Here is a 56,042-nt window from a genome sequence, read left to right on the forward strand (position 1 = left end):
GAGCAACAGGCTCCCCAGGTCCCCATACGGTGTCCGAGGTCCCCACAACCGCACCGCCACCGACCGTCGCACCCCCGAGAAGGTGTCCGCGGTCCCCACAAGTGCACGCCACGGCGGCCGCCAGCGGATCCGGGCCGGGCGGCGGGCTTTCGGTATCCGGTTGTTCGACCGCTGGCGCCTAACAAGCCGCCAGTCGGCGAACAGCCGGTCAGCGGGCCCCGCGACGAGCCACCAGCTGGCCAATAACCGGCCAGTGGTCGAACAACCTGCCAGTGGTCCAACATCCCGTCAGCGCCAGCTCCGCATCGGCACTTCCACCACCCACCGGGCGGAAACCCACCACCTCCGGAAGCCGGTGTACCGAACGACAGGCAGTAGTCGCCGCACCCACCACCCCGACGTGCGACCCACGCCTGCGACCTCTGCGACCATCCAAGTATTACCTGTCGCTCGGTACACCGACCCCGGAAAACTCCCCCCGACCCGGCTCAGTCCCCTCCGCGGGATCCGCGTAGCTGCGTCCTTCCCTGGTCGGGATGGGGTGGGTCAAGAGTCGGAACTTGTTCCGATCCCGAAGGGACGCGAAGCGCTCTTGACGCACCCCAGCCCGACTAGCACCATCACGCAGCGGAGACCGCGAACCACCCGCACCCACGCCGGGCGGAACCACCCCTCCCATGCCCGGCGAACCACCCGCACTCATACCGGCGAAACCCGCACGCATACCCGGGGCAACCACCCGCGCCTCTGCCATCCCGAAGAACGGCAACCGCTGCCGCGGGGTGGATCAGGTTGGGAGGTGGGAGCGGATGAGGGCGGCTTGGGCGGGGAGGAGGGCCAGTTCGTCCGGGGTGAGCGTGATGTTGCGGCCGCGGGAGGCAAGGGCGGCGTCCAGGCCTGCGGTGGGGTTGATGGAGTTGGCCAGGTACGTCGACAAGGCCTCGCGGAGCATGGAGGTCAGGGAGGCGAAGGCGGGGTCCAGGGCTACCTGGGCGAAGATGATCGCGGTCATCGCGACGTCGAACTCCGGGGGGCCTTCCTCGGTGTTGGCCCAGTCGATGACGACCGGGCCGTCGGCGGTGAGGATGACGTTGTACGGGTGGAGATCGCCGTGCATCACGACTTGGCCCGCGGTACCGCTGGGGGCTGGGATCGTCTGGAGGCGGCGGTGGAGGTCGGCGTGGATCAGGCCGACTTCTACCGGTGACACGTCGCCGGCGATCGCCGCGTCCGCGAGGGTCGGTCCGGCGAGGCGTTCCAGGACGATGTCCGGCCCCTCGACCTGCCGGACCGCCGGGACCGGGTAGTCGTATTTCCTGACCCAGCGCATGAAGTCGGCCTCGTCACGCACCGGGCGGCCGTCGCGGTATCGCCGGACCACCCACGACTCGTCGAGCGAGTACACATCCGCGTCCCGCCCGGAGGCGAAAGGCTCGGCGTCGGGCGGGAGCAACGTCAGCCGACCTGGCAGCCGCCGGTGGCGGGCTCGAGCGGGGCGGGCTTGCCGATCACTGGCATGCCGAGCATGACGCCGGGGACAGCAGCCGAGGCAGGAGCATCCTGGGCGCGTTCCCAGGCGTCGCCCGCACGCGTACGGCGTACTGAGCCGAAGACGTCGGCTACCAGGTGGTGCGGGGCGGCGTAGGTGATCTCAACCGTCGCCAGGTCGCCGGGGCGCGGCTTCTCGACGCCTTCGGGTAGAGCTAAGTGGACGAGCCGGTTGTCGCGGGCACGGCCGGAGAGGCGGTGGGTGGCGGCGTCCTTGCGGCCCTCCCCCTCGGCGATCAGCACCTCGACGGACTGGCCGACGATCTTCTTGTTCTCGTCCCACGCCATGTCGTCCTGAAGCGCGACCAGCCGCTCGTACCGCTCCTGGACGACCTCGCGCGGTACCTGGTCCTCCATCGACTCGGCCGGAGTGCCGGGGCGCTTGGAGTACTGGAAGGTGAACGCGCCGGCGAAGCGCGCCTGGCGGACGACGTCGAGCGTGCCCTGGAAGTCTTCCTCGGTCTCGCCGGGGAAGCCGACGATGATGTCGGTGGTGATCGCGGCGTCCGGCATCGCGGTGCGGACATCCTCGATGATCTTCAGATAGCGGTCCCGCCGGTAAGAGCGGCGCATCGTCTTCAGGATCTGGTCGGAGCCGGACTGCAGGGGCATGTGCAGCGAGGGCATCACGTTCGGGGTCTCGGCCATCGCCTCGATCACGTCCGCGGTGAAGTCGCGCGGGTGCGGCGAGGTGAAGCGGACCCGCTCCAGCCCGTCGATCGCGCCGCAGGCCCGGAGCAGCTTCGAGAACGCGTACCGGTCGCCGAACTCCACGCCGTACGAGTTCACGTTCTGGCCGAGCAGCGTCACCTCGAGCACGCCCTCGGCGACGAGCGCCTCGACCTCGGCGAGCACGTCACCCGGGCGGCGGTCCTTCTCGCGGCCGCGCAGCGCCGGGACGATGCAGAACGTGCAGGTGTTGTTGCACCCGACGCTGACCGACACCCAGGCGGAGTACGGCGACTCGCGGCGGGTCGGCAGCGTCGACGGGAAGACGTCCAGGGACTCGAGGATCTCGACCTGCGACTCCTCCTGGATCCGGGCCCGCTCCAGCAGCACCGGCAGCGAGCCGATGTTGTGGGTGCCGAACACGACGTCCACCCAGGGCGCCTTCTTGGTGATGCTGGCCTTGTCCTTCTGCGCCAGGCAGCCACCGACGGCGATCTGCATGCCGGGCTTCTTGGCCTTCACCGGCGCCAGGTGACCGAGGTTGCCGTACAGCTTGTTGTCGGCGTTCTCGCGGACCGCGCAGGTGTTGAAGACGACCACGTCGGCCTGGTCACCCTCGGGCGCGCGGACATAACCAGCGTCCTCCAGCAGCCCGCGCAGGCGCTCGGAGTCGTGGACATTCATCTGACACCCGTAGGTGCGGACCTCATAAGTACGCATGACAGCCACCAAGAGTACGTCCGACAGTAGACATATCCCTACCTGGGTTAGGGCAGTTGCTACCCCTGACCGCCGCAGGGTCCGCGAGAACACTTGAACCCATGAACAGTTCCCGTCGCCAGTTCCTCGCCCGTACCGCCGTCGGCGCCGCTGTGGTTGCCGGAGGCTCCCTAACCGCAGGCCCTGCCTCGGCCCTGATCAATCCGCTCACCTCCGTCGGCACCGCCCGGATGACGGCCCTGACCGGCGTCACCGTGATCGACGTCGCCACCGGCCGCCGGGACAAGGCGCAGACCGTACTGATCAGCGGTGACCGGATCGTCGCCGTCGGCCGCAACCTGCCAGTCCCCCGCGGCGCGACCGCGATCGACCTGACCGGGAAGTACGTCATCCCCGGCCTCGCCGACATGCACGTGCACAGCCTCGGCGACGAGCGGGTCTCGCCGCAGCTCTACCTCGCGAACGGCCTCACCACGGTCCGCGAGATGTCCGGCAACAACCCGATGCTGTACGAGTGGCGCGACCGGATCGACGCCGGCACGCTGCTCGGTCCGCGGATGATCGTGGCCGGCAAGATCATCGACGGCGACCCGACCCTGTGGGACCCGAACCTGCTGCCCGTGCTCGCGGTGAAGGACGAGGCCGGCGCGCGGGCCGCAGTACGGCAGGTAAAGGCGGATGGCGCCGACTTCGTGAAGGTCTACTCGCGCCTCAACGCCACGGCGTACCGGGCGATCATCGACGAGGCGCGGCGCAACGGGCTGACGGTGCACGGGCACGGGCCGGACGAGCTGACCACCAAGGAGGTGAGCAACGCCGGACAACGCAGTATCGAGCACATCCACTCGCTCGGTCTGTCGGTCTCCAGCCGCGAGTTCGACATACGCCGGATGCTGCGGGCGATCAACGTCAGCACCGGCGACTACAACTCCTGGTTCCGCCAGCTTCACCCGATCGAGTGGCTCGCCGCGAACACGTTCAGCCAGGCCCGTGCGGCTGACGTCTTCGGCACCCTGCGGCGCAACCGAACCCGGGTCACCCCGACCCTGACGATGCACAACGTGCTCGATCAGCCGGACTACTCTGCCCCCGATCCAGCCACGCTGAAGTACCTGAGCGCCGACTCGATGGCGACCTACGACTACGTGCTGGAGGAGCTCTACAAGGCGAACCGCCCGGCCGAAGAGATCTCGCGCCAGCGGCAGATGTGGGCCTACCGGCAGCGGTTCGCGCGTGAGCTGTTCGCCCACGACGTACCGGTCCTGGCCGGCACCGACACCGGTACACCGTGCATGGTGCCCGGGTTCGCGTTGCACCACGAGCTCGAGCTGCTCGTCGGCGCCGGGGCCACGCCAAGGCAGGCGTTACACGCCGCGACGGTGGAACCGGCCAGGTTCCTCGGCATGAGCCGCGACCTCGGCTCCGTGGAGCCGCGCAAGATCGCCGACCTGGTGGTGCTGGACGCCGACCCGCTGACGGACATCCGCAACACCCGGCGGATCCACTCCGTGATCAGCCGCGGACGGGTGATCTCCCTGCAGGCAAGGCAGGCGATGCTCGCCGACGTCGAGGCTGCCGTCAAGGAACCGGTGACCGCGACGGCAATCCCTGCGGGAGGATGCTGCGGAACGCGCCGTCCCGGACACTAACGGTCCGGCCCGAGCAGGCTGTGATCGATCGGTCACAGCCCGCTCGGCGTTGTCGCAGATCGTTACCACCGTGGAACCGGGGATCCGTGCGGTCACCCCCTGCCTCCGCTAGGTTCTCGCCATGAGCGATTCCTCTGCCGTCGATACCGTGACGACAACCGGTCTTGTCGCCCTGCGGGATGTCAACAAGCATTTCGGTGACCTGCACGTTCTGAAGGACATCAACCTGTCCATCGGCAAGGGCGAGGTCGTCGTGGTGATCGGCCCGTCCGGGTCGGGCAAGTCGACGTTGTGCCGTGCGATCAACCGGCTGGAGCCGATCGACTCGGGCCTCATCACGCTGGACGGCCAGCCGCTGCCGTTGGAGGGCAAGCCGCTGGCGCGGCTGCGCGCCGATGTCGGCATGGTGTTCCAGTCGTTCAACCTCTTCGCCCACAAGACGATCCTGCAGAACGTCACCCTGGGGCCGATGAAGGTCCGCGGCCAGTCCAAGGCCGAGGCGGAGAAGCACGCGCGGGCTCTGCTCGAGCGCGTCGGTGTCGAGGCGCAGGCAGACAAGTACCCGGCGCAGTTGTCCGGCGGGCAGCAGCAGCGGGTCGCGATCGCTCGGGCACTGGCGATGGACCCGAAGGTGATGCTCTTCGACGAGCCCACCTCGGCGCTGGACCCGGAGATGATCAACGAGGTGCTCGACGTGATGGTCGGGCTCGCCAAGCAGAGCATGACGATGGTCGTCGTCACCCATGAGATGGGCTTCGCCCGCAAGGCGGCCAACCGGGTCGTCTTCATGGCCGACGGCCAGATCGTCGAAGAGGCCGAGCCGGAGAAGTTCTTCACCGACCCGCAGACCAAGCGGGCCCAGGACTTCCTCTCGAAGATCCTCACCCACTGACCGCCAGCCCGTCCCCTGAAATCCTGAGCAGTACCGATTACTGGAGGAAAACACCATGCGACAGCGGATCATCGCTGCCCTCGGCATCTCGGTCATGGCCGCGGCCGGTCTGACGGCCTGTGGCGACGACGCGTCGGACGCCGGCGGCTCCGGCAGCGGCGGCGAGAAGATGACCATCGGCATCAAGTTCGACCAGCCCGGCCTCGGCCTGAAGGAGGGCTCGAACTACACCGGCCTGGACGTCGACGTGGCGAAGTACGTCGCCAAGGAGATGGGCATCGACGAGGGCAACATCGAGTTCAAGGAATCGCCGTCCGCGCAGCGGGAGAGCCTGCTGGCCAACGACCAGGTCAAGATGATCTTCGCGACCTACTCGATCACCGACACCCGCAAGGAGAAGGTTTCCTTCGGCGGTCCATACCTGACCGCCGGTCAGGACCTGCTGGTCAAGGCCGACAACACCGACATCACCGGTCCGGACGCGCTGAACGGCAAGAAGCTGTGCTCGGTGACCGGCTCCACCTCGGCTCAGAAGGTCGCGGACAAGTTCGCCAAGACCGTCCAGCTGCAGAAGTACGACACCTACTCCAAGTGTGTCGAGGCGCTGAGCTCGGGCGCGATCGACGCCGTCACCACCGACAACACGATCCTGGCCGGCTTCGCCGCGCAGGAGGCGAACAAGGGCAAGTTCAAGGTGGTCGGCAAGACCTTCTCCGAGGAGCGCTACGGCGTCGGCCTGAAGAAGGGCGACACCGCGACCTGCACCAAGGTCAACGACGCGCTGAAGAAGATGGTCGACTCCGGCGAGTGGCAGAAGGCCTTCGACAAGAACCTCGGCACCGCCGGTCTGAAGCTGGACCCGGCGACCAATCCGCCGAAGACTTTCGACGCCTGCGCCTGACCTGAAGTCCTCGTGGGGAGGGACCGGCAACGGTCCCTCCCCACGCTTGGGTCTCGACCTCGATCCCCCGCGGGAGCACCATGGACGTGATTTCTGAGTTCTTCACCGAGTACGACGGTCTCCAGGCGTTCAAGGAGACCATCTACCTGACCGTGCTGTCCGCGTTCTTCGCGCTGCTGATCGGCACCGCGGTCGCGGTGATGCGCGTCTCGCCGGTCAAGGTGCTCCAGATGATCGGCAGCGCCTACGTCAACATCGTCCGGAACACGCCGCTGACGCTGGTGATCGTGTTCTGCAACCTCGGCCTGTTCCTGCAGCTGGGCATCCAGCTGGCGAACCCGAACTCGCCGACCTCGATCGACGACAACAACTTCCGGCTCGCCGTGCTCGGCCTGTCCGTGTACCACGCCGCGTTCGTCGCGGAGGCGATCCGCAGCGGGGTGAACACGGTCCCGCTGGGCCAGGCGGAGGCGGCCCGGGCGATCGGCCTGCCGTTCCTGAAGACGCTGCGGTACATCGTCCTGCCGCAGGCCTTCCGGGGTGCCATCGCACCGCTCGGCAACGTGCTGATCGCGCTGACCAAGAACTCCACCGTCGCTTCGGTGATCGGCGTGACCGAGGCGTCCGCGGTGATGAAGGTGATGATGGAGAACCGGCCCGACGTGATCTTCGTCGTGTTCGGGATCTTCGCCCTCGGCTTCGTCATCCTGACGCTGCCGGTCGGCATCCTGTTCACCTCGATGTCCAAGCGCCTGGCGGTGAAGCGATGAGCAGCACCAGCGTTCTCTTCGACGCCCCCGGCCCGAAGGCCAAGCGTCTGTACGCCGCGGTCGGCGTCGGCAGCATCATCGTCCTGCTGCTGATCCTGTGGTTCGTGATCGGCAAGCTGAACGAGAAGGACCAGCTCACCGCGGCGAAGTGGGAGCCGTTCCTCACCGCCGAGATCTGGACCGAGTACCTCATCCCCGGCCTGATCGGCACCCTGACCGCCGCCGCCATCGCCGTGGTCCTCTCGCTCACCATCGGCATCCTGCTCGGCGTCGGACGGCTGTCGAGCGCCACCTGGATCCGCTGGCCCTGCGGCATCGTCGTGGAGTTCTTCCGGGCCGTGCCGGTGCTGATGATGATGCTGTTCGCCTATGCGCTGTTCGGCTACTACGACCTGTTCCCGTCCGAGCGGCTGCCGCTCGCGGCGGTGGTGTTCGGCCTGATGTTCTACAACGGCGCGGTCGTCGCCGAACTGGTCCGCTCGGGCGTGCACTCGCTGCCGAAGGGGCAGAACGAGGCCGCGCTGGCGATCGGTCTCACCACCCAGAAGACGATGCGGCTGGTGTTGTTGCCCCAGGCCATCACCGCGATGCTGCCGGCCATCGTCGGCCAGCTGGTGGTGATCCTGAAGGACACCGCGCTCGGCTACATCATCACCTACGAGGAACTGCTCCGGAAGGCGGAGCAGATCGGCAACTTCAAGTCGAACCTGCTGCCGGCGCTGATCGTGGTCGGCGCGATCTTCGTGATCGTGAACTACTTCCTCGGCCTGGGTGCGGTCAAGGTCGAGCAGCGGATGCGCCGCCGCGGCCGGTCCGCCGGCGGTCCCATCGCCCCGGACCAGATCGACCAGACAGCGGTGGCCGCCGCCTCAGCCGCCGCGCTGCCCCCGCAGGAACAGATCCGCTGATCCACCAGGAGAACCCCGGTACGCCGAACCCCGGCGTACCGGGGTTCTTTCCGTCCAGGGGGCTCCCTACGGGGTGGCGTCCGCCGCGACACGGACGCCGCCCCCGGCGGAGGGACCGGGGGCGGGCGGGCCAATTGGGTCATCCGGTGATCAGTAGATGTTGGAGGGGCGGACCATGCCTTCCGCCAGGTCTCCGAAGCCGGGAGCCACGATGGCGCCCGGGTTGCCGAGGACCTCCTCCACGATCGCGGTCTCCGTGGTGATCAGCAGGGCGGCGATCGACGCGGCGCTCTCCAGTGCGGACCGGGTGATCTTGACCGGGTCCATCACGCCGAAGTCGAACATGTCGCCGTACTCGCCGGTCAGCGCGTTGAAGCCCTGCCCGACGGGCAGCTCCGACACCGTCTTGACCACCTCGTCGCCGTCGTACCCGGCGTTGATCGCGATCCAGCGCAGCGGTTCACCGAGCGACTGGCGGACGATCTCCCGCCCGACCAGCGCGTCACCCGTGAGCTCCACCTTGTCCAGCTCGTCGCGCGCCTGGGCGAGGGCGGAGCCGCCACCCGCGATCACGCCTTCCTCGAGCGCCGCCCGCGTCGCGGAGAGGGAGTCTTCGACCCGGTGCTGCTTCTCCTTGAGCTCGACACCCGTCGCCGCACCGACGTGGATCACGGCCACGCGTCCGGCGAGCCGCGCGATCCGCAGCCGCAGGTTGTCCTGGTCGTGCTCGTTCTCGGTCCGCTCCAGCTCCTTCTCGAGCTGGTGCAACCGGGCCTCCACCGCCGTGGAATCCCCCGCGCCGCCGACCATCGTCGTACCGGCCTCAGTGATGGTGATGCGGTGGCAGGTGCCGAGGTCGGCCAGCGAGACCGAGTGCAGGTTGACGCCGGAGTCCTCGCTGACCACGCGGCCACCGAGCACCGCGGCGAGGTCCTCCAGCTCCGCGACCCGGCGGTGTCCGAAGCCGGGGGCGCGGACGACGACCGAGCGGAAGGTGTCGTGCACGTTGTTGCTGACCAGCATCTGCAGCGCCGGGCCGCCGACGTTCTCGGCCAGGATCACCAGGGGCCGGCCGGACCGCGTCACCAGTTCCAGCGTCGGCATCAGGTCCTGCAGCTGGCTGATCTTCTTGTTCGTGAGCAGGATGAACGGGTCGTCGAAGACGGTCTCCATCCGGTCCTTGTCGGTCACCATGTACGGCGAGATGAAGCCGTGGTCGAACTCGATGCCGTCGACAACGGTCAGGCTCAGCCCGTACGCCGGCGACTCCTCGACGGTGACCACACCGGTCTTGCCGACCCGGCTCATCGCCTCGGAGATGACGGACCCGATCTCCGGGTCGTCGTTGGCCGACAGGGTCGCCACGAACAACAGGTCGCCCTGGCCGCCGATCTCGGACGTGCGGGCATGCAGCGTCTTCACGATGGCGGCGACGGCCTCCTCGATCCCCCGCCGCAACTGCATCGGGTTCGCGCCTTCGTCGACCGCCCGCAGGCCCTCGCGCACGAGGGCCTGGGCGAGCACGGTGGCGGTGGTGGTGCCGTCACCGGCGACACCGTTGGTCTTCATCGCGACTTCCTTGACCAGCTGGGCGCCCATGTTGGCGAACGGGTCGCGCAGCTGGATCTCGCGGGCGATGGTGACGCCGTCGTTGGTGATGGTGGGCGGCCCGGTCAGCTTCTCCAGTACCGCGTTGCGCCCCTTGGGCCCGAGTGTCACTTTGACCGCGTCGGCGAGGGCGTTCACGCCCTGTTCGAGCAGTTGCCGCGCGTCGTTGCTGAAGCGGAGGTCCTTGGCCATGGTGGTGTTCCCTTCGAGTCAGGCGACCTGGACCGGCGAGGCGCCGACCGGCTTGTCGGTGTCTTCGGTGGCTTCGGCGATCCGCAGCTCCGCCGGTACGTCGAGGCCGTACAGCTTGGCCGCGTTCAGCCCGAGGATCTTGCGCTTCACGTCGGGCGTCAGGACGCCGTACTCCGACTGCATGTCCTCGGGGATCTGGAAGTCCACGAACTTCTCGACCAGCCACTTCGGCTGCCAGATCGCGTAGTCGCTGGCGAAGGTGATCCGGTCCTCGCCGATCCAGTACAGAAGCTCGCCGATGATCTGGGCGAAGTACCTGGGCCGGCTGTGGATGAACGGCATCGCGACCGCCAGGCCGCCGTACACGTTGGGCTCCTGGGTGGCGATCCAGCAGAAGTCCTCGAGCCTGGGCAGCCCGACGTGCTCGACGATGAAGTTGAGCTCGGGGAAGATCGAGGCCGCGTAGTCGATGTCCTGGACGTCGAAGGCGTCCCGGTTCAGCGGGTAGATCGTGGGGCCCTTGTGCACGTGGATGTTCTTGATCCCGAGCTCGATGCACTTGCGCAGGTACGGCTCGGCCGACGGGTCGGACAGCTTCCAGCCCTTCGAGTCGCCCTTCCACTCGGCGGTGTAGAGCTTCACGCCCTGGAGGTTCCAGCGCGCGTGGAGTTCCTCGAGCTTCTCCAGCCCCTCCTCGCCGTCGCGCGGGTCCCAGGCGCCGTTGGTGATGAACTTGCCCGGGTTGTTCTCGGCCACCGCGCCGTCGCGCTCGGTGGTGTTGAACCCGTCGACGTAGAAGTCGGTCAGGTAGGTCGGCTGGAAGATCGCCTTGTCCACGTAGCCGATCTCGAACAGGTCGTGGACCAGGTCGGCCTCGGAGTAGGCGCCGAACTTCTCCGGCGTCCAGACGTACTCCTCGGGCGACAGGTTGCGGTGGTAGTCGTAGAAGCAGGCCGTGAAACCCTCGCCGTACCGGTTCCGGTTGTTCTCCGGCCGGCCGTTCCAGAAGTGCACGTGGCTGTCGACGACGTAGTACTTCTCGCCGTTCTTCTCATACATGGTTTTGCCTCCCTGGCAGGCAACAGCCTGGGCCCCGGCAGGCCGGGGCCCAGGGGAATCAGCTGGGGACCTCGACCAGGTCGAAGTCGATGTACTCCGCGGCCTCCTCCGGGCTGGAGAAGAGCATCGTCTTGTCGTCGAAGTGGACCATCCGCCCGTAGTGGGTGGACATGATCTCCTCGAAGTCGGACTGGTCGAAGTCCGCGCCGAGCGCGTCGGTGATCTCGGCGTAGTCGAAGGTGAGCTTGCCGACGCCGTCGACCCGGATCATCGAGGGGTACTCGGTGATCGTCACGTTGTCCTTGCGGCCCATGATCTCGGCGACCACGTAGCCGTTCTGGTTGTTCATCAGGGTCACGCCGCACATGTTCGAGAAGGTGCGGTCGGCCGCGCCGAACTCCTTGGTCGTCGTCACTGGTCCAGCTCCTTCGGGGCTTCGAGGTCGAGGTCGGCGAGCACGCTGCGGAAGGTCGCCTTGGCCGCGTCCAGCGAGTCGGCGAAGGTGACGACCTTCTCGTTCGGCTGCGACCAGATCGGCTGCAGCTCGTGGGCCGCGCGCAGGCTCTGCGGCACCCAGGTGGACAGCCACTCGCCGAGCACGGCCTTGTTCTCCTCGCCGTGCTTCTCGTCCCTGGTCAGCATCGAGAACAGCGCCCGGGTGTAGCCGAGGTCGCGGCTGTAGTCGTTCTCGCCGGCGCCCACGATCGTGGGCGTGATGTAGTCGCCGTTGCGCGCCGAGATCTGCATCAGCAGGTCGCTGCGGAACAGCACCCCGACGAGCGACTCGAAGACGATGTTCGTCGCGAACAGCGCCTCACCCCAGTCGCCGATCGCGGTCAGCCGCTCGGCGTTCTCGCGGACACCCTGCCAGACCGGATCGTTCTGCCAGACGTCCCTGTGCACCTGACCGTCGAAGTCGATCTCCGACTCGGCCAGGTCGAGGTTGAACAGCGCGAGGTCCTGCGCGAACCGCAGCTTGTGGGCCGCGTTGACCGCCATCGCGTTGTTGATCATGTTCGTCGGAGCCGACCGCTGGGCCGCCGTGAACACGTGCATGCCCAGCCCGTTCTCGGCGTGCATCCAGGCACCGAGGTTGCGCTCGATGAACCGGACCCAGGCCGGGTTCCAGTGGCTGTAGGCCTTGGCCCGCTTGGCGTTCTCCAGGCTCAGGCTGATCTGCCGGACGACCGCCGCGTTGTTGCGGTAGATCGTCTTCTCCCACTCCTCGTTCGGGTCGCGGAACTGGTGCCAGTCCGAGGACTTCAGCCGGGTCCAGTCCTGCGGGTAGCCGCCGGGAGTGTTCGCGAAGCCGTAGATCCAGCCCTGCGACAGGTGCCGCTCAGGGTCCGGCTGGACGTCGAAGGTGACGTCCTCGTACGTCGTCGCGCGGGCCTTGGCCGGCTTGTAGTAGTTGTAGCTGCGACTGGTGGAGCTCGGGAACGTGAGCGCGCCGGCCTCGGAGTCGGTGAACTCCGGGTGCGGGAAGCTCCGTTCCTTGTTGACAGCTGCTTGTGCCATCGCTATCTCCTATTCCGCCACCGAGGTGGTGAACTTGTCGTAGTGGATGTGCTCCGGCGGAACGCCCGTCATCTCCAGCAGGGCGATCGCCGCGTCGACCATCGGCGGTGGTCCGCACAGGTAGGCGTCGCACTCGGCCAGCCCTGGCTCCAGCCGCTGCACCACCTCGGTGACGAACCCGGTGTTCGCCCAGCCGTCCGGCCAGCTGTCCGACAGGCAGCCGACGAACTCGAAGTCGGTCAGCTTCGCGCCGAGCTCCTCGATCTGCTCCAGGTAGAACAGGTCCGCGTGGTTGCGCGCGCCGTAGAAGAACCGCACCGGCCGGTCGATGCCGTCGGCCACGAGATGGCGCAGCAGGCTGAGGATCGGGGCCAGGCCCGCTCCCCCGCCGATGCAGACGATCCGCCGGTCCGACGACTTCTTCAGCGTGAACGCCCCGAACGGGCCGTCCAGCTCGAGCTCGTCGCCGGGCTTCAGGGTGTCGTCGAGCAGCCCGGAGAAGTGCCCACCGGGGTACTTCTTGATCAGGAACTCCAGCGGCTCTCCCGGCAGGTTCGCCATCGAGAACGACCGGTGGCCGTCCTGCCCCGGGATCCGGATGTCGGCGTACTGGCCGGGTTTGAAGGTGAAGGCGGCAGGTTCGACCAGGTCGAGCCGCAGCGACACGATGTCGTGCGTGACCGGCTCGATCGCGGCGATTCTGGTCCGCAGGTGCTGCAGCGGTACGGCGTTGCGCAGTTCCTCCTCGTCATAGTTGATCAGCTCCACGGTCAGGTCGGAGTACGCGTGCGACTTGCACAGCAGGATGTAGCCCTCGTCGCTCTCGTACTCCGCCAGCGCGAACGTCGAGTACCGGTCCATCTGGACGTCACCGTCCAGCAGGAACGACTTGCACGCGGCACACTGGCCCTCCTTGCACCCGTGCATCAGCGCGATGCCCTGCCGGAAGGCGGCGTTCAGCACCGTCTCCTCCTCGTCGACCTCCATCTCGAGGTCTACGGGCTCGAACCTCACGACGTGCTTGTCACCCATCAACGTCTCCTGTCGAGTCAGGCGATCGGTGGCGGCGAGAGGTGCCAGGGTTCACCGCCACCGACCTGCCCGTGGGGGAAGGATCAGACCTTGGCCGGCGCCGGCCGGCCGGCCGGACCGCCCGCCTTGTACTCCGCGACGTGGGCCTCACGGTCCGCGTCGGACATCTCGTTCAGCAGGATGTTCGGACTGGCGAAGTTGATGCCGCGGACGTCGTCGAGCGTCCACAGCTTCTTCGGGTCGTCCAGGTCCAGGTGCGGCTGCGGGATCAGCGTCTTGCCGTCGTCGCGCACGTAGCCGAGGTCCTTGATGATGTCGGCCAGGTCCCGGTTGTGGTGCAGCGTCTCCCACTCGCGGTGCCCGGTCAGCCGGCCCATGTTCGGCGTCGCCCGGCCCTCGTACTCCGGCCGGAACGCCTTGATGTCGGTCCAGGCGCAGGTCTCGGAGCAGTAGGTGCGCCACTGGCCGTCGACCTTCTCGGTGACCATGTCCTCGCGGATCAGCGCCGGCACCATGCAGGTCCAGCAGCGGTGCGGGTACTGGTAGTCGACGTCCTCGAACGCGATCGGCTTGTTCTTGCCGGGGTAGCGCAGGCGGTTGTAGTTCTCCCACCACTTGCCGTACTTGTTGTACCAGCCTGGGTACTTCTCCTCGAACCACTCGAAGTCGGTGTCGGTCATCGGGTCGATCCGCCAGTAGTTGACGGGCCAGCCGGTGGCGAAGAACTGCGCGACCTCGTGCACGTAGCCCTTGTTGTAGATCCGGTTCCAGGCCTCTTCGACCAGGTCGTGCGGGATCTTCAGGCCGTACTTCTCCAGCGGGATCAGGTAGCTGCGGTAGTAGTCGTCGTAGATCCACCGGCGCCACATCTCGGCGTACGAGTCGCGGTCCTTGCGGCGGTCCTTCGTGCCGTACTCGATGAAGGTTCCGATCGCCGCGTCGACGACGCAGTGGTTGTTCCACCAGGCGTAGCGCAGGTCCCGCTCCAGCAACTGCCGGTTGTCCTCGTCGGCCAGCGCCATCAGCAGGATCGAGTACCCGTTGCTGATGTGGCGCGACTCGTCGGACTGGACCGAGTGGAAGACAGTCGGCAGCAGGTAGTCACCGTTCGCCGCGGCCTCGTCGGGCATCGCGACGAACAGCGTGTTCGTGAACGCGGTCTCGGCCACCACGGTCAGGTAGATGTTCGCCGCGGTGATCGCGTCACCGGTGATGAACCCCTCGCCGAACTGCCGGCCGATGGTGCCCGCGTAGTTGTTCGCGAACGCCTTCTCGGTGATGTCGAACCCGGCCGGGTCGATGTAGTGGTTCATGTAGAGCTTCTTGAGGTTCATCTGGATCGTCGAGTGCCGGACCTCGTCGATCATCTGCACGGCCAGGCCGTTGTGGATCTCCGGGTTCGGCACCGCGTCGATCGCCATCGGCATCGCCCGGGCGGCGGAGATCTCGGGGAACGGGATGATGGACAGGAAGAGCTTCTGCCACTCCATCCAGCGCTGCTGCACCTGGCGGAACATGTTGCCGCGGATGGCGCCGTCCATCGCGCCGAAGACGCGGTTGTCCTTCTCCTCCTCCATCGGGAAGTAGGACCGCATGATCTGCTTCAGCGGGTCCTTCTTCGGGGCCTTGTCGAACGAGTAGTCGGTTCCGAAGCGTGTCGCGGGAGTGGCGAAAGTCGGCTCCCAGGACAGTTCGGTGATCTTGGCATGTGCCTTGCTCAGACTCTGCCTGCTCACGGTCTGCCTCCTCGGGTACAGATCAGGTCAGCGGCTCTGCAACGTGCTCTGGGCCGCCGTGCCACAGATCACACCCCGGACAAGGCCTTGCACTTGTCTCAATCTGAGACACAGTGGGGAGACGGCCGCACCTAGTCTTTGGACAGGCCCCGACGAGGAGAGGCGTGTCTATGGATCAAAACCACTGGACCAGTGCGCCGAAGCCGGGCCGGCTGCTGCAGCAGGCCCGGGACTCGTTTCTGACGTCCGGTGACCTGAACGCCAAGGTGGTGCGCGAGCCGATCCAGGCGTCCTGGCTGCGGTCCTCGCGACTCCAGGTCGACACGGACAACCTCGACCCCGCGTACCACGAACTGGATGGCCCGACTCCGCTTGCGCTGAGCGCAGCCCCCGTGTTGAGCGCTCTCGCGAACGAACTGGCGAACGAGTCGGTCAGCATCATCCTCACCGACCAGCACGGCCTCGTCCTGCAGCGAGCCTGCCCCGACCCGGCCCTGGTCCGGCAGCTCGACAAGGCCTACCTCTCCCCCGGTTTCAGCTACGCCGAGGAGGAAGTCGGCACCAACGGCATCGGGACCGCCCTGGAGGCCGGAGTACCGACGATGGTGACCGGGAGCGAGCACTTCACCGGCAGCCTCGGCGGTTTCGCCTGTGCGGGCGCTCCGATCCACCACCCGGTGACGGGTTCTCTCCTGGGCGTACTGGATCTCACCTCATCGGTGACGCACTCCAATGCCCTGCTGATGTTCTGCGCCCGGTCCACCGCGCAGAAGATCGAGCAGCAACTGCTGACGCGGTCCGGAGCTCGGGAGCTGGCCCTGTTCCGCGACTATCTGGCGGCGTGTCAGCACCCGGGCAGTGGCGTGATGGCGCTCAGCGCCGACCTGGTGATGATGAACAACCAAGCGCAGCAACGCTTCGATCCCGCGGACCAGGCGGCCCTGCTGGCAAGGTCAGCGGACGCCGCGGGGTCCCCGAACCCGGTGACGCTGGTCGCGGACCTCCCGAGCGGTCTGGTGGCCCGGATGGACTACCGGCCGTCCTTCGCAGGGTCGGAACTGGCCGGTGGCGTACTGCGGATCCAGGTGCAGTCGGGGCTCGACTCGTCCACCGGAACGCCGGCCAGCGTCGTACCGCTGATGCCTGGACTGGCTGGCAACAGCGCGACGTGGCAACGGGTCTGCCAGGCGGTGGACACCAGCCGGCGCAACGGGTCGTGGGTGGTGTTGGAGGGCGAGGCCGGCGTCGGCAAGATCGCCCTGCTGCGGTCCGTGAACCAGCTCCGCAACAGCTCAGGGCACTTCCGCGTGATGGACTCGGCTGAAGCGAGCCCGGCCTGGCTGGACACGATCGCCGAGGAGTTGTCCGCCGGCGCGGGCTCCCTGGTCGTACGGCGAGCCCACCTGCTCGACAGCGACACCATCAGCGCGCTTTCCGAACTACTCCTCGAGTACGCCGACCAGCGGCGCGGGGTCTGGGTGGCTCTGACAATGCGGAGCGAGCCGCGTAACCCGGAGGTGGACGCGCAACTGCTGCCCCACTTCTCGCACACCGTCGAGGTGCCACCGCTGCGGCACCACCTGGAAGACATGCACAAGCTGGTCCCGCTTCTGCTGGGCCGCCTGAACCGCGGGAACAACCTGAGCATCTCCCCCGCGACGCTGGCGCAGCTGATGCGACTGCCGTGGCTCGGCAACGTCGAGCAGCTCCGGCGTGTCCTGCTGCGGATCGCGCAACACCGCCGCTCCGGCACGATCGAGCTCGACGACCTCCCCGGCGAGTGCCGCGCGACCACTCGCCGCCGCCTGACCCAACTGGAGTCCCTGGAACGCGACGCCGTGGTCAAGGCCCTCGTGATCCATCGCGGCAACAAGGACAAGGCCGCCAGCGACCTCGGCATGTCCCGAGCCACCATCTACCGCAAGATCCGCGACTACGGCATCGTCCTGACGATCTGACAAGCTGTTGCACCGCCTGAAAAGCTGTTGCACCGCGACGCGGCGGGCCGTGAGACTTTGGCCGATGATCGAGAACGCGAATCCCGACGGCCGCGCCGGTATCGATGCCGGGCTGGTGAAGCGGCTGATCAAGGCGCAGTTCCCGCAGTGGAGCGAGCTGCCGGTGACCCCGGTTAAGATCGACGGCTGGGACAACCGCACCTACCGGTTGGGTGACGAGCTGACGGTCCGGCTGCCCACCGCCGCGGCCTACGCGCCGGCTGTGGACAAGGAGGACGAGTGGCTGCCCAGGCTGGCGCCGCACCTGCCGGTCGCAGTACCGGAACCCGTGGGGAAGGGCGTTCCGGGCGAGGGATATGCCTTCAACTGGTCGGTTCGCCGGTGGCTGGCCGGTGAGACGGCGAGCCTCGAGACGATCGATGATCTGGAGGGGTTCGCGACCTCCGTGGCTGAGTTCATCCTGGCGCTGCAGGACTGCGACGCGACGGGTGGGCCGCCGGCTGCCGCGCACAGCTTCTACCGGGGTGCGCCGCCCGTGCATTACGACGAGGAGACCCGTCGGGCGCTCGTCGCTCTCGACGGGCGGGTCGACACCGTGAAGGCTGCCGCTGTCTGGGACGCCGCCCTCGAGACGGTATGGGAAGGTCCGCCGACGTGGTTCCACGGGGACATCGCCAGTGGCAATCTGCTGGTCGAGAACGGTCGCCTGTCGGCGGTGATCGACTTCGGTACGTCTGGGGTGGGTGATCCCGCCTGTGATCTGGTGATCGCCTGGACGATGTTCTCCGGGGACAGCCGGGAGGCGTTCCGCGGTACGGTCGGTCAGGATGCCGCCACCTGGGCGCGGGCGCGCGGCTGGGCGCTGTGGAAGGCGCTGATCGTGCTCGCCGATGTCATCGACACCGACGAGCAGAGCGCCGCGGTCAACCGGCTCGTGATCGACCAGGTGCTGGCCGGTCACGAGCCGGCTCGGTAGGTCCGGTTCAGCTGTCCGGATTCAGCTGTCCGGATTCAGCTGTCCGGGTTCAGCGCAGGGTGTTGAAGGAGTCCCGGAGGATCTCCAGCGCCTCAGAGGTCTCCTCCTCGGTCAGGGTCATCGGCGGGGCCATCCGCAGGACGTTGCCGTAGAGGCCGCCCTTGCCGGTCAGCAGGCCGCGGTTCTTCGTCTCCTGCTGGAGCTTGGCCGTGGTCGCCGCGTCCGGCTTGTCGTCCTCGGGATGGACGATCTCCGCGGCGAGCATCAGGCCCTTGCCGCGCACGTCGCCGAGCTCGGGGAACTCCTCCGAGATCCCGCGCAGGCCGTCCAACAACTGCGCGCCCCGCTTGGCCGCGTTGGCCTGCAGGTCGTTGTCGACCAGGTACTCGATGGTGGCCTTCGCCGCGCTGGTCGAGATCGGGTTGCCGCCGAACGTCGACAGCGAGTTCGCGCTCAGGCTGTCCATGAGGTCCGGCCGCGCGACCACCCCGCCGATCGCGAACCCGTTGCCGAGGCCCTTGGCGAACGTCATCGCGTCCGGCACCACGTCGTGCGCCTGGATCCCCCAGAAGTGCTCACCGGTCCGGCCCCACCCGGTCTGCACCTCGTCGGAGATCAGCAGGATGCCGAACTCGTCGAGCACCTCCTTGAACGCGGCGTACATCCCGTCGGGCGGTGACGAGAAGCCGCCGACGCCCTGGATCGGCTCCAGGATCAGGCAGGCGACGTCGCCCGCCGTACCGGTGTCGATGACGTTGCGCAGGTCGTCCACGCAGACCTTGATGTACTCGGCGTCCGGGAGATCCTTGAACGGGCTGCGGTAGCGGTACGCGCCCTGCACGTACTGCACGTTCACCGGCGACAGGCTGCTCGCGGACCAGCCGCGGTTGCCGGTGATGGCGACGGTGCCGAACCCGCGTCCGTGGTACGAGTTGCGCATCGCGAGCACCTGGTTCGAGCGGCGCTTCTGGGTGGCGAACAGCATGGCCGCCTCGTTCGCCTCGGTGCCGGAGTTGGTGAAGAAGACCTTGGCGTCCTTGATCCCGGACAGCCCGGCGATCTTCTCGGCCAGCTCGATCTGGCGGCGGATCAGGTACACCGTCGAGGTGTGCGCGACCCCGCTGGCCAACTGTTCGCGGACGGCGTCGGAGATCTCCGCGATGTCGTACCCGATCGCGTTGGTCAGGATGCCGGCGAAGAAGTCGAGGTACTCCTTGCCCTCACCGTCGGTGACCCGGCGCCCGGATCCCTTGACCAGCTCGATCGGCTCCTCGTAGTACAAGGCGAGCCAGTCCGGCATGACGGCCTTGTGACGCTCCCACAGCTCCGCATGTGTCATGTCTTAGCAATACCTCATCTCGGTCGTGACTGATAGAGCCGTCCTGTCAGCGTGATTCGCCGCGCGTCGTGGCTCTCGCGGTGACTTAGGGTGCTGATCGTGACGACCCCGAGCATCCCGCACCTGGACATCGAGTCCCTGGCGCACTTCGACAAGGTAACCGCCGCCGGAGCCACCTCGATGATCGGCTGGCGGGTGCAGTCGGTGGATCTGACCAGCCGTACGCCGGTGCTGCTGAAGCTGTCGCCGATGGGGTCGGTGTTCCTCGGCTGCGAGCTGGCGGAGACCGCGGCCGCCTGGATCCGGGATGGCGGCGGGCTGATCTTCCCGGCGATCCCCGAACTGCCCTTCGACCCGTACCGCGGCAGCCTGTACACCGCGGACGACCTGTACGCGGGCTTGCCTTCGGGGTACGAGGCGACTCCGGATGCGCAGATCTACGCCTGGTCGCGGCAGCACGACGAGAAGGGCGACACCAGCCGGACCCTCGCGGCCGCGCTGCACGACCACTCGATCGCGGACGCGCTGCACGAACTCCCCGGCGGCAGGCCGTGGATCGGCGTGATGGGCGGCCACGGGATCGCCCGCACCAGCCCGACGTACCGGTCGGCTGTCCTGCTCGGCCGCACGCTCGCCCGCGCCGGTCTCACCGTCGCCACCGGCGGCGGCCCGGGCGCGATGGAGGCCGCGAACCTCGGTTCCAGCCTCGCGTCGTACGACGATGCCGTGGTCGACGCTGCTCTCGAGGCACTGGCGGAAGTGCCGTCCTTCAAGGCGTCCGTAGCTGCCTGGGCCTCCACCGGCCTCGCCGTACGCCGAGACTTCCCGGGCGACGGTGGCGTCTCCATCCCCACCTGGTTCTACGGCCACGAGCCCCCGAACGTCTTCGCCTCCGCGATCGCGAAGTACTTCTCCAACGCCCTCCGGGAAGACGTCCTCCTCAGCCGAGCCCGCGGCGGCATCATCTACCTCCCCGGCGCCGCCGGCACAGTCCAGGAGATCTTCCAGGCCGTCACCCCCAACTACTACAGCGACCCGGCCACTCAGATCCCGATGATCCTGGTCGGCATCGACCACTGGACGGTGAAACTACCGCTCTGGCCCTTGCTGCGGTCTCTGGCGACGAACCGCCCGATGTCAGCCTCGATCCACCTGGTCGACACCATCGAAGAAGCCGCCAAGCTCGTCAGTCCGTGAACGCTCTGCCCAGCGGAGAACGTCGTACGGATTGTCGGCGGGACTGTCTACCCTGACCCGCATGGCGAATTATGTGTTGGTCTCTGGGGCGTGGCTTGGTGCGTGGGCTTGGGACGAGGTGGCGGAGGAACTGCGACAGGCGGGGCATGGGGTCTATGCGGTGACATTGTCCGGGCTGGCCGAGCGGCGGGATGAGGCGGCAGCCGAGGTGGGACAGGCTCAGCATGTCGCGGACATCGTGTCCGTCGTCGAGGACAACGATCTGCGAGACGTCGTGCTGGCGGGGCACAGCTACTCGGGGATTCCGACGGGGCAGGCGGCTGGGCTGATCGGCGATCGGCTCCGGCGGGTCGTCTATGTCGACTCGAACGTGCCCACCGACGGGAAGTCGTTCGTCGACGGCTGGTCCGACGAGGGCCGTGCGTGGGTCGAGGGGCAGTTGGCCGAGAGCGGTGGATTCTGGCCGCCGTTGGCTGCCGAGGACTACGCCGGTCAGGACCTGTCCGATCAAGTTGTCGCGACGATCGTCGAGCGGTCGACTCCCCATCCGGGCCTCGCGATCACCGAGCCGGCCAAGCTCGTCCGGCCGATCTCCGAACTCCCGACCACCTACCTCAAGTGCCTGATGGACGGCGCCGTGCCGTCCACCGACGTGCTGGAGCTGCTGAGATCCGACTCCTGGGAGCTGGCCGAGCTGCCGACCGGCCACTGGCCGATGTTCTCCCAGCCGGCAGCCCTCGCGAAGGTCCTCCTCCAGGCCGGCTGACGAAGCAGGAAACCGGCGGGCCTCTCCCGGCCTGTGCTACACAGGAATCCACGCATCACAGGATTCTTGCTCGGCGCGTCCCGGAGGGAGGCTCGGCGGTGACTGTCCGCGGCGGGGCTGTTCGGCCGGGTTCGACGCTGGCCGCTCGCGTCGAAGCGTTGAACGCGGTCGCCGAGGATCTCGCCGGCGAGCTGATGCTGCAACCGTTGCTGGAGCGGATCCTGCGAAGGTGCACCGAGCTGATGGGCTGTTCGGCCGGCTCGATCTCGAGCGTCGACGAGGCCGCGGGCACCTACCGTAAACAGGCCGACATCGGTATCCGGTGCCAGATGGGCCAGGTGTTCCCCCTCGGCGAGGGGATGACCGGCGAGGTCGTCCGCCGCCGCGGCCCGGTCTGGTTCGACCGGTACGACGACGTCGCGGGCGGCCACATCAGCGCCGAGGACCGGGCGACTCTCAAAGGTGTGATCGGGGTGCCGCTGGAGTGGCGCGGCCGGATCATCGGCGCCTGCGTCGTGTTCTCCCGGGAGGAGTCCCGGAAGTTCGACCGGGCCGACGCCGATCTGCTGCGGATGTTCGCCAAGCACGCGACCGTGGCGCTGGTGAACGCCAACTCCTACGAGGCCGCGGAAGAGCGGGCCCGGCTGCATGCGGCCTCGGCCGAGCGGGAGCGGCTCCTCGACGAGGTACACGACCTCCTCGCCCAGGGCCTCGACGAAATGCTGTCCGGGCTCGAGACCGCGGAGCGGCTGGCGCCCACCGACGGTGAGCTCGCCCACCATCTCCGCCAGGCCCAAACGTCGGCCAGGGACACGGTCGCGTCGATCCGCCGGGCGCTCCTCGGCGCTGGTGTCTCGCCACTGGACGGACACAGCCTCGAAGACGTGTTGCGGTCCGAGCTCGGCTGGGCGGCGCGGGCCCGAGGGCTCGACGCTCGCCTGGTGGTCGCCGGAACGCCGGTGCCGCTCGACCCGACGCTGGCACAGCACGTCCTGCGCATCGCGCAGGAGGCGATCACGAACATCGTGCGGCACTCGCGCGCGAACACGGTCAGGGTCGGACTCGTGCACGAATCCGCTTCGCTCTCGCTGCTGGTCCAGGACGACGGGGAGGGCTTCGCGGCCGGGCAAGCTCTGCACGAACCGGACGAGAACCGGACCGGCCTCGGGCTGCGCCGCATGAGCGAACTGGCCCACGCGGTCGGTGGTTCGCTCTCCGTGGACTCGATGCCAGGCTGGGGCACCAGCATCCGCGCCTGGTTCCCGTACCAGCGCACGGAGGCGGCGGACGACGCCCGGGTGGAAGTGCTCGTGGTCGCCGAGCAGCCGATGCTGCGCGCCGGGCTGTCGCGCCTGCTCGCCTGGTCCGAACCGGCGTTCTCGGTGGTCTGCGAGGCTGCCACGACCGCCGAGGCGATCGACTCGGCGGCGGCGCTGCGGCCCGCGGTGGCGATCGTCGCGACCGACCTCGCCGGCGGTGCGATGGAGTTGATTCACGCGTTGGCGGAGACCAAGCCCGCGCCCGCGGTGATCGCGATCTGTCCACCCGGCGACCACCAGGCCGTGGTCGATCTGCTCCTCGCCGGTGCTCACGGATGCGTCGAGACCTCGGCGGACGGTGCCGCGCTCGCCCGTGCGGTGGCCGCGGCCGCACGCGGTGAGTCGATCGTGCCGCGCGGTGAGGTCTGGGAGGGCAGGCTCGCGAGCGACCCCAACACGGAGGGGCTGACCGCACGCGAGCGGGAGGTCCGCGCGCTCGTGCAGCAGGGGCTTCCGGACCGGGCGATCGCCGAGCGCCTGGTGATCGCCGTGAAGACCGTCGAGAAACACGTCGGCGCTGTGCTGCGCAAGACCGGAGCACGGAGCCGCTCGGAGTTGATCGCGGCTTCCCACGGCCATCTGAGCTGACTCGGTGCGGTAGGGACATCCCCCACAACAGACGGGTGATTTCCCGAATGTCACCCAGCGGTCGCCGCTCCTAGCGTTGCCTGTGTCTGCAGGTGACTCTGACGCGCTGGAGGTGTCCGGCATGGGTGTAGTACCGCTGAAGGAGATCGTCGATCGGGCGCTGGCCGACCGCTACGGCGTACCGGCGATCAACATCGTCAACGATCTGACGCTCGAGGCCGTGCTCGCGACGGCGGTCGAGCAGCGCTCCCCGATGATCATCCAGACCTCGGTCAAGACCGTCCGGTCGGTCGGTGCGGACGTGCTGATGGCCATGTGGCGGAGCATGACCGCAGGCATCGAGGTGCCGGTGACACTGCACCTGGATCATTGCCCGGACCGCTCGGTGATCACCGACTGCCTCGCCAAGGGCTGGAACTCGGTCCTGTTCGACGCCTCCGCGATGCCGGTCGAGGAGAACCAGCGACAGACCATCGAGGTGGTGCGCGAGGCGCACGCCATCGGCTCGCACGTCGAGGGCGAGATCGAGTCGATCACCGGCGTCGAGGACGACCACGGTTCCGACGAGGAGTCGAAGCGGCAGACGCTCGAGGTGTCGCTGACCTTCATCGAGGCGACCGGCGTCGACGTCTTCGCGCCCTCGATCGGCAACGCCCACGGCATCTACTCGAGCGCGCCGGAACTGGACGGCCAGCGGGTCACCGACATCGTCGAAGCCACCGGCATCCCGATCGCGCTGCACGGCGGCAGCGGGCTGACGGACGCGCAGTTCCAGGACCTGATCGCGCGTGGCTGCGCGAAGGTGAACATCTCCACGGCCCTGAAGATCGCGTACATGAAGGCGAATCTCGCGTATCTGCGCGACGCCGAGGCCCGCGGCTCGTGGGATCCGCCGTCGCTGTTCGCCCACGTGCGCACCGACGTGGTCAATCTCGTCACCGGCCTCACCGACCGCTTCGGCAGCACCGGAAAGGCCTGGTGAGCGTGGTGTCCGACGAGCGGTTCGCCGTCGTCTTCGACGTCGACGGCACGCTCGCCGACACCGAACGGTACGGCCACCTGCCGGCGTTCAACCAGACCTTCGCCGAGTTCGGGCTCCCGGTGCGGTGGACCGAGGACGAGTACGGCGAGAAGCTCCGCATCGGTGGCGGCAAGGAGCGGATGGCCAGCCTCCTCACGCCCTCGTTCGTGGCCGAGGCCGGACTGCCGCCCGATCCCGAAGGCCAAGCGCAGGCCGTTGCCCAGTGGCACAAGCGGAAGACCGAGATCTACACCGCCATGGTCGCCGCCGGTGCGCTGCCGGCCCGGCCCGGGATCGCTCGGATAGTCGAAGAGGCGTACGCCGCCGGCTGGGTCCTCGGGATCGCGTCGACGTCGGCCGAGGCCTCGGTCCGCGCGGTACTGGATCACGTCGTCGGCACCGCCCGGGCCGGTGATTTCACCGTCCTGGCCGGCGACGTCGTGCCGCGCAAGAAGCCGGCGCCGGACATCTATCTGCTGGCACTGGAACGCCTGGGGATGACCGCCGACCGAGTGGTCGCGGTCGAGGACTCGCGGCCCGGACTCACCGCCGCCGTCGACGCGGGTATCACGTGCGTCGTAACCGTCAACGGCTACACCGAGCACGAGGATTTCGCCGGCGCCGCGTTCGTCGTCGACTCGCTGGGCGACCCGGGCGCCGAGCCGGTCGCAGTACTGGCCAATCACAGCCCGGCCAAACCCGGCGCGTACATCACCCTGGCCGACCTGGCGGCGACGCTACCGGCGATCACTGAACGGAGGCAGCAACCGTGACCGACCCGGTGACGAACTCACCGGTCGAGCGGGTGGTCAACACGATCGCCCGTACGGCCGTGGCGAACGAGAAGTACTTCGGCGATCTCGACGCGGTCGTCGGCGACGGCGACTTCGGCTACTCGCTGGCGCGGGGCTTCGAGATCGTGCTGAACGACTGGGACAGCTACGACCGCACCGACATCTCCACGTTCCTCAAGAAGATCGCCGTCGTCGTCACGAGTCGCATCGGCGGCACGTCGGGACCGATCTGGGGTACGGCGTTCCTGCGCGCCGCCGCGGTCACAGCCGGGAAGTCCGAGGTGGACGGACCGACCGCGGTGGCCATGCTCCGCTCCGCGGCCGACGGCATCATGGCCCGCGGTGGCGCGAGCCTCGGCGAGAAGACGCTGCTGGACTCGCTCGTTCCGGCGACCGATGAGATCGAGCGCCAAGTGGAACAAGGCCACGACGCGCTCACGACCCTGCAGGCAGCCGCGGCGGTGGCCCGGTCCACCGCGGACGACACCGCGAAGCTCCAGGCACGCCGCGGGCGTGCCGCCTACACCGGCGAACGCAGCATCGGCAGCGTCGATGCCGGCGCGACCGCGGTCGCCGTCATGTTCGAAGCATTGGTGCAAGAGTGGCAAGGAGACCCAGCATGAAGAAGTTCGTGAACGCTCCCAAGGATTTCGTCCCCGAGATGCTCAAGGGCCTCGCCCTCGCGAATCCGGACACGCTCAAGTACGTCCCGGAGTACAACCTGATCATGCGCACGGATGCGCCGAACCCGGACAAGGTCTCCGTCATGCAGGGCTCCGGCTCCGGCCATGAGCCCGCGCACGTGATGATCGTCGGCAAGGGCATGCTGGACGCCGCCTGCCCGGGTGACGTGTTCTCCGCGCCGCCGATGGACTACGTGCTGGAGACGAGCAAGCTGCTCGCGTCGCCGAAGGGCGTGCTGCACATCGTCAACAACTACACCGGCGACCGGATGGGCTTTGACATGGGCCGCGAGATGGCCGAGGCCGACGGCGTGACGATCAAGACCATCGTGGTCGACGACGATGTCGCGGTGTCCGACTCGACGTACACCGTCGGGCGTCGTGGCGTGGCCGGCAACTTCTTCGTCATCAAGGCGGTCGGCGCGGCGTCGGAGGCAGGCGCCGATCTGGACGAACTGGTCCGCATCGGCGAGAAGGTGAACTCGGTGACGCGCAGCATGGGCATGGCGCTCACGTCCTGCACGCCGCCCGCGAAGGGCAGCCCGCTGTTCGACCTCGGTGACGACGAGATGGAGATCGGCGTCGGCATCCACGGCGAGCCCGGCCGCCGCCGGGAGAAGCTCGCCGACGCGAACACGATCATCGACGAACTCGTCGAGGCCGTCGCGACCGATCTGCCGTACGAGCGGGGTGACAACGTCGCGCTGATGATCAACGGCCTCGGTGGTACGCCGATCAGCGAGCTCTATCTCGCCTACGGCCGCGCCCACGAGCAACTGGCCGATCGGGGTATCACAGTCGGTCGTAGCTATGTCGGCGAGTACTGCACATCACTCGACATGGCCGGCGCATCGGTCACGCTGGTGCGGCTGGATGACGAGATCACCTCGCTGCTCGCCGCGCCTGCCGAGGTCGCCGTACGGATCTTCTGACGCTCGGTTCTTCTGAGGCTCAGTCGCGGTTGGCTGCGGCGAGTTGGCCGCAGGCGCCGTCGATCTCCTGGCCGCGGGTGTCCCGGACAGTCGTCGGGATGCCACCGGCCTGGAGACGGCGGACGAACTCACGCTCGTCGGCCGGGTCGGAGGCCGTCCACTTGGAGCCCGGGGTCGGGTTCAGCGGGATCAGGTTGACGTGCACCCAGCCCCAGTCACCGCGGGCGGCGAGCTTCTCCGCCAGCAGGGACGCGCGCCAGGCGTGGTCATTGATGTCGCGGATCATCGCGTACTCGATGGAGACGCGGCGCTTGGTCTTCTCGGCGTACCCCCAGGCGGCGTCGAGAACCTCGTCGACCTTCCACCGGTTGTTGATCGGGACCAGCTCGTCGCGCAGTTCGTCGTCCGGCGCGTGCAGCGACAGCGCCAGCGTGACCGGGATGCCCTCGGTCGCGAGCTGGTTGATCCGCGGTACCAGGCCGACGGTCGACACCGTCACGCCGCGGGCCGAGATACCCAGGCCGTCCGGCGCGGGCTCGGTGAAGCGGCGAACCGCGCCGATCACGGCCTTGTAGTTGGCCATCGGCTCGCCCATGCCCATGAACACGATGTTGTTGACCCGCCCAGGACCACCGGCGATCTCGCCCCGGGCCAGCGCGCGAGCACCGTCCACGACCTGCTCGACGATCTCGGCGGTGCTCATGTTGCGGGTCAGCCCCGCCTGACCGGTCGCGCAGAACGGACAGGCCATGCCGCAGCCGGCCTGCGAGGAGACGCACATGGTGGTGCGGTCGGTGTAGCGCATCAGTACGGACTCGACCAGCGAGCCGTCGAGCAGCTTCCACAGCGACTTGCGGGTGGTGCCGTTGTCGCACTCCATGTCGCGGACCTTGGTGAGCAGCGGCGGCATCAGCTCGGCGACCAGCTTGTCCCGGGTCGCGGCGGGCAGATCGGTCATCTCGGCCGGGTCGGAGACAAGCCGGGAGAAGTAGTGGTTCGACAACTGCTTGGCGCGGAAAGCAGGCTCCCCGAGCGCCGTCACCGCCGTACGACGCTCCTCCCCGCTGAGGTCGGCCAGGTGCCGCGGCGGCTTCTTGGCACGGCGCGGTTCATCGAAAACAAGCGGGAGGGAGGTAGTCATCGCCCTCGATTGTCCCCCGCGAGCCACCCCGTTCACAAATTCACATCAGTGACCCTGGCCACCAGGCCTTTAGATCTGGATCGAAAGGCTCCGACTATCCGGCCGTCGTCACGTCTGATTCGGCGGCCACCTCGGTCACGATCTCGAGCACTGCCTGCAGCGCCGGTGAAGTGTTGCCGGGCAGCCAGACCATCTCCGTGCTGATGGACTCGCCGTTGATCGGCACGAACACCACACCAGTGCGCCGAAGACTGTTCGCGGACCGGGCGAGCCACGTCACCCCTACCCCGGCCGCGACCAGCCCGAGCAGTCCCTGCGGACTCGGGTCACGCTGCACGACCTTCGGGACGAACCCCGCCTCGCGGAACTCCTTGTCGTGCACCAGGTGCCAGGGCTCCCACGAACTGCGCGGTGCCAGCACCCAGTTCTCGTCGGCCAGGTCCTTGAGGGTCACTTCATCCCTGTCTGCCAGCGGATGACCCACTGGGAGTACGGCGCAGACCGGCTCGGTGGCCAGCGTCCTGGTCGCCAGTCCGTCGACCAGCGGCGGGCGGGAGAACGCGACGTCGTACCGGCCGGTGGTGACGCCCTCGACCAAGGCGCTGATCGTGGTCTCCTCCGTGCTGAGTTGCAGGTCCGGTAGGCGCTCCCGGACAGCCCGGACCACCAGCGGCAGAAGGTAGTTCGCCGTGGTGGACAGGAAGGCGAGCCGGAGGCTGCCGATCTCCCCGCGGACCGCCCGAGTGACTACGGCGACCGCGTCGTCGGCGCGCTGCAGTACGGCGCGTGCCTCGGGCAGGAAGAGCGTGCCGACCTCGGTCAGTTCCGTGCCCCGGCTGTCACGATCGAACAGCTTGGCGCCGAGCGTGCGCTCCAGCAGGGTGATCTGCTGCGAGAGCGACTGCTGGGCGATCAGCAGCCTGGCCGCGGCCCGGGTGAAGCTCGACTCCTCCGCGACGGCGACGAAGTACCTCAACTGCCGGAGATCGGGGGTCACAGGCTCAGGCTACTGCCGCGGCAGGAAACCGGTGTTGGTCCGGGGCCAGGCCGCGACGAAGACTCGAAGAGAAGGAAACACCACTGGAATCGGAGCAAAGATGAGCAACGAAGGACAAGACCGGGTGTGGCTGATCACCGGGTGTTCGACCGGGTTCGGCCGCGAACTGGTGCTTGCCGCACTGGCCGCCGGCGACCGGGTGATGGCCACCGCGCGCCGGCCCGAGGCGCTGGCCGACCTGGCTGAGCTCGGCAACGGCCGGGTCAGCACGGCGGCGCTGGACGTCACCGATCCCGCCTCCGTCGAGGCCGCCGTACAGGCGACGCTCGCGGTGTTCGGCCGGATCGATGTCCTGGTCAACAATGCGGGCTCGCTGGTGATGGGTGCGCTGGAGGAGGTCGGCATGAAGAGGCTGCGTGAGCAGTACGACGTGGTCTTCTTCGGCGCCGCCGAGGTGACCAGCGCGGTCGTACCGGTGCTGCGCGAGCAAGGCCACGGGACGATCGTGCAGATGAGCTCGCTCGGCGGTCTCAAGACGTACCCGGGCTACGGCGCCTACAACTCGGCGAAGTGGGCGCTCGAAGGGTACTCGGAGGTACTGGCCGCAGAGCTGGCGCCGCTGGGCATCCGGGTGCTGATCGTGGAGCCGGGAGCGTTCCGTACCCCCTTCAACCGCAACAAGGTGACCACCCCGGAGTTGTCGGCCTACAAGGACTCCGCCGGGTTGACTCGGCAGGCCACTGAGGCGCTGCTGGACTCGGAGGAGAACGACCCGGTGAAGGGCGTGGCGGCGATTATGAAGGCGCTCGACAGCGACAACCCACCGCTGCGCCTGCTGCTGGGCAACGACGCCGTCGACGGCTTGCGCGAGCACCACGAGGCACTGCTCGCCGAGGTCACCGAGTGGGAAGAACTGAGCCGCTCGACCGCCATCTCCTGAGGTAAGCCGACCGGGCCGCCGCTAGGCACCCGGGTCCCCCGGCCTCGCTCCGGCCCCCTCCCGGCCCTCAGCCCGGGCTGGGGGCCGGGGCGGGAATGGGAGTTCTAAGAGGGCCGTTGGACTCTGCATCATGGACTCTTCAGCCGGATTCTCCCAGGCGTCGCTGAGCGGTGTGCCTCTGTCGATCCTCGACCGGTCCCGCACTCGTGCGGGTGAGACTGAGGCCGAGACGTTGCGAGGGACCGTGCGGCTGGCGCAGCAGGTCGAGGAACTCGGGTACCACCGGTTCTGGGTCTCCGAGCACCACAGCGTCCCCGGCGTAGTCGGCTCAGCGCCGACGGTCCTCGCCGCAGCCGTCGCGGCCTCCACCACCCGGATCCGGGTGGGCACGGGCGGCGTGATGCTCCCCAACCACCAGCCGCTCGTCGTAGCCGAGCAGTTCGGAGTACTGGAGTCACTGTTCCCCGGACGCATCGACATGGGGCTCGGCCGGTCCGTCGGTTTCACCAACGGCATCCGCCGGGCCCTCGGCGTCGAGAAGGATGCTGCGGAGGACTTCACCTCCCAGGTCCAGGAACTGCTCGGCTACTTCACCGGCACCCAGCAGAACCACCCGCAGGTGCACGCACGCCCAGGCGAAGGTCTGCGCGTACCGCCGTTCGTACTGGCCATCGGCGACGGCGCCCTCCTCGCGGCCTCACTCGGCCTCCCGCTGGTGATCGCCGGCGTCAAAGGCGAGCGCGAACTCCTGAGCCTCCTCGACCGATACCGCGCCGACTTCCAGCCATCCCCCTGGGCGAACAGCCCGTACGTCGTACTGGCCGTGACGGCGGCGGTGGCTGCCACAACGGAGTCGGCCAGGCGGCTACTCCTGCCAGAGGCGTGGTCGAGCGCCTATTCGCGGACGCGCGGGGTGTTCCCGCCGCTGCTGCCGGTCTCGGAAGTCCTGCAACTGGAGATGACGGAGAAGGAGCGCGGCTTCTACGAGCAGTCCCTCCGCGGCCAGATCTACGGCACACCGGACGAGGTGAACGCGGCATTGGGCGGACTGGTGAGCCGCACCGGCGCAGACGAGGTACTACTCACTACGAACACCTACGACCGGGCCGACCTGGTCGAGTCCTACCGCCTACTGGCCGAAGTCGCCCAACTCCCAGCCCTGCTCACCCACTGACCCCGGTGCCGCGCCGGCCCTCGGTGGAGTCGTAGCCGGTGATCCTTGCCAGGAGGCCTTTGCGGACGTCGGGCCACTCGTCAGCCAGGATCGAGAAGACCACGGTGTCGCGGAACGAGCCGTCCGGCAGCTTCTTGTGCCGGCGCAACACCCCTTCGCGGGTCGCGCCGAGCTTCGCGATCGCCGCCTGCGACCGGGTGTTCGTCAGCCCGGTCTGGATCTTCACCCGGCCGAATCCGCAGTCCTCGAAGGCGTGCTGGAGCAGCAGGAACTTGCAGGCCGGATTCACCGCCGTTCCCCAGACCGCCGGCGTGTACCCCGTCCAGCCAAGGTGCACCGACTCGTTGTGGAGATCCACGTCGCCCAGGCCCGTCGTACCGATGACTGTGCCCTCTGAGCCGAGCGGGCTGTCCCCGGCTAGACGGACCACGTACGCGACGCGCTGGGCTGCGGACTCCACCCACTGCTCGCTCATGTGCTCGGCGTTCCTAGGCCTGCCGGCACTACCTCCGCCGAAGCCGGCGGCATACACCTGCTCGTTGCCGATCGCGGCGTACAGGGATTCGATGTCTGAAGCCTGGAGCCTGTCGAGGCGGACGACGTCGCCGACCAGCGACCGGCCGTCAGGAGCAATGGTCATGAAGCCAGCCAACCCCGCGGACCGGGTGGCGTCAAACGAGTAGATGCAGCAACAACCAGACCGCGGGAGCCGTTGCCAGCAAGGAATCCAGCCGATCCATCACGCCGCCGTGGCCCGGCAGCAGGTTGGACATGTCCTTGATGCCGAGGTCGCGCTTGATCATCGACTCGGCCAGATCGCCGACCGTCGCGGTCAGCACGGCGACGGCGCCGACGATCGCGCCGACCCACCAGTCACCGTCGAGCAGCCAGATCACCGACCCGATGCCGGCGCCGATGCAGGCCAGCGTGGAGCCGGCGAAACCCTCCCAGGACTTCTTCGGGCTGATCGTCGGCGCCATCGGGTGCTTGCCGAACAGGACGCCGGCCACGTAACCACCGACATCGCTGGCCACGACGACCAGGAAGAACGTCACCACCCGCTGCGGGCCATCAGCCTCCGGCTGGACCAGCAGGATGGCGAAGCCGGCCAGCAGCGGCACGTAGCCGATCAGGAAGACGCCGGTGGTCACGTCACGGACGAAGCCGACCGAACCACCAGGCATCCGCCAGAAGATGGTCGCCAGCACCGTGAGCGCCATCGCGACCAGCAGCGCGAGCGGACCACCGAAGTACGCGGAGATCAGCATCGCCGTCGTACCGGCGAACAGCGGGATCCGCGCCAGCGTCGCGCCGGAGGTGCGGAACACGCGGACGAGTTCGTCGACGGCCACCAGGACAGCGGCCAGCACGACGAAGGTGAAGAGGACCTTCTGCCAGAAGAGCGAACCGAGAATGACCGCACCGAGGCCGACGCCGACCGCGATCGCCGCGGGCAGGTTGCGCCCGGCGCGGCTCGACGCGGGCGTGCTCTGGTCTACGCCCATCACACCTCGAGCAGTTCGGCTTCCTTGTGCTTGAGCAGCTCGTCGATGGAGTCGACGTACTTCTTCGTCAACCCGTCGAGGCGCTTCTCAGCACTCTTGCCCTCGTCCTCGCCCGCCTCGCCGGCCTTGACGGTCTTGTCCACCTCGTCCTTGGCGTGCCGGCGGACGTTCCGCACCGACACCTTGGCCTCCTCGGCCTTGGTCTTGGCGACCTTGATGTACTCCTTGCGCCGCTCCTCGGTGAGCTGCGGCATCACGACGCGGATCACCGAGCCGTCGTTGCCGGGGTTCACCCCGAGGTCGGAGTCGCGGATCGCCTTCTCGATCGCCGCCATCGCGCCCTTGTCGTACGGCGAGATGAGGACCGTGCGCGGCTCCGGGACCTGGAACCCGGCCAACTGCTGCAGCGGCGTCGGGCTGCCGTAGTAGTCGGCCACGATGCCGGCGAACATCTGCGGGTGCGCCCGGCCGGTACGGATCGCGGCGAAGTCGTCCTTGGCGACCTCCACGGCCTTCGCCATCTTCTGCTCGGCTTCGCGGAGTGCTTGGTCGATCACGACATTCCTCGCTTCCTAGGGGCCGCATCGGTTGCGGCCGCTCCAACCCTACGAACGCAGGTTTACCAGATACCGGACATCCGGCCGTGTGTTGAGCGTGATCTTAGTGCAAACGAGGCCACTGGCCCGGAGAGCCTGGCGCAAACGGGGCTACTGGCCCGGCGAGACGACCGTGCCGATCTTCTCGCCCCGGACGACGCGGGCGATGTTGCCCTCCTCGAGTCCGAAGATCACGATCGGCAGCGCGTTGTCGCGGGCCAGGCTGATCGCCGTCGCGTCCGCGACCCGCAGCCCGCGAGCCAGGAAGTCGTCGTACGACAGTTGGTCGAACTTCACCGCGTCCGGGTTCTTCTTCGGGTCGGAGTCGTAGACCCCGTCGACACCCTGCTTGCCCATCAGCAGCGCCTCGGCTCCGATCTCCAGCGCCCGCTGCGCGGCCACCGTGTCGGTGGAGAAGTACGGCATGCCGGAGCCGGCGCCGAAGATGACGACCCGGCCCTTGGCCAGATGGCGGTCGGCCTTGCGCGGGATGTACGGCTCGGCGACCTGGCCCATCGTGATGGCCGTCTGGACCCGGGTCTCGACGCCCAGCTTCTCCAGGAAGTCCTGCAGCGCCAGGCAGTTCATCACCGTGCCGAGCATGCCCATGTAGTCCGCGCGGTTGCGTTCCATCCCGCGCTGCTGCAGTTCCGCGCCGCGGAAGAAGTTGCCGCCGCCGACCACCACGGCGCACTGCACGCCGGCCCGGACCACCTCGGCGATCTGCTTGGCGATCGAGTTCACCACGTCGGGGTCGACGCCGAGCTTGCCGCCGCCGAACACCTCACCCGACAACTTCAGCAGCACCCGGTGGTAGGCCGGATCGAACGGCGAAGAGGCCGGATTCGTCTCGGTACCCAGGGTTTCCGTCACGACTCCGGCCTCCTCGTCGACTGCGTTGACTAGTGCTGGTCGCTGAGCCGTCAGGCTCCGACCTCGAAGCGAGCGAATCGCTTGACGGTCACACCGGCCTCGTCCAGAACTGCCTTCACGGTCTTCTTGCTCTCCTGGACCGACGACTGCTCGAGCAGCACGACCTCCTTGAAGAAGCCGTTCACCCGGCCCTCGACGATCTTCGGCAGCGCCTGCTCCGGCTTGCCCTCCTCGCGGGCGGTCGCCTCGGCGATCCGCTTCTCGTTCTCGACCGTATCGGCCGGGACCTCGTCGCGGGTGGTGTACAGCGGCCGCATCGCGGCGGCCTGCATGGCCGCACCGCGGGCGGCGTCGAGGTTGTCGCCCTCGAACTCGACCAGCACGCCCACCTGGGCCGGCAGGTCGGCCGCACGCTTGTGCATGTAGGCCGCGACCTTGCCGTCGAAGACGGCGACCTTGCCGAGCTCCAGCTTCTCGCCGATGACGGCGGCCAGGGCCTCGATGTTCTCGGCCACGCTCTTGCCGTCGGCGAGCTTCTCGCCGAGCAGACCCTCGACGTCACCCACCTTGCTGGCGGCGGCGTGCGCGACGATGTCGGCCGCGAGCTGCTGGAACTGCTCGTTCTTGGCGACGAAGTCGGTCTCGCAGTTCAGCTGGACCAGCGCGTTCTCCGCGGCGGCCACCAGGCCGTTGGTGGCGGAGCGCTCGGCGCCACGCTTGGCGGCCTTGGCCGCGCCGTGGATGCGCAGCTCCTCGATCGCCTTCTCGAAGTCGCCGTCGGTGGTCTCGAGTGCCTTCTTCGCGTCCATCATGCCCGCGCCGGTGGCGTCGCGGAGCTTCTTCACGTCAGCGGCGGTGTAGTTCGCCATTCCTCGTTCTCTCGATCTTTGTCGATGCGTCAGCTGGATGGGAGCGGTCGCCCGGCCCACAGGACCGGGCGACCAGGAAGCCTGATCAGGCCTCGTCGGCTTCCTTCGGGGCCTCGGTGCCCTCGACCGGGGTGTCGTCGGCCTTGGCGATCGTCTCTGCGACAGCGGCGCTCTCGGCGACCGGCGGCTGCTCCGCGACCGCGTCGGCGGCCGCAGCGGCCTCGAAGGCCGGGACGTCGGCCACGGGAGCCTCGGCCACGGGGGCGTCGGCGGCCGGGGCGTCGGCGGCCGGGGCGTCGTCCTTCTTGGCCTCGGTGGCGGCGCCGTTCTGGCTCTCCAGCAGCTCACGCTCCCAGGCGGCCAGCGGCTCCTCGGCGCCGAGCTCCTCGCCGGCCGCGGCGGCACCCTGGCCACCGCGCGACATCAGACCGTCGGCGACGGCGTCGGCGACCACGCGGGTCAGCAGGCCGACCGAACGGATCGCGTCGTCGTTGCCCGGGATCGGGAAGTCGACCTCGTCCGGGTCGCAGTTGGTGTCGAGGATGCCGATGATCGGCAGCTTCAGCTTGCGCGCCTCGTCGACCGCGAGGTGCTCCTTCTTCGTGTCGACGATCCAGACCGCGGCCGGAACGCGCGCCATGTCCCGGATACCGCCGAGGGTCTTGAGCAGCTTGTCGTGCTCGCGACGCTTCTGCAGCAGCTCCTTCTTCGTCACACCGGAGGCCGCGACGTCGTCGAAGTCCAGCAGCTCGAGCTCCTTGAGGCGCTGGAGCCGCTTGTTGACGGTCTGGAAGTTGGTGAGCATGCCGCCCAGCCAGCGCTGGTTCACGTAGGGCATGCCGACCCGGGTCGCCTGCTCGGCGATCGCTTCCTGTGCCTGCTTCTTGGTGCCGACGAACAGGATCGCGCCGCCGGAGGCGACGGTGCTGCGGACGAACTCGTAGGCGCGGTCGATGTACGACAGCGACTGCTGCAGGTCGATGATGTAGATGCCGTTGCGCTCGGTGAAGATGAATCGCTTCATCTTCGGGTTCCAGCGACGGGTCTGGTGCCCGAAGTGGACGCCGCTCTCGAGCAGCTGCTTCATGGTCACGACGGCCATGAGGTGTTCCTCCTGTCGCGCCCCGGCTCCGCCGGAGACGCCTGTCTCGGTTGTCCCGCGCCGGACCGGGATGGTCCGCCGCGCCTGACGCCCGCGCGAACCCATCCCGGCGAGCCGGGACCGAGGGGTACGCGTTGGATACGGGCGTGCGAAGTCGTCCCACTCACGTGAGACGCCTCCAAAAGTCTACGGGACGACACCCGCCGGGAGCGAACCGGCCCCTACTTGTCCACAGGCGGCAATTTCCCCGCCGCCCACCACCCACTCCGACGGCACATTTCCAGTATGAATCCCTCGCCCGTACCCAGAGTCCTGGCAGCCCTCCTCCCCCTCGCCGCCCTCCCCTGGATCCTCTCCACCGCCGCTACCGCGGCCCCTGTCCCCACGGCACCTCCCGAGGCGGTCTGGCCCCTCGCCCCACGCCCACCCGTCATCCGAGGTTTCGAGCAGCCGGCGAAGCCATGGCTCCCCGGGCACCGGGGCCTCGACCTGGCCGGCTCTCCCGGTCAGCCCGTCCGGTCAGCCACCTCCGGCACGATCACGTACGCCGGTCCGTTGGCCGGCCGCGGCGTCATCGTCGTCTCGCGCGGCCCCATCCGCACGACTTACGAGCCAGTGATCGCCTCGATCAGGCGCGGCGCCGCGGTCACACCCGGCTCGGTCCTCGGCAGCCTGTCAGCCGCGGGCTCCCACTGCGCCCCCACAACCTGCCTCCACTGGGGTCTTCTGCAGTCCGACACCTACCTCAACCCTCTGACCCTGCTCAGAAGCGAGCCAGTCCGCTTGCTCCCGATCACCCCAGCTGCCAACCCCGACCGCCAACGCGACACCCTCCGCCCCACAGCAGACCCACCCACCACCTCGGCCCCGACCAGCCATCCCACGCCCCAGCCCTCTGAAGCCCAGGAGCCTGCCGCCGCCATGAACCAGCCACCCGGCCAAGCCGGCGACCTGGCCGCGGGCCTTGTGGTCGCCGCAGCCGGTGTCCTCACGGTCGGCGGCGGGCTGATGATCAGGCGCCACTGATGCCAGGCCAGGGACGCGACCTACTAACTACCGGGGACGCGGGCCTGCCAGGCGTCTTCGTCCCGGGAGCGGCGCTCGACCCCGGCGGGGAGCTTCCCCTTCGCCAGGTCCGTGAGCGTCGTGTGCTCCAGCACGTCCCGCAGGCTGGCCCGGGCCGCGATCCAGACGCGCTGCAACACGACAGCGCGCTCGTTGTAGGCGACGCTCTCCGGCCGGACGCCGGAGATGCTCACGATCGGCCCGTCCACCGCCCGCATCACGTCCGCGACGGAGACCTCGTTCGGATCGACGGCGAGCTTCCACCCGCCGGACTGCCCACGCTGGCTCGAGAGCACCCCGGCCCGGCGCAGATCGGCCAGGATGCCCTGCAGGAAGCCGTGCGGAATGCCCTGCGCACGGCTGAGTTCCTCGGCGGAAACCACCGAGGGGTCGTTCGACACCCATCGCTGGGTGATCTCGATCAGCGCCCGCAGCGCATAGTCAGACTTCGCCGAAACCCGCATGCTCCGCAGTCTGCCGTATCCAGGCCCGAGGTCAGGCCCGTGGATGGGCTTGTTCGTAGGCGCGTCGCAGCCTTTCACCCGACACGTGCGTGTAGATCTGGGTCGTCGCCAGGGACGCATGCCCCAGCAACTCCTGCACGCTGCGGAGATCCGCGCCGCCTTCGAGCAGATGTGTCGCGGCCGTGTGGCGCAACCCGTGCGGCGACAGGTCCGGCGCGTTCACCGCGTCGATCCGGGCGTGGACGAGGCGCCGGACGGCCCGTTGATCGATCCGACCGCCTCGAGAGCCGAGGAACACGGCCGGCCCGCTGTGCGACCGCGCGAGTTTCGGCCGCGCCTCCGCGAGCCACCTGTCCAACGCAGCACCCGCCGGTACGCCGTACGGGACCGAGCGTTCCTTGCGGCCCTTGCCGAAGACGCGGACCACCCGCCGCGCGTCGTCGACCTCGTCGATGTCGAGCGCGCAGAGTTCGCCGACCCGGATACCCGTTGCGTAGAGCAGCTCCATGATCGCGAGGTCGCGGAGGCCGACCGGGCTGCCGTCGTCGGCCGCGACCGCTGCCGCGTCGAGCACGGCCCGCGTGTCGGCCTGCCCGAGCACGCCCGGAAGAGACTTGTGCGGCTTGGGACTGGCGAGCAATGCGCCTGGATCGGTCTCGATCCGGCCGGTCCGCTGGGCCCAGGCGGTGAAGACCCGTGCGGCCGTGGCCCGGCGGGACATGGTGCTGCGGGCCTTGCCGAGGCTCTGCTGCTTCGCCAACCAAGACCGCAGCCCGCGGATATCGAGGGTGCGCAGATCATCGTGACCAAGACGAGTCAAATGATCGATTAAATCCATCACATCACCGATGTAGGCTCGCACCGAATGCTCGCTGAGGTCCCTTTCCGCCGTCAGATGCCGCTCGTAGTCAGCCAGTAACACAGAGAAACCTTCCGGTCTGGAAGGGCTTCCACTGACCTCGTCCGGCGCCATGTCCTGACCATGCGGGAGCGGCCCCGGCAGCGCAAGCAGCCGCGCGGAGTTCGACAGAGGAGGTCTGGCCCGTAGCCCACTGGTCGACTACTGTTCGGGCCGATTGCCCTAGTAGCGCAACGGAGGCACCCCTGACCATGGCCCCCTCAGCGAACGGACAGACCGTAGGCCGGCGCCTGCCGGTCGAGTCGGCGTTCACTCGAGTCGAGGATGCGCGGCACCGTCTGCCGCGTCTGTTCGGTCGTCGCGACCTAGTCGTTCTCGGACTGGGTGTGATGATCGGGTCCGGCATTTTCAGCCTGAGCGGTAAGCAGGCTGCCAATGTGGCCGGCCCTGCCGTGATCTTGTCGTTCCTGATCGCCGCGGTGGTGTGCGTACTGGCTGCGGCCTGCTACGCCGAACTCTCGTCGACGATCCCGGTCTCGGGTAGCGCTTACACCTTCAGCTACGTGACCTTCGGTGAGATGTGGGCCTGGCTGGTCGGCTGGGCACTCGTGCTCGAACTCGTCACCGCGGCAGCGATCGTGGCCAGAGTCTGGTCCGCGTACTTCCTCGCCACCCTCGACGGTTTCGGCGTCACCCTGCCCGAAGGGGTCGCGCAGTTCTTCGGTCCGGACGCCAAGGTCAACCTGGTCGCCCCGCTGCTGCTGCTGGTCCTGACGGCGCTGATTGTGACCGGCACGAAGCTCTCGTCCCGGGTGCTCACGGTCGTGGTGCTGGCGAAGGTCGCGGTGATCGTGCTGGTGGTCGTCATCGGCGCGACCCACATCAACTTCGACAACTACCGGCCGTTCGTCCCGGACGCGCGACCGGCACCCGCCACAGCCAGTCCGACCTTGCTCAGCTGGATCCTGGACTCGTCCTTCGGCTCCTTCGGGTTGATGGGCATCTTCACGGCCGCGAGCTCGATCGTGTTCGCCTACATCGGCTTCGACCTCATCGCGACCGCGTCCGAGGACGCCCGGAATCCGCGCAAGACGGTCCCGCAGGGCATGCTGCTCGGCGTTGGCGCCGTCACGATCCTGTACGTCGCAATGGCCGTCGTGCTGGTGGGCATGCGACCGTACGGCCAGCTGGGTGGTGCCGCACCGGTGTCGGAGGCGATGTCCGCGGTCGGGGTCGGGTGGGCCGCCAAGGTGGTCAATCTCGGGGCACTGCTAGCCCTGATGACGGTGATCATGGTCGTCTTGATCGCGCAGAGCCGCGTGCTCTTCAACATGGGCCGTGACGGCCTGCTGCCGAAGAGCCTCGGCCGGGTCAGCCGCGTCTACTCCTCTCCCGCTCGCGCCGCCACCGCGGCCGGCTTCGCTGCGATCGCGCTGACCCTGTACCCGGGGGTCCTCGAGCTGGAAGAGCTGCTGGTCATCGGTGCGCTCTTCTGCTTCGCCTTCTGCGCGGTCGGCGTGCTGACACTTCGGCGGACCGAGCCGAACCTCGAGCGCGGTTTCCGCGTCCCGATGGTGCCGCTCATCCCACTCCTGTCGCTCGCCGCGACGCTGTGGCTGATGCTCAACCTGAAGACGAGCACGTGGACCAAGTTCGGCCTCTGGATGCTGCTGGGCCTCGCGATCTACGGCCTCTACGGCCGCTGGCACAGCCGCCTGGCGAACGAGGACAGCTGGGACTTCGACATCGGCGACACCGACCCGGGAACGGGCGGCCTGCAGGCCTACCGCTCGGAGCCGGAGGACCACGAGCTTCGCGCTGTCCGAACGCCACCGAAGTCAACGCGCGGCAAGCACATGCGCAACTGAGGTTCTCGCGGCACTGCTGACGAGCCTGTTGTCCACAGGCTCTGAAGTCGGCCCCGAGATCGGTGACTTTCCCGGCATGTTCTTAGCCGGAGGTGGTCATCGATGCGGACCAAGGACGCAGTCGGGCAGTACGGCGAGGAGCTCGCCGCCAGGTATCTCGCGAAGAGCGGCTTCGCGATCCTCGAGCGCAACTGGCGCTGCGAGCTGGGCGAGATCGACATCGTCGCCCGCGACGGCGAGGCGCTGGTCGTCTGTGAGGTGAAGACCCGCCGCGGGCTGAACTACGGCAGCCCGCTGGAGTCCATCACCTACAAGAAGCTGGCGAAACTGCGCCGGCTGGTCGGCCGCTGGCTGCAGGAGCATGACCTGCGGCCGGGCGAGGTCCGGATCGACATCGTCGCCGTGCTCCTGCCGCGGGGTGGCGACCCGAGCGTCGACCACGTCAGGGGCGTGGCCTGATGCCGCTGGCCCAGGCCTGGTCCGTCGCCCTGGTCGGTCTCGAAGGCCACCTGGTCGAGGTCGAGGCCGACATCGCCCAAGGCCTGCCGAAGACCACGCTGATCGGTCTGCCCGACGCATCGTTGTCAGAGGCAAGGGACCGGGTCCGCGCCGCCGTGGTCAACAGCGGCGAGAAGTTCCCCGACCGCAAGGTCACCATCGGCCTCTCCCCCGCCACTCTGCCCAAGACCGGCTCTCATTACGACGTTGCCATCGCGTGCTCTCTCCTCGCTGCAGGTGGCGTCGTCGACAGCCACCGACTGCGCCAGACAGCGATCATCGGCGAGCTCGGCCTCGACGGCAGGATCAGGGAGGTCCGCGGCGCGCTCGCGATGACGCTGGCCGCCTCACGCTCAGGCTTCGAGCGGATCGTCGTCCCCGAACTGAACGCCGCCGAGGCCAAGCTCGTGCCGTCCATCGAGGTGTACGGCGTGCGCTCGCTGCGGCAGGTGCTCGCCTTGCTCCGCGGCGAGGAGATCCCCGACGAAGCGCCGCCGCGGGCCGAGCTGCGTTTGATGTCCGAGTCGCTGACCCGGGTGCCCGAGGTGGATCTCGACGACGTGCTCGGCCAGCACGAAGGCCGCCGCGCCATCGAAGCGGCAGCCGCCGGCGCGCACCACATCTTCCTCCACGGCCCACCGGGCTCGGGCAAGACGATGCTCGCCGAGCGCCTCGCCGGTCTGATGCCAGACCTCAGCACGGACGACTCGTTGGAGGTGTCAGCCGTGCACTCGCTGGCCGGTCTGCTCACCAGCGACGCGGAACTGGTCGTTCGCCCACCCTTCATCGCCCCACACCACACGGCCTCCCTGTCGAGCCTGGTCGGTGGCGGGTCGGGCGTGCCGCGCCCGGGCGCGATCAGCTGTGCCCACCGGGGCATCCTCTTCATCGACGAAGCACCCGAGATGCATCCGCTGACGCTCGACACACTCCGCCAGCCCCTCGAGTCCGGCTTCATCGAGGTGCACCGCTCAGCGGCCGTGGCGAAGTTCCCGGCCCGATTCCTGCTGGTGCTTGCTGCCAACCCCTGCCCTTGCGGCCAGTCGGGCACGCCCAACGGAATCTGCAACTGCACCCCACAAGTCCTCACCCGCTACCGCCAGCGGATCAGCGGCCCGATCAAAGACCGCATCGACATCCAGCGCCAGATCCTCCCGGCTGCCCGCGGACTGGCCGATGGTGATCGCCCTGAGTCCACCGCAGAAGTCGCCGCGCGGGTGAAAGCCGCCCGTGACCGGCAAGCCTTCCGGTACCGGAACACCGGCTGGATCCTCAACAGCGAGATCCCCGGCCCGTTCATGCGCCGCGAATACCCACTCGACGCTGCCAGCCAGAAGACCCTCGAATCCCTCTACGCCGACGGCCGCCTGACAGCCCGCGGCCTCGACCGAGTGGTCCGTCTCGCCTGGACCTTGGCCGACCTGGAAGGCCTGGACAGCCCTACACCAGACCTCACGCACCAGGCCTTCCAACTCCGCAGCGGCGCCCCATTGACTCCCCTCACCAACATCCGTCGAATCAGGGAAACCACGCCATGAACACCAACCTGGAACACCTGAACAGCCGTCTGAAGCCATCCAAGGCTCAGTTGTCTCCTGCCACTCCCAAACCAGCCGCCAGCGTGGCCGGTGCTGCTTCGACACTCACTGCTGGTGGTGGGCGCGGAGTTGAGCCGCCGAAACCGTCGACTCAGCCCGCGGAGTGGGAGGAGGAGAGAATCGCGCGAGCGGGATTGTCGCGCGTCGTCGAGCCCGGAGACCCCGTCGCGTTGGAGACGTTCGCCGAACTGCCCGCGGTGGAGGCCTGGCGGCTCCTGAAGACCAGCGCCCCCAGGTTCGAGCGATGGGCCCCTCGGGTGGCGGAAGTCCGGCCTGAGCGGGATCTGGAGCGCGCCGAGGCGGCGGGCGCACGGTTCGTGATCCCTGGCGACGACGAGTGGCCCGAGCAGGTCGAAGTACTGGCTGATGCCGGTCAACAGAGCCGGCGCGGCGGCGTCCCCTTCGGCCTCTGGGTCCGCGGCAAACCCGACCTCCGCCAGACCTTGGCGAACTCTGTCGCCCTCGTCGGCGCCCGCGCGTGTTCGTCGTACGGCGAGCACGCGGCCTCCGAGCTTGCCACTGGGCTCGCCGAGAACGGCACCACTGTGGTCTCAGGCGGCGCGTACGGGATCGACGCTGCCGCTCACCGGGGAGCGCTAGCCGGCTCAGGCACCACAATCGCGATCCTCGCCTGCGGCGTGGACGTCAGCTATCCGAAGAGCAACACGAACCTGTTCGACCGAATCGCCGAGGAAGGCTTACTCGTCAGCGAACTACCGCCAGGCTGTTCACCGACCAAGCTCCGCTTCCTCGCCCGCAACAGGTTGATCGCGGCAACGACCCTGGGCACTGTCGTTGTCGAGGCAGCAGTTCGTAGCGGAGCCCTCAACAGCGCCGGCTGGGCCGAACAATGCGGCCGCCCGGTTCTCGCCGTCCCCGGCCCCATCACTTCCCGTATGTCCGAAGGCGTCCACCTCTTGGTCCGCGAGCGCAACGCAGTACTGGCCACCAGCGTCGCCGATGTGCTGGAAGCCATCTCCCCACTCGGCACCCGCCTGACCAGCTACCCCCACGCCCCCGCCACTCCCACAGACAACCTCGACCCCGACATCCAACGCACCCTCGACGCCGTCCCGGTCGTCACCCCAGCCCCACCCAGCCGAATAGCCACCACCGCAGGTCTGGACCTCGACACCGTCCAGGAATGCCTCGAAACCCTCGCCGACCTGGACCTGGTCGAATACCAGCCACCAGGCTGGCGCCTCTCCCCCAACCACCGCCACTCCCTGGGCACAATGCCCTAGCGCCGGTGGCCGAAGAGAAGGGCGCGCGGACGGGTGGCTCGGGGCGGGTTGGATCAGCGGCCGAAGTCGGAGTCCTTCGGGACTTCCAGGTCGGTCTTGGCCAGTTCTTCGATGTTGACGTCGCGGAAGGTGACGACCTTGGCGTTCTTGACGAAGCGGGCCGAGCGGTAGACGTCCCAGACCCAGGCGTCGGCCATGGTCACCTCGAAGTAGACGTCGCCGCCCTCGGTGCGGACCTTCAGGTCGACCGCGTTGCACAGGTAGAAGCGCCGTTCGGTCTCCACCACGTATTTGAAGATCCCGACGACGTCCTTGTACTCCCGATAGAGCTGTAGCTCCATATCGGTCTCGTACTTCTCGAGGTCGTCAGCGCTCACGCCTCCACCTCGCTAGCGCTCGGCTCCGGCGGCAGCGCTAAGGCGGCTCTGTTGTTTGTTCGCTCGCTGCGCTCGCTCATCGGCTCTCCACTCCGGTGGGACTGGTCACATTCTGTCCCATATCGGTCCGCATGCTGCGGCGGACATTCTCGAACCGCCGTCGATGTTGTGGACACGGGCCGTATTCGTCCAGTGCCGCCTGGTGCTCAGGCGTGCAGTATCCCTTGTGAACCGCGAAATCGTACTGCGGGTACACCTCGTGCCAGTGCTCCATGATCCGGTCCCGGGTCACCTTGGCGATCACCGAGGCGGCCGCGATGCAGGCGGCCACCCGGTCACCCTTCCAGATCGCCAGCCCCGGCACGCCGAGGCCGTCGACCCCGAACCCGTCGGTCAGCACGTACTGCGGGCGCAGGTCGAGCCGGAAGAGCGCCCGGCGGAGCGCCTCGACGTTGGCGACGTGCATGCCGAGCCGGTCGCACTCGGCGGCCTCGATGGAGACCACCGACCACGCCACGGCTCGGTCGCGGATCTCGTCGTAGCAGCGATCGCGTGCCTTCGCCGTCAGCAACTTCGAGTCCGCCAGTTCGGGGATCTGGCCGCGCTTGCCGTCCGGCAGGATCACCGCGGCGGCGACCAGCGGCCCGGCACACGGTCCCCGACCGGCCTCGTCCACCCCGGCGATCGGGTCCAGCCCGACGCGCCGGAGCGCCCGCTCGTAGCCGTACAGACCGGCGTCGCGCCGGATGGTGCTGCCGCGCGGAAGTGCACTCATCCGCGACTCCGTCGTGCCTCGTTCCGCACCGGTACCTCGCTCACTTGGGTGGTGGCGTCAGGGAGATCGAGGGTTTGTCCGGGGCAGGTCCTGGCGCCGGAATCGTTTTGAACGTGTCGGGGACACCGAGCTTGGCGAAGTTGCTGGCCGGCCAGACCACCAGTACCGCGCGTCCGGTGACCTTGTCCAGCGGCACGAAGGCGGCGTCGCCCGGGGTGCCGCCATCGGCGTTGGTGTCGCTCAGGTGCACCCGGGAGTCGCCCGACTCGGACCGGTGGTCACCCATCACGAAAACACGGCCCGCGGGGACCGTGACCTGGAACTCCATCGCCGACGGGGCGTCACCCGGATACAGGTAGCTTCCCTCGTCCAGCGGCTGGCCGTTCACCATCAGCCGCCCCTTGGCGTCACAGCAGGCGACCTTGTCACCGGGCATGCCGATCAGGCGCTTGATCAGGTGACCGTGGCTGGAGTCCGGCAGCAGGCCGACGACCTCGAAGAACCGGCCCACCGAGCCGCGCTTCTGGCCGCTCTCCTCCTCGCCGAGCCAGCCGCCCGGATCCTCGAAGACGACCACGTCGCCGCGCTCCACGTCGGTCAGTTTCTCGACCACCACCCGGTCACCGACCAGCAGGGTGTTCTGCATCGACTCGCTCGGGATGATGAACATCTGGCCGACGAAGGCCCGCAGGATCGACGAGACGATGAGAGCACCGACCACGATCAGCACGAACTCGCGAGCGGCGGCCGCGAGCCCCGAGCGGTGGGGTGGATTCTCTTTCGTCGCTGTCGGTGTCTCAGTCACTTCTTCAGCCCCGGCTTCTTGAAGGTTTCCGGAGGACGCAGCATCGTCATCCGGTCAGACGGCCAGATTACGCAACAGGCACGGCCAACCACGTTCTCGACCGGCACGAACCCTCCACCGGGGCCACCCATGTGCGCACGGGAGTCGGCGGATTCGGCCCGGTTGTCGCCCATCACCCACAGGTGACCGGGCGGTACGACGACGCTGAACGGCTCGTTCGAGGGCTTGGCGTCCTTCAGCAGGTAATCCTGCTCGTCCAGCGGGATCTTGTTCACGGTGATCCGGCCGGACCGGTCGCAGCAGACCACCTTGTCGCCGCCGATGCCGATCACCCGCTTGACCAGGTGACCCTCACCGCTGCGCGGCAGGATGCCGACGAACTCGCCGACCCGCCGGAACGGGCCGGGGACCTGCTGTTCCTCGTTCAGCCAGTTGGCGGGGTCCTTGAAGACGATGATGTCGCCACGGTCGACGTCACGGTGCAGATAGCTGACCTTCTCGGCCAGGATCCGGTCGTTCGTCGTGAGCGTGTCGTACATCGACTCCGAGGGCACGTAGAAGGCCTCGGCGACGAAGAGCCGCAGGACGACCGTGATGACCAGCGCGAGCACCGTCACGGTGGTCATCTCGGTCAGCAGGCTCAGCAGCGGGTTCCGCTGCTTGAGCCTGCGGTGCCGTCCTTTACTGCGACGTGCCCTCCTGGCGACCGGGCGAGCGCGAGTCGCAGTGCTCGGCGCCATACTTGACCGTCGTCGCTAGACGATCAGGAGGCCGGAACGTCCCGCTTCTCCTTGATCTTGGCTGCCTTGCCGCGCAGCTCGCGCAGGTAGTACAGCTTCGCGCGGCGCACGTCGCCGCGGGTCACGACCTCGACCTTGTCGACGATCGGGGTGTGCATCGGGAAGGTCCGCTCGACGCCGACGCCGAAGCTGACCTTGCGGACCGTGAAGGTCTCCTGCAGGCCACCACCCTGGCGCCGGATCACGACACCCTGGAACACCTGGACGCGGGACCGGTTGCCTTCGACGACCTTGACGTGCACCTTGACGGTGTCACCGGCCCGGAAGGCGGGGATGTCGTCGCGCTTGCTCGCGTTGTCGAGCTCGTTCAGGACGTTGCTCATCAGGTGTCTCTTCCTCGCGCGTGCCACAGGTCACCCACGAAATGCTCGATGGTGAGGAGTCATAGATGTCGCCGATCGGTGGTCACCCCCTGTGGCAGGAGCACCGAACGGCAACAGCGACCAAGTTTGCCACACCGGCATGGCCGCAACGAAATCAGCGTCGCCGTCGCCGCTTCATCAGGAGCACCAGCTCCACTTTCGCAGTCTGTCGCTCCCTGCTTACCTCTCGGTAACCGGTATTCCGGTACAACTGCAGGTTGCGCTCACTGTCCGCACCCGTGGAGAGCTCGTACCGCGTGACCTCGGCGGGCGCGGTCTGCTCCGCGACTCGGAGCAGCTTCTTCCCGACGCCACGGCCCTGCCAGTCCGGCGCCACCATCAGCCGGCCGATCCGGGCCACCTCGCCCTCCACGACCACCTGCACGGACCCGACCACCCGGGCGCCGACCATGGCCTTCCACACCCCGCCCTGGGCGATCCGCGCGACCGTGTGCCTGAGTTCCTCCCGCAGCGGCGGGATGGTCAGGTCGGCGTACGCCTGGCCCTCACTGAGGTACGCCGCTCGCTGCAGGGTGTTGATCTCCCCCGCGTCGGCCTCGATGGCGGGCAGCACCTTCGCCAGCAGCGCGGCGTCCTCCTTGCGCTCCACGACGTCGGCCTTGTGACCGACGGTGGCACCCCAGGCCGCCAGGAGATCCGGCCGGCGCTCGGCGGTACGGCGTACGGACTCGTCGTGATGCCACCTGGCGATCAGGGCGTGGTTGCCCGACAGCAGGACCTCCGGGACCTCGTGGCCGCGCCAGGAGGTGGGCTTCGTGTAGACCGGGTACTCCAGCAGGCCGTCGCCCGAGTGGGACTCCTCGGCCAGGGACTCCGGGTTGCCGATCACACCGGGCAGCAGCCGGGCAATGGCCTCCACCATGACCAGTACTGCGACCTCGCCACCGTTGAGCACGTAGTCCCCGATCGAGACCTCGTCCACCCGCATCCGCTCGGCAGCATGCGCGGCCACCCGAGCGTCGATGCCCTCGTACCGCCCGCAGGCGAAGGCCAGCCAAGGCTCAGCGGCAAGCTCGTACGCCAGGGCCTGGGTGAACGGCCGGCCGGCGGGCGTCGGCACGATCAACCGCGGCTGCGAGGGACCGTCTGCCGGGGCCACGTCGTCCAGCGCCTCACCCCACGGCTCGGGCTTCATCACCATGCCCGCACCGCCGCCGTACGGGGTGTCGTCGACGGTCCGGTGGCGGTCGTGGGTCCACTCGCGCAGGTCGTGCACCCGTACGTCCAGCAGACCGCTCTTGGCCGCCTTGCCGACCAGGCTCACGTCCAGGGCAGCCAGGTACTCGGGGAAGATCGAGACGACGTCCAGCCTCATCAGTCGCCAGCTCCCTGGGCGGACTCTGTCGGGACCACCTCAGCGCCCTCCGGGTCGAGCAGACCGGGCCGGTCGGCCACGACGACGTACTGCGTGGCCAGGTCGATCTCCGGGACCAGTTCCTCGACCAGTGGGACCAGTACTGCGTTGCCGGCCGGGCGGCGGATCTCCAGCAGGTCCTGCGACGGCAGGTGCACCACGTCGATCACCTCGCCCGCTTCCACGCCGTCGGTGGTCCGGACCTTCAGGCCGATCAGCTCGCGGTCGTAGTACTCCTCCGGGTCCTCCGGGCGCTCGTCCTCGTCGATCTCGGCCTGGAGCTCCAGGTTGCGCAGGAGTTCCGCGGCGGTCCGGTCGGGCACCCCGGCGAACTTCACCAGCAGGCGGCCGCTGTGCCAGCGGCTGGCGTCGACCGTGAGGGTGCGCGGGGACTTCTCGGTCGTGACGAGCTTCGCGCCGTCGGCGAACCGGCGGTCCGGCTCGTCCGTCCGCACATCCAGGCCGACCTCGCCCTTGATCCCGTGGGCCCGGCCGATCCGGCCGACGATCACCAGCACCGCAAGTTCCTACCTTCTGACGACGAGCCCGCAGCGGGCCCTACTTGAACCGAGCCCGGAGTGGGCCCACCTATGCACAGTGTCGGTATAGCAGTGAAGGGCCGCACCCAGGGTGTGGGTACGGCCCTTCAGGGACTGTTCGCGCTCAGCGGCGCGGGCGCCGGTTGAACTCGTCGACGAAGTCGATCCGGACCGACTGCTCGGAGCTGAGCGCCCCGACGACGGTACGGATCGCGGTCGCCGTCCGTCCGTTGCGGCCGATCACCTTGCCGATGTCGTCGGGGTGCACGTGCACCTCGAGGGTCCGTCCGCGCCGCAGGTTGCGGGACCGGACGCTGACGTCGTCAGGGTTGTCCACGATGCCTCGGACCAGGTGCTCGAGCGCCTCGGTCTCCATCATGGTCAGGCCTTGGCGTCGTCGGCCGGCGCCTCGGCGGCGGGAGCGTCGGCGGCCGGAGCCTCGTCAGCCTTCGCCTCGACCTTGGCGGCCTCGTCCTTGGGAGCCTCATCCTTGGGAGCGTCGGCCTTGGCGTCGTCGGCCTTGGGGGCGTCGGCCTTCTTCTCGGCCTTCGGCTCAGCCTTCTTGGCGGCGGCCTTCTTGGTCGTGACGGCGTCGGTCTTCACGGTGCCGTGCGCCTCGGCGAGGGCCTCGTTGAAGATCTCCTGCTTGTCGCGCTTCGGCTCCTTGACCCGCAGCGGCGCCGGGGCCTCCAGGCCCTTGAACTTCTGCCAGTCACCGCTGGCCTTGAAGATCGCCTCGACGGCCTCGGTCGGCTGCGCGCCGACGCCCAGCCAGTACTGCGCCCGGTCCGACTCGACGTGGATGAACGACGGCTCGGTCTTCGGGTTGTACTTGCCGATCTCCTCGATGGCGCGGCCGTCACGCTTGGTGCGGGCGTCCATCACGACGATGCGGTAGTGCGGCGCACGCTTCTTGCCGATGCGCTTCAAACGGATCTTGACTGCCACGTTTGTGGGGTCTCCCTCGGGATTTCATGTCTGGTTGAGCGGCAACCGGCGTCGTGGGGACAACGAGCAGCCACTCGAATGGGCCGCCGTGGGACGTGGAGTTAGAGGGCTGCACGCGATCCAGACGGACTCAGCCCGCCATTCTGCCAGATCTCCCCACCCCGAACCAATTCCACTCCCCCTGGGAGGAGCGAGTGGCGCCCAGTCGTGGATAGAGGTGGCCGGCAACCGGTTACCAGCAACGCGGATCCACGACTGAGTAACGACTCACCACTCCGAGACGTGCCGGGCGGTCGCGATGGGAAGGTCGGCTCCGCGTCAGGAGCGGAAGGGCGCGAGGTCGGGGAGGTGGTCGACGTAGCCGTCCAGGAGCTGATGGGCGGCAGTGACCGAGTCGATCAAGGGGTGCCAGGCGAAGGCGCGGACGGCTGCTGAGCGGGAGCCGGTCGCGGCGGCCTCGATGGTGGAGCGTTCGACAGCCTTGACGGCGCAGACCAGGCCGGCCTGGTGGTCGGTGAGCTGGGAGACACCCACCGGCCGCGCGCCGTTCGCGTCGACCGTGCACGGGATCTCGACCACGGCGTCGTCATCCAGGTGCCGGAGGGTGCCGCGGTTCCGCACGTTGAGGATCAGCGAGGCGCGTTCGTTGTGGGCGATCGCCCGCATCAGCGACAGCGCGACCTGCTCGTACCCACCCGCGGACATGTCCCGCTCGTCCCGCTCCCCCGCGTCGGCGACCGCGCGGCTCTCGACCATGTACGTCGATTCGCGCTCGGCCCGGGTCTTCTGCCACAGCTCCAGGGCGGACGAGGGGTGCCGGGCGGTCTCCGCATAGAAGGCGGACTGCTGCTCCAGCAGGAACGTGCCACGCGTCTGCTCGACGGTCTGCACGGCCGCCAGGGTCTCCCGCGCAAAGTAGTAGTAGTGCAGGTACTCGTTCGGAATCGACCCGAGCGAGCGCAGCCACTCCACTCCGAAGAGCCGGCCCTCCTCGAAGTCGCCGAGCGCCGCCGAGTCCGCGAGCAACGCCGGCAGGTGGTCGACACCACCCGACTGCAGCCCTCGCAACCACCCCAGGTGATTCAGCCCCGCGTAGTCGTAGAACACCTGCGACGCGTCCAGCCCGAGGGCCAGCGCGGCCCGCCGCCCGAGCCCGGAAGGAGAGTCGCAGATCCCGATCACCCGGTCGCCCAGGTACGGGATCATCGCCTCGGTCACCATGCCGGCCGGGTTGGTGAAGTTGATGACCCAGGCCTCGGGAGCCACCGCGGCCACCCGCTGGGCGATGGCCGTTGCCACCGGCAACGTGCGCAACCCGTACGCGATCCCACCCGCGCCGACCGTCTCCTGACCGAGTACGCCGAGGTCGAGCGCGACGCGTTCGTCGATCGTGCGTCCTTCGAGTCCACCCACCCGGATCGCGGAGAAGACGAAGTCCGCGCCCCGCAGGGCCTCGTCGAGATCCGTTGTCTCCGTCACCACCGGGGCAACGCCCGGAGCCAGGTCGGCCTGCTGCCGGAGTACGGAACCGATCGACGCGAGCCGGGTGCGGTCGGTGTCGTAGAGCACGACCGAGGTGATCCGGCCTTCGCCGCGATCCCCCAGCAGGGCCTGGTAGACGAGCGGCACCCGGAATCCCCCGCCGCCGAGGATGGTCAGTCTCACGCGAGCACCACCTGCACTCCAGCCTCCTCCAACTGCGCCCGGGTCGCCTCGTCGGCGCTGGGCTCGGTCACCACCATCGAAAGCTCGGACGGCTCGCACACCTTGGCGACGCCGTGGCCTGGGAACTTGGTCGCGTCGGCCAGCAGCACCACCCGGTCGGCGGCCTTGATCATCGCCCGCTTCACCGGTACCTCGATCATCGTGCTGTCCATCACCCGCCCGTCGGGGCGGACCCCGCTGGTCCCCAGGAACAGCCAGTCGACGTGCACCTGCCGCAGGCTCTCCTCGGTCAGGTAGCCGACGAGCGACCGGTAGCTGCGCCGGACGAAGCCGCCCAGGATGATCAGCTCGATCTGCTCGTCGTTCTCCAACTCCTCCAGGACGGCGAGGTTGCTCGTCACCACCGTCACCGACCGCCCGTGCAGATGCTGCGCGAGGCGGAGCGCGGTGGTCCCGATGTCGAGCAGCACGGACTGACCGTCGCTGACCAGGGCAGCGGCCCGCCGCGCGATCCTGTCCTTCTCATCGGCCCGTACTGCGCTGACCTCGGCGAAGGGTTCGTCGCCACCGTCAACAGCCAGTGCACCGCCGTAAACACGGGTCAACCGGCCCTGCTCGTGCAACTGCTCGAGGTCGCGCCGGATCGTCGCCTCGCTGACCCCCAGTTGGACAGCCAGCAACTTCACACCCCCGGCCCCGTCGGCCCGAAGCGCGCGCACGATCTGATCCTGCCGCTGCTTTGGCAACACGGAAAGACCGTATCACGCAAACTACGTCACACTCGATCACAATTGTGCAGGGGTATTGCGCACTTTGCGCATCCGTTCCACACTGTCTGCACGAGTTTGAGCGACCCTGCAGGAGTGTGCTGACGATGAGCGATCGAGACACGCCACTGGACGTGGTCGTGTCCGGCCTGCTGTTCCACGACCTCGTCCTCGGCCTGCCATCCGCACCGAAGCCCGGCACCGAGGTGTGGGCGTCGGATTCGGCCGAGAGCCCGGGCGGGATCGCCAATTTCGCGGTCGCGCTGGCCCGGCTCGGCCTGCGCACCGGACTCGCCGCGGCCTTCGGCGCGGACGACCTCGGCCACCGTCTCTGGGACAAGCTGACCCGGGACGAGGGCATCGACCTGACCCTCTCCCGCAAGCTCGACGGCTGGCAGACTCCCCTCACGGTGGCCCTTGCCTATGACAACGACCGGGCACTGGTCACCCGGGGTACCCCTCCCCCGCTGTCTGCCGACGAGCTTCTCACCACGCCGCCGGCCGCTCGCGCCGTGGCCGCTCACATCGGTCCCTGGCCGAACGAGTGGCTCGCCAAGGCGAAGGCGGCCGGCAGCGTGGTGTTCGCCGACGTCGGCTGGGATCCCTCGGAACAGTGGGACCCGGCCGTGCTCGATCAGCTGGAGCACTGCGACGTGTTCCTGCCGAACGCCGGCGAGGCGATGAGCTACACCCGTACTACGTCCCCGGGCGACGCGCTCGAGCAACTGGCGACCAAGGTCCCGGTGGTCGTCGTGTCGGACGGGGCGAACGGAGCCCTGGCGATGGACGCCCGCACCGGCGAGCGCGTCGCAGTACCGGCTTTCCCAGTCCAGGCGGCGGACACCACCGGGGCGGGTGATGTGTTCGCCGCCGGGTTCATCGCGGCCACGTTGTGGGAGCTGTCGCTGGCTGAGCGCGTGCGGTTCGCCGCGCTCACGGCGGCGCTCTCCGTGACCCGGCTAGGTGGTGCCGACGCTGCGCCCCGCTGGGCCGACCTCGCCGCCTGGCAGCAGCACCATCCAGAAGATCAATCCCTTGCCGCGCTGATCAGCGCGCACACCGGAAGCGCACCCCCGCGCGACCAGTCAGGAAGGTAGAACCATGGAGCTCTCACGTCGCACACTGCTCGCCGGGGGCTTCGCAGCCATGCTCGGCAGCACTGTCGCCGGTTGTTCCTCCAGCATGGACACGGGATCGACCAAGAAGAACGCCACCGGCAACATCGCGCTGTGGTGCTGGCCGGGCGGCCTGGGCAAGTCGGTCCTGGACGACACCATCGCGCACTTCCCGGACCAGCACATCAAGTACTCCGAGATCGGCGGCGACTTCAAGCAGAAGCTGGTCACCACTCTCAACGGCGGCACCAGCATCCCGGACATCACCGGCGTGAAGGGCGAGGACATCGCCTCGCTGCTGCCGCAGGCCGACCGGTTCGTCGACCTGAAGACGATCGGCGCCGACTCGTTCCTCGGTGACTACCTGGAGTGGAAGGTCAAGCAGGCCACCACCCTGGACGGCAAGGTGATCGGTATCCCGATCGACATCGGACCCACCGCGCTGTTCTACCGCGAGGACGTCTTCACCGCCGGCGGGCTGCCTGGTGATCCCGCCAAGGTGGCCGAGCAGCTGAAGACCTGGGACGACTTCCTGGCTGCCGGGCTGGAGCTGAAGAAGTCCAACCCGAAGGCGCTGATCGTTGCCGACGCCACCGACATGTACGGCACGATCGTCAACCAGGGCACCGAGCGCTACATCGACAAGGACAACAAGTTCATCGGCGACGGGGACCACATCCGCAAGGCCTGGGACACCGCGGTGAAGGCGATCACCACCGGCGTCGACGGCAAGACGCTCGGCGGTACGCCGGACTGGAACGCCGGCCTCGACCAGGGCACGGTGCCGACCGTGACCGGCGCGGCCTGGGTCGCCCTGGACATCAAGGCCGCCTGCAAGACCAGCGTCGGGAAGTGGCGGGTCGCCCCGACCCCGAGCGGCCCGGCGAACTTCGGCGGCTCGTTCCTCACCATCACCAAGAACGCCGCCGATCCGGCCGCGGCGCTCGAGGTGATCAAGTACATGCTCAGCGCGGACAACCAGGCCAAGGCCTTCGCCGACGCGCAGATCTTCCCGTCCGCCCCGGCGGCCTACGACAAGCCGCAGCTGAAGGCGGCGGACCCGTTCTTCGGCGGCCAGGTGCCGATCGAGGTCTTCGGGCCGGCGGCGAAGGACATCCCGATCGCCTACGAGGCGCCGCTCGACACCGCGGTCGCCGCGCCGTTCACCGACGGCCTGAAGCTGGTCCAGGCGGGCAAGAAGACGTCGGACGCGGCCTGGGCGGAGGCCGTCTCGAAGGCGAAGCAGATCGGCAAGCGTCAGGGCGTTCAGTGACCCTGACCGCGACCGCGCCACCCAGGACGACCCGTACCGCGAAGCCCGCGCGCAGGCGGAGCATCTGGTCGTACTGGCGGTTCTATCTGGCGCTGTCGCCGTTCTACCTGATCTTCCTGGTGTTCGGGCTGTACCCGGTCGCGTCGACGATCCTGCTGGCCTTCCAGAAGTGGGACGGGCTCGGCGCGCGGCAACTGGTGGGACTGCAGAACTTCCGGTTCCTGCTCGAGGACAGCACCTTCTGGTTGTCGCTGTGGAACACGGTGGTGCTGTTCGCGATGTCGACCGTGCCCACCCTGGCGATCGCGATGGTGCTGGCCGTGATGCTGCACTCGGCGGTGCGGTTGAAGGGCGTCTACCGGATCGCCTACTTCATCCCGAACATCACCTCGCTGGTGGCGGCGGCGATCTTCTTCGCCGCCGTCTTCAGCACCAACTTCGGCCTGATCAACGCCGGGCTGCGCTCGCTCGGCCTGCCCACCGAGGACTGGCTCGGGCAGCCGTGGGGGATCAAGATCGCGATCTCCACGATGATCGTGTGGCAGTGGACCGGCTACAACACGATCATCTACCTGGCCGGACTGCAGGCGATCCCCACCGAGCAGTACGAGGCGGCCAAGGTCGACGGCGCCGGGCCGTTCCGCACCTTCTTCTCGATCACGCTGCCGCAGTTGCGTCCGGTGGTGCTGTTCACGGTGATCATGTCGACCATCGGCGGCCTGCAGACCTTCACCGAACCGCAGGTGATGGTCGGCAACAGCGGCGGCACCGGCCAGAGCGGGCTCACCGTGGTCATGTACTTCTACAACCAGGCCTTCGGCGCCAACGACTACGGCTACGCCGCGGCCATTGCCCTGAGCATCTTCATGCTGGTGCTGTTGTTCACGGCAATCAACTGGAAACTGCTCGGCGGAAGGGGCAGACAATGACCGCCGTCACCGAGACAGCGCCGGCCGGTAACGAGCAGGCGGTGCAGGGGCGACGACCCGCGAAGCATCGGCCGGTGAAGTGGCGCGGGCTGCTGCTGCACGCGTTGCTGGCGATCGCCGGCCTGCTCTGCCTGTTCCCGTTCTTCTGGACGCTGGTGATGGCGACCAACACGACGGCCGACATCTACCGGTTCCCGCCGAAGTTCACCTTCGGCTCGCAGTTCGACGACAACGTCCGCGAGGTGCTCGCGAACGTGGCGTTCTTCCAGTCGATGGGCAACACCGCGATCGTGGCCGTCTCGACCACCCTGCTGGTGCTGTTCTTCGACTCGCTGGCCGCCTTCACCTTCGCCAAGTTCCGGTTCCCCGGCCGGAACGCGCTGTTCGTGATCCTGCTCGCGACGATGCTGCTGCCGGCTCAGCTCGGCGCGGTACCGCAGTTCCAGACGATGGCCGCGTTCGGCTGGGTCGGGTCGCTGAAGGCGCTGGTGATCCCGGCCGCGGCCAATGCCTTCGGCATCTTCTGGCTGCGGCAGTACTTCCAGAACTCGATCCACGACGAACTCGTCGAGGCTGCCACGCTGGACGGGTGCGGCTTCCTCGGGGTCTACCGGCACGTGGCGCTGCCGTCGGCCCGGCCGGCGCTGGCGTTCCTCGGGATCTTCACCTTCGTCGCCTCGTGGAACGACTACTTCTGGCCGTTGATCGTGCTGACGAACCCCGATCACCTGACCCTGCAGGTCG

55 protein-coding genes (1 of these 55 running past the window's edge) are annotated in these 56,042 nt (G+C 68.2%); 25 read left to right on the forward strand and 30 right to left on the reverse strand.

Annotation, left to right across the window (positions count from 1 at the left end):
* Window positions 1-787: 787 nt before the first annotated feature.
* Window positions 788-1,453, reverse strand: coding sequence for a phosphotransferase (locus tag ACFPJ1_RS02615; protein WP_380101155.1), 666 nt, complete (start codon window positions 1,451-1,453; stop codon window positions 788-790).
* 2 nt (window positions 1,454-1,455) lie between these two features.
* Entirely contained in the window at window positions 1,456-2,937 is a 1,482-nt protein-coding gene (gene miaB / locus ACFPJ1_RS02620) for a tRNA (N6-isopentenyl adenosine(37)-C2)-methylthiotransferase MiaB (protein ID WP_380101156.1), read from the reverse strand.
* Window positions 2,938-3,038: 101 nt separating this feature from the next.
* Here miaB and ACFPJ1_RS02625 point away from each other — a divergent pair, with 101 nt between their 5' ends.
* The 5 genes from ACFPJ1_RS02625 (at window position 3,039) to ACFPJ1_RS02645 (ending at window position 8,057) form a co-directional block, all read left to right on the forward strand.
* A complete protein-coding gene (locus ACFPJ1_RS02625) occupies window positions 3,039-4,586 on the forward strand; it encodes an amidohydrolase family protein (protein WP_380101157.1) in 1,548 nt (515 codons plus the stop codon).
* A gap of 121 nt (window positions 4,587-4,707) precedes the next feature.
* On the forward strand, window positions 4,708-5,478 hold the full coding sequence (locus ACFPJ1_RS02630; protein WP_380101158.1) for an amino acid ABC transporter ATP-binding protein: 771 nt from the start codon (window positions 4,708-4,710) through the stop codon (window positions 5,476-5,478).
* Window positions 5,479-5,533: 55 nt separating this feature from the next.
* Window positions 5,534-6,379, forward strand: coding sequence for a glutamate ABC transporter substrate-binding protein (locus tag ACFPJ1_RS02635; RefSeq protein ID WP_380101159.1), 846 nt, complete (start codon window positions 5,534-5,536; stop codon window positions 6,377-6,379).
* A gap of 80 nt (window positions 6,380-6,459) precedes the next feature.
* Window positions 6,460-7,149 carry an amino acid ABC transporter permease gene (locus ACFPJ1_RS02640; RefSeq protein ID WP_380101161.1) on the forward strand — a complete coding sequence of 230 codons (690 nt, stop codon included), beginning with the start codon at window positions 6,460-6,462 and terminating at the stop codon, window positions 7,147-7,149.
* Window positions 7,146-8,057 carry an amino acid ABC transporter permease gene (locus ACFPJ1_RS02645; protein WP_380101163.1) on the forward strand — a complete coding sequence of 304 codons (912 nt, stop codon included), beginning with the start codon at window positions 7,146-7,148 and terminating at the stop codon, window positions 8,055-8,057. Before ACFPJ1_RS02640 ends, ACFPJ1_RS02645 begins: the two co-directional genes overlap by 4 nt.
* Before the next feature lie 150 nt (window positions 8,058-8,207).
* Here the strand turns inward: ACFPJ1_RS02645 and groL are convergent, their stop codons facing one another.
* The 6 genes from groL to ACFPJ1_RS02675 all read right to left on the reverse strand — a co-directional run bounded on the left by groL (window position 8,208) and on the right by ACFPJ1_RS02675 (window position 15,202).
* Window positions 8,208-9,857 carry a chaperonin GroEL gene (groL, locus tag ACFPJ1_RS02650; protein ID WP_380101164.1) on the reverse strand — a complete coding sequence of 550 codons (1,650 nt, stop codon included), beginning with the start codon at window positions 9,855-9,857 and terminating at the stop codon, window positions 8,208-8,210.
* An 18-nt stretch (window positions 9,858-9,875) separates the two neighbouring features.
* A complete protein-coding gene (locus ACFPJ1_RS02655) occupies window positions 9,876-10,916 on the reverse strand; it encodes an amidohydrolase family protein (RefSeq protein WP_380101166.1) in 1,041 nt (346 codons plus the stop codon).
* A 58-nt stretch (window positions 10,917-10,974) separates the two neighbouring features.
* Window positions 10,975-11,331, reverse strand: a complete 357-nt coding sequence (gene mimD, locus ACFPJ1_RS02660) for a propane 2-monooxygenase effector subunit MimD (RefSeq protein ID WP_199234923.1) — start codon at window positions 11,329-11,331, stop codon at window positions 10,975-10,977.
* Window positions 11,328-12,434: an aromatic/alkene monooxygenase hydroxylase subunit beta gene (locus ACFPJ1_RS02665; protein WP_380101168.1), complete on the reverse strand. Its 1,107-nt coding sequence runs from the start codon at window positions 12,432-12,434 to the stop codon at window positions 11,328-11,330. The genes mimD and ACFPJ1_RS02665 overlap by 4 nt, the downstream gene beginning before the upstream one ends.
* Before the next feature lie 9 nt (window positions 12,435-12,443).
* A complete protein-coding gene (locus ACFPJ1_RS02670; protein ID WP_380101169.1) occupies window positions 12,444-13,466 on the reverse strand; it encodes a 2Fe-2S iron-sulfur cluster-binding protein in 1,023 nt (340 codons plus the stop codon).
* 83 nt (window positions 13,467-13,549) lie between these two features.
* The gene (locus ACFPJ1_RS02675) at window positions 13,550-15,202 is read right to left on the reverse strand and encodes an aromatic/alkene/methane monooxygenase hydroxylase/oxygenase subunit alpha (protein WP_380101171.1); all 1,653 of its coding nucleotides are present in this window, start codon (window positions 15,200-15,202) and stop codon (window positions 13,550-13,552) included.
* 170 nt (window positions 15,203-15,372) lie between these two features.
* Between ACFPJ1_RS02675 and ACFPJ1_RS02680 the strand changes: the two genes are divergently transcribed.
* The gene (locus tag ACFPJ1_RS02680; RefSeq protein ID WP_380101172.1) at window positions 15,373-17,160 is read left to right on the forward strand and encodes a sigma-54-dependent Fis family transcriptional regulator; all 1,788 of its coding nucleotides are present in this window, start codon (window positions 15,373-15,375) and stop codon (window positions 17,158-17,160) included.
* Window positions 17,161-17,224: 64 nt separating this feature from the next.
* A complete protein-coding gene (locus tag ACFPJ1_RS02685; protein WP_380101174.1) occupies window positions 17,225-18,136 on the forward strand; it encodes an aminoglycoside phosphotransferase family protein in 912 nt (303 codons plus the stop codon).
* A 49-nt stretch (window positions 18,137-18,185) separates the two neighbouring features.
* Here ACFPJ1_RS02685 and ACFPJ1_RS02690 read toward each other — a convergent pair whose 3' ends face one another.
* Window positions 18,186-19,475 (reverse strand): aspartate aminotransferase family protein, encoded by a 1,290-nt coding sequence (locus tag ACFPJ1_RS02690; protein ID WP_380101175.1) that lies wholly within the window; start codon window positions 19,473-19,475, stop codon window positions 18,186-18,188.
* A gap of 99 nt (window positions 19,476-19,574) precedes the next feature.
* On the opposite strand from ACFPJ1_RS02690, the gene ACFPJ1_RS02695 reads away from it, so the two are divergent.
* From ACFPJ1_RS02695 to dhaK, 7 genes are all read left to right on the forward strand, one after another.
* Complete coding sequence (locus tag ACFPJ1_RS02695; RefSeq protein WP_380101177.1) at window positions 19,575-20,672, forward strand: LOG family protein; 1,098 nt, start codon at window positions 19,575-19,577, stop codon at window positions 20,670-20,672.
* Window positions 20,673-20,733: 61 nt separating this feature from the next.
* Entirely contained in the window at window positions 20,734-21,438 is a 705-nt protein-coding gene (locus ACFPJ1_RS02700; RefSeq protein ID WP_380101178.1) for an alpha/beta fold hydrolase, read from the forward strand.
* A gap of 98 nt (window positions 21,439-21,536) precedes the next feature.
* A complete protein-coding gene (locus tag ACFPJ1_RS02705; protein ID WP_380101180.1) occupies window positions 21,537-23,345 on the forward strand; it encodes a hybrid sensor histidine kinase/response regulator in 1,809 nt (602 codons plus the stop codon).
* Window positions 23,346-23,466: 121 nt separating this feature from the next.
* Window positions 23,467-24,327, forward strand: a complete 861-nt coding sequence (locus ACFPJ1_RS02710; RefSeq protein ID WP_380101181.1) for a class II fructose-bisphosphate aldolase — start codon at window positions 23,467-23,469, stop codon at window positions 24,325-24,327.
* Window positions 24,324-25,139 (forward strand): HAD-IA family hydrolase, encoded by an 816-nt coding sequence (locus ACFPJ1_RS02715; RefSeq protein ID WP_380101182.1) that lies wholly within the window; start codon window positions 24,324-24,326, stop codon window positions 25,137-25,139. The genes ACFPJ1_RS02710 and ACFPJ1_RS02715 overlap by 4 nt, the downstream gene beginning before the upstream one ends.
* Window positions 25,136-25,783, forward strand: a complete 648-nt coding sequence (gene dhaL, locus ACFPJ1_RS02720; RefSeq protein WP_380101183.1) for a dihydroxyacetone kinase subunit DhaL — start codon at window positions 25,136-25,138, stop codon at window positions 25,781-25,783. Before ACFPJ1_RS02715 ends, dhaL begins: the two co-directional genes overlap by 4 nt.
* Entirely contained in the window at window positions 25,780-26,775 is a 996-nt protein-coding gene (dhaK, locus tag ACFPJ1_RS02725; RefSeq protein WP_380101185.1) for a dihydroxyacetone kinase subunit DhaK, read from the forward strand. Before dhaL ends, dhaK begins: the two co-directional genes overlap by 4 nt.
* 19 nt (window positions 26,776-26,794) lie before the next feature.
* Here the strand turns inward: dhaK and rlmN are convergent, their stop codons facing one another.
* Window positions 26,795-27,916 (reverse strand): dual-specificity RNA methyltransferase RlmN, encoded by a 1,122-nt coding sequence (gene rlmN, locus ACFPJ1_RS02730; protein WP_380101186.1) that lies wholly within the window; start codon window positions 27,914-27,916, stop codon window positions 26,795-26,797.
* A 94-nt stretch (window positions 27,917-28,010) separates the two neighbouring features.
* Window positions 28,011-28,913 (reverse strand): LysR family transcriptional regulator, encoded by a 903-nt coding sequence (locus ACFPJ1_RS02735; protein WP_380101187.1) that lies wholly within the window; start codon window positions 28,911-28,913, stop codon window positions 28,011-28,013.
* Between the two features lie 100 nt (window positions 28,914-29,013).
* Here ACFPJ1_RS02735 and ACFPJ1_RS02740 point away from each other — a divergent pair, with 100 nt between their 5' ends.
* Together ACFPJ1_RS02740 and ACFPJ1_RS02745 are read left to right on the forward strand one after the other, a co-directional pair.
* Window positions 29,014-29,853, forward strand: coding sequence for an SDR family NAD(P)-dependent oxidoreductase (locus ACFPJ1_RS02740; RefSeq protein ID WP_132298804.1), 840 nt, complete (start codon window positions 29,014-29,016; stop codon window positions 29,851-29,853).
* A gap of 130 nt (window positions 29,854-29,983) precedes the next feature.
* Window positions 29,984-31,027 (forward strand): LLM class flavin-dependent oxidoreductase, encoded by a 1,044-nt coding sequence (locus tag ACFPJ1_RS02745; protein WP_380101188.1) that lies wholly within the window; start codon window positions 29,984-29,986, stop codon window positions 31,025-31,027.
* On the opposite strand, the gene ACFPJ1_RS02750 is transcribed toward ACFPJ1_RS02745, so the two are convergent.
* The 6 genes from ACFPJ1_RS02750 to rpsB all read right to left on the reverse strand — a co-directional run bounded on the left by ACFPJ1_RS02750 (window position 31,017) and on the right by rpsB (window position 35,972).
* Complete coding sequence (locus ACFPJ1_RS02750) at window positions 31,017-31,667, reverse strand: GNAT family N-acetyltransferase (RefSeq protein WP_380101189.1); 651 nt, start codon at window positions 31,665-31,667, stop codon at window positions 31,017-31,019. The genes ACFPJ1_RS02745 and ACFPJ1_RS02750 overlap by 11 nt on opposite strands.
* A gap of 31 nt (window positions 31,668-31,698) precedes the next feature.
* On the reverse strand, window positions 31,699-32,532 hold the full coding sequence (locus ACFPJ1_RS02755; RefSeq protein ID WP_380101190.1) for a phosphatidate cytidylyltransferase: 834 nt from the start codon (window positions 32,530-32,532) through the stop codon (window positions 31,699-31,701).
* Window positions 32,532-33,086 carry a ribosome recycling factor gene (frr, locus tag ACFPJ1_RS02760; RefSeq protein ID WP_380101254.1) on the reverse strand — a complete coding sequence of 185 codons (555 nt, stop codon included), beginning with the start codon at window positions 33,084-33,086 and terminating at the stop codon, window positions 32,532-32,534. The genes ACFPJ1_RS02755 and frr overlap by 1 nt, the downstream gene beginning before the upstream one ends.
* A gap of 153 nt (window positions 33,087-33,239) precedes the next feature.
* Window positions 33,240-34,001 carry a UMP kinase gene (gene pyrH / locus ACFPJ1_RS02765; RefSeq protein WP_132298800.1) on the reverse strand — a complete coding sequence of 254 codons (762 nt, stop codon included), beginning with the start codon at window positions 33,999-34,001 and terminating at the stop codon, window positions 33,240-33,242.
* 50 nt (window positions 34,002-34,051) lie between these two features.
* Entirely contained in the window at window positions 34,052-34,870 is an 819-nt protein-coding gene (gene tsf, locus ACFPJ1_RS02770; RefSeq protein WP_380101191.1) for a translation elongation factor Ts, read from the reverse strand.
* Window positions 34,871-34,955: 85 nt separating this feature from the next.
* The gene (gene rpsB, locus ACFPJ1_RS02775; protein ID WP_380101192.1) at window positions 34,956-35,972 is read right to left on the reverse strand and encodes a 30S ribosomal protein S2; all 1,017 of its coding nucleotides are present in this window, start codon (window positions 35,970-35,972) and stop codon (window positions 34,956-34,958) included.
* Between the two features lie 285 nt (window positions 35,973-36,257).
* On the opposite strand from rpsB, the gene ACFPJ1_RS02780 reads away from it, so the two are divergent.
* A complete protein-coding gene (locus tag ACFPJ1_RS02780) occupies window positions 36,258-36,998 on the forward strand; it encodes a M23 family metallopeptidase (RefSeq protein WP_380101193.1) in 741 nt (246 codons plus the stop codon).
* Between the two features lie 23 nt (window positions 36,999-37,021).
* On the opposite strand, the gene ACFPJ1_RS02785 is transcribed toward ACFPJ1_RS02780, so the two are convergent.
* Window positions 37,022-37,501 carry an RrF2 family transcriptional regulator gene (locus ACFPJ1_RS02785; protein WP_132191489.1) on the reverse strand — a complete coding sequence of 160 codons (480 nt, stop codon included), beginning with the start codon at window positions 37,499-37,501 and terminating at the stop codon, window positions 37,022-37,024.
* Window positions 37,502-37,532: 31 nt separating this feature from the next.
* On the reverse strand, window positions 37,533-38,474 hold the full coding sequence (locus tag ACFPJ1_RS02790) for a tyrosine recombinase XerC (protein WP_380101194.1): 942 nt from the start codon (window positions 38,472-38,474) through the stop codon (window positions 37,533-37,535).
* 137 nt (window positions 38,475-38,611) lie between these two features.
* Here ACFPJ1_RS02790 and ACFPJ1_RS02795 point away from each other — a divergent pair, with 137 nt between their 5' ends.
* The 4 genes from ACFPJ1_RS02795 to dprA all read left to right on the forward strand — a co-directional run bounded on the left by ACFPJ1_RS02795 (window position 38,612) and on the right by dprA (window position 43,568).
* Window positions 38,612-40,228, forward strand: a complete 1,617-nt coding sequence (locus ACFPJ1_RS02795) for an APC family permease (protein ID WP_380101195.1) — start codon at window positions 38,612-38,614, stop codon at window positions 40,226-40,228.
* A gap of 102 nt (window positions 40,229-40,330) precedes the next feature.
* Entirely contained in the window at window positions 40,331-40,687 is a 357-nt protein-coding gene (locus tag ACFPJ1_RS02800; RefSeq protein ID WP_380101196.1) for a YraN family protein, read from the forward strand.
* Window positions 40,687-42,264: a YifB family Mg chelatase-like AAA ATPase gene (locus ACFPJ1_RS02805; RefSeq protein WP_380101197.1), complete on the forward strand. Its 1,578-nt coding sequence runs from the start codon at window positions 40,687-40,689 to the stop codon at window positions 42,262-42,264. Before ACFPJ1_RS02800 ends, ACFPJ1_RS02805 begins: the two co-directional genes overlap by 1 nt.
* Window positions 42,261-43,568, forward strand: a complete 1,308-nt coding sequence (dprA, locus tag ACFPJ1_RS02810; RefSeq protein WP_380101198.1) for a DNA-processing protein DprA — start codon at window positions 42,261-42,263, stop codon at window positions 43,566-43,568. Before ACFPJ1_RS02805 ends, dprA begins: the two co-directional genes overlap by 4 nt.
* A gap of 53 nt (window positions 43,569-43,621) precedes the next feature.
* Here the strand turns inward: dprA and ACFPJ1_RS02815 are convergent, their stop codons facing one another.
* The 11 genes from ACFPJ1_RS02815 to ACFPJ1_RS02865 all read right to left on the reverse strand — a co-directional run bounded on the left by ACFPJ1_RS02815 (window position 43,622) and on the right by ACFPJ1_RS02865 (window position 51,963).
* Complete coding sequence (locus tag ACFPJ1_RS02815) at window positions 43,622-43,945, reverse strand: DUF2469 domain-containing protein (RefSeq protein ID WP_077012708.1); 324 nt, start codon at window positions 43,943-43,945, stop codon at window positions 43,622-43,624.
* Window positions 43,946-44,021: 76 nt separating this feature from the next.
* The gene (locus tag ACFPJ1_RS02820; RefSeq protein WP_380101199.1) at window positions 44,022-44,720 is read right to left on the reverse strand and encodes a ribonuclease HII; all 699 of its coding nucleotides are present in this window, start codon (window positions 44,718-44,720) and stop codon (window positions 44,022-44,024) included.
* 40 nt (window positions 44,721-44,760) lie between these two features.
* Window positions 44,761-45,525 carry a signal peptidase I gene (gene lepB, locus ACFPJ1_RS02825; RefSeq protein WP_380101200.1) on the reverse strand — a complete coding sequence of 255 codons (765 nt, stop codon included), beginning with the start codon at window positions 45,523-45,525 and terminating at the stop codon, window positions 44,761-44,763.
* Window positions 45,522-46,151 (reverse strand): signal peptidase I, encoded by a 630-nt coding sequence (gene lepB / locus ACFPJ1_RS02830; protein WP_380101201.1) that lies wholly within the window; start codon window positions 46,149-46,151, stop codon window positions 45,522-45,524. The genes lepB (ACFPJ1_RS02825) and lepB (ACFPJ1_RS02830) overlap by 4 nt, the downstream gene beginning before the upstream one ends.
* Window positions 46,152-46,288: 137 nt before the next feature.
* On the reverse strand, window positions 46,289-46,648 hold the full coding sequence (gene rplS, locus ACFPJ1_RS02835) for a 50S ribosomal protein L19 (RefSeq protein WP_132298789.1): 360 nt from the start codon (window positions 46,646-46,648) through the stop codon (window positions 46,289-46,291).
* Window positions 46,649-46,802: 154 nt separating this feature from the next.
* Window positions 46,803-48,023 carry a tRNA (guanosine(37)-N1)-methyltransferase TrmD gene (gene trmD / locus ACFPJ1_RS02840; RefSeq protein ID WP_380101202.1) on the reverse strand — a complete coding sequence of 407 codons (1,221 nt, stop codon included), beginning with the start codon at window positions 48,021-48,023 and terminating at the stop codon, window positions 46,803-46,805.
* Window positions 48,023-48,580: a ribosome maturation factor RimM gene (gene rimM / locus ACFPJ1_RS02845; RefSeq protein ID WP_380101203.1), complete on the reverse strand. Its 558-nt coding sequence runs from the start codon at window positions 48,578-48,580 to the stop codon at window positions 48,023-48,025. Before rimM ends, trmD begins: the two co-directional genes overlap by 1 nt.
* 145 nt (window positions 48,581-48,725) lie before the next feature.
* On the reverse strand, window positions 48,726-48,977 hold the full coding sequence (locus ACFPJ1_RS02850; protein ID WP_020389433.1) for an RNA-binding protein: 252 nt from the start codon (window positions 48,975-48,977) through the stop codon (window positions 48,726-48,728).
* A gap of 5 nt (window positions 48,978-48,982) precedes the next feature.
* Complete coding sequence (gene rpsP / locus ACFPJ1_RS02855; protein ID WP_380101204.1) at window positions 48,983-49,549, reverse strand: 30S ribosomal protein S16; 567 nt, start codon at window positions 49,547-49,549, stop codon at window positions 48,983-48,985.
* 318 nt (window positions 49,550-49,867) lie between these two features.
* Window positions 49,868-51,214, reverse strand: coding sequence for a 6-phospho-beta-glucosidase (locus ACFPJ1_RS02860; protein ID WP_380101206.1), 1,347 nt, complete (start codon window positions 51,212-51,214; stop codon window positions 49,868-49,870).
* A complete protein-coding gene (locus ACFPJ1_RS02865; RefSeq protein ID WP_380101208.1) occupies window positions 51,211-51,963 on the reverse strand; it encodes a DeoR/GlpR family DNA-binding transcription regulator in 753 nt (250 codons plus the stop codon). The genes ACFPJ1_RS02860 and ACFPJ1_RS02865 overlap by 4 nt, the downstream gene beginning before the upstream one ends.
* A gap of 125 nt (window positions 51,964-52,088) precedes the next feature.
* Between ACFPJ1_RS02865 and ACFPJ1_RS02870 the strand changes: the two genes are divergently transcribed.
* The 4 genes from ACFPJ1_RS02870 to ACFPJ1_RS02885 all read left to right on the forward strand — a co-directional run.
* Window positions 52,089-53,078, forward strand: coding sequence for a carbohydrate kinase family protein (locus tag ACFPJ1_RS02870; RefSeq protein ID WP_380101209.1), 990 nt, complete (start codon window positions 52,089-52,091; stop codon window positions 53,076-53,078).
* A 4-nt stretch (window positions 53,079-53,082) separates the two neighbouring features.
* Entirely contained in the window at window positions 53,083-54,369 is a 1,287-nt protein-coding gene (locus ACFPJ1_RS02875) for an ABC transporter substrate-binding protein (RefSeq protein ID WP_380101210.1), read from the forward strand.
* A complete protein-coding gene (locus ACFPJ1_RS02880) occupies window positions 54,366-55,298 on the forward strand; it encodes a carbohydrate ABC transporter permease (RefSeq protein WP_380101212.1) in 933 nt (310 codons plus the stop codon). Before ACFPJ1_RS02875 ends, ACFPJ1_RS02880 begins: the two co-directional genes overlap by 4 nt.
* Window positions 55,299-55,372: 74 nt before the next feature.
* Window positions 55,373-56,042: the 5' portion of a carbohydrate ABC transporter permease gene (locus ACFPJ1_RS02885; RefSeq protein WP_132191591.1), read on the forward strand. Its footprint extends 149 nt past the window's final position; the window shows 670 of its 819 coding nt (coding positions 1-670); its start codon is at window positions 55,373-55,375; its stop codon lies beyond the right edge, outside the window.

The organism is Kribbella qitaiheensis (assembly GCF_042657745.1).
GTDB lineage: Bacteria > Actinomycetota > Actinomycetes > Propionibacteriales > Kribbellaceae > Kribbella > Kribbella qitaiheensis.

Coding starts and splice junctions, on each gene's coding strand:
- miaB (WP_380101156.1), bottom strand. CDS start 2,937: ATGCGTACTTATGAGGTCCGCACCTACGGGTGTCAGATGAATGTCCAC.
- ACFPJ1_RS02625 (WP_380101157.1), top strand. CDS start 3,039: ATGAACAGTTCCCGTCGCCAGTTCCTCGCCCGTACCGCCGTCGGCGCC.
- ACFPJ1_RS02630 (WP_380101158.1), top strand. CDS start 4,708: ATGAGCGATTCCTCTGCCGTCGATACCGTGACGACAACCGGTCTTGTC.
- ACFPJ1_RS02635 (WP_380101159.1), top strand. CDS start 5,534: ATGCGACAGCGGATCATCGCTGCCCTCGGCATCTCGGTCATGGCCGCG.
- ACFPJ1_RS02640 (WP_380101161.1), top strand. CDS start 6,460: ATGGACGTGATTTCTGAGTTCTTCACCGAGTACGACGGTCTCCAGGCG.
- ACFPJ1_RS02645 (WP_380101163.1), top strand. CDS start 7,146: ATGAGCAGCACCAGCGTTCTCTTCGACGCCCCCGGCCCGAAGGCCAAG.
- groL (WP_380101164.1), bottom strand. CDS start 9,857: ATGGCCAAGGACCTCCGCTTCAGCAACGACGCGCGGCAACTGCTCGAA.
- ACFPJ1_RS02655 (WP_380101166.1), bottom strand. CDS start 10,916: ATGTATGAGAAGAACGGCGAGAAGTACTACGTCGTCGACAGCCACGTG.
- ACFPJ1_RS02665 (WP_380101168.1), bottom strand. CDS start 12,434: ATGGCACAAGCAGCTGTCAACAAGGAACGGAGCTTCCCGCACCCGGAG.
- ACFPJ1_RS02670 (WP_380101169.1), bottom strand. CDS start 13,466: ATGGGTGACAAGCACGTCGTGAGGTTCGAGCCCGTAGACCTCGAGATG.
- ACFPJ1_RS02680 (WP_380101172.1), top strand. CDS start 15,373: ATGGATCAAAACCACTGGACCAGTGCGCCGAAGCCGGGCCGGCTGCTG.
- ACFPJ1_RS02685 (WP_380101174.1), top strand. CDS start 17,225: ATGATCGAGAACGCGAATCCCGACGGCCGCGCCGGTATCGATGCCGGG.
- ACFPJ1_RS02690 (WP_380101175.1), bottom strand. CDS start 19,475: ATGACACATGCGGAGCTGTGGGAGCGTCACAAGGCCGTCATGCCGGAC.
- ACFPJ1_RS02700 (WP_380101178.1), top strand. CDS start 20,734: ATGGCGAATTATGTGTTGGTCTCTGGGGCGTGGCTTGGTGCGTGGGCT.
- ACFPJ1_RS02710 (WP_380101181.1), top strand. CDS start 23,467: ATGGGTGTAGTACCGCTGAAGGAGATCGTCGATCGGGCGCTGGCCGAC.
- dhaK (WP_380101185.1), top strand. CDS start 25,780: ATGAAGAAGTTCGTGAACGCTCCCAAGGATTTCGTCCCCGAGATGCTC.
- rlmN (WP_380101186.1), bottom strand. CDS start 27,916: ATGACTACCTCCCTCCCGCTTGTTTTCGATGAACCGCGCCGTGCCAAG.
- ACFPJ1_RS02740 (WP_132298804.1), top strand. CDS start 29,014: ATGAGCAACGAAGGACAAGACCGGGTGTGGCTGATCACCGGGTGTTCG.
- ACFPJ1_RS02745 (WP_380101188.1), top strand. CDS start 29,984: ATGGACTCTTCAGCCGGATTCTCCCAGGCGTCGCTGAGCGGTGTGCCT.
- ACFPJ1_RS02750 (WP_380101189.1), bottom strand. CDS start 31,667: ATGACCATTGCTCCTGACGGCCGGTCGCTGGTCGGCGACGTCGTCCGC.
- ACFPJ1_RS02755 (WP_380101190.1), bottom strand. CDS start 32,532: ATGGGCGTAGACCAGAGCACGCCCGCGTCGAGCCGCGCCGGGCGCAAC.
- tsf (WP_380101191.1), bottom strand. CDS start 34,870: ATGGCGAACTACACCGCCGCTGACGTGAAGAAGCTCCGCGACGCCACC.
- rpsB (WP_380101192.1), bottom strand. CDS start 35,972: ATGGCCGTCGTGACCATGAAGCAGCTGCTCGAGAGCGGCGTCCACTTC.
- ACFPJ1_RS02780 (WP_380101193.1), top strand. CDS start 36,258: ATGAATCCCTCGCCCGTACCCAGAGTCCTGGCAGCCCTCCTCCCCCTC.
- ACFPJ1_RS02785 (WP_132191489.1), bottom strand. CDS start 37,501: ATGCGGGTTTCGGCGAAGTCTGACTATGCGCTGCGGGCGCTGATCGAG.
- ACFPJ1_RS02790 (WP_380101194.1), bottom strand. CDS start 38,474: ATGGCGCCGGACGAGGTCAGTGGAAGCCCTTCCAGACCGGAAGGTTTC.
- ACFPJ1_RS02795 (WP_380101195.1), top strand. CDS start 38,612: ATGGCCCCCTCAGCGAACGGACAGACCGTAGGCCGGCGCCTGCCGGTC.
- ACFPJ1_RS02800 (WP_380101196.1), top strand. CDS start 40,331: ATGCGGACCAAGGACGCAGTCGGGCAGTACGGCGAGGAGCTCGCCGCC.
- ACFPJ1_RS02805 (WP_380101197.1), top strand. CDS start 40,687: ATGCCGCTGGCCCAGGCCTGGTCCGTCGCCCTGGTCGGTCTCGAAGGC.
- dprA (WP_380101198.1), top strand. CDS start 42,261: ATGAACACCAACCTGGAACACCTGAACAGCCGTCTGAAGCCATCCAAG.
- ACFPJ1_RS02820 (WP_380101199.1), bottom strand. CDS start 44,720: ATGAGTGCACTTCCGCGCGGCAGCACCATCCGGCGCGACGCCGGTCTG.
- lepB (WP_380101201.1), bottom strand. CDS start 46,151: ATGACCACCGTGACGGTGCTCGCGCTGGTCATCACGGTCGTCCTGCGG.
- rplS (WP_132298789.1), bottom strand. CDS start 46,648: ATGAGCAACGTCCTGAACGAGCTCGACAACGCGAGCAAGCGCGACGAC.
- trmD (WP_380101202.1), bottom strand. CDS start 48,023: ATGAGGCTGGACGTCGTCTCGATCTTCCCCGAGTACCTGGCTGCCCTG.
- ACFPJ1_RS02850 (WP_020389433.1), bottom strand. CDS start 48,977: ATGGAGACCGAGGCGCTCGAGCACCTGGTCCGAGGCATCGTGGACAAC.
- ACFPJ1_RS02870 (WP_380101209.1), top strand. CDS start 52,089: ATGAGCGATCGAGACACGCCACTGGACGTGGTCGTGTCCGGCCTGCTG.
- ACFPJ1_RS02875 (WP_380101210.1), top strand. CDS start 53,083: ATGGAGCTCTCACGTCGCACACTGCTCGCCGGGGGCTTCGCAGCCATG.